Consider the following 48126-nt stretch of genomic DNA (forward strand, 5'->3'; position numbering starts at 1 on the left):
CTGTCGGGATCGACGCCGATCATCCAGCGCGGCTCGATGTACGGGGAGCGGTGGAGCTTGTGGAGGAGGTCGGTGCCGATGTTCCCGGAGCCGACGATCGCGGCGGTGGCCTTCTTCGAAGTCATACGTACCTCAGCAGAGTCAGCGGACCCGTCGGGGTCATCGGAACGAGAGCGATACGGCGCCGAGTCCGGTGAACTCGGCGGTATAGGTGCGGCCCGCTTCGACATCGACGGCGCGGGTGCAGGAGCCGGGCAGGATGACGTGCCCCTTGCGCAGGGGCACGCCGAAGCGGGCGACGGTGCGGGCCAGCCAGGCGACGGAGACGGCGGGGTCGCCGAGCACGGCGTCACCGCGGCCCCGTGCGAGCTCGTCGCCGTCGCAGGTGAGCCGCGCCTCGACGGCTTTCAGGTCGAGCTGGCGCGGGTCGCGGCCCTCGCCGATGACGTAACCGGCGGACGAGGCGTTGTCGGCGATCGTGTCGGCGATGGCGATGCGCCAGTCGGCGATCCGGCTGTCGATCAACTCCAGGGCGGGCACGACGCGTTCGGTCGCGGCGAGGACGTCGGCCGGGGTGCAGCCCTCGCCCGGGAGGTCGTCGCCGAGTACGAATCCGATCTCGGCCTCGACGCGGGGCGCGCAGTAGCGGACGGTGTCCACGGGCCGGTCCTCGCGCAGCTCCATGTCGTCGAGGAGATGGCCGTAGTCCGGCTCGTCGACGCCCATCATGCGCTGCATCACCGGCGACGAGAGGCCCACCTTGTGCCCGGTGACCTGGGCACCCAGGGCGGTCCTGTGCCGGATGTTGATCAGCTGGATCTCGTACGCGTCCTCGGTGCCGATGCCCTCGAACGCGCCGGCCAGGGGCGCGACGGGGCTGCGGCCGAGCTCGGCGCGACGCAGCAGCGCGGCGGCCTCCTGTCGACTCCGGACGTCCAGCATCTCGGCTCCTTGGGGTGGCGGTCTGACCCGCGGTGCGGTGCGGTGCTACCGCGGTGGGCCAGACGGTAGGCCGGAGCCGGGACGTGGAGGGAGGCCGGATTCCCGCTCAGCGGGAAGGTGACGCAGCTCAGCGGGAAGGTGTCGGCGGGCCCGTAGGGGCAGGGGCACGCCCCTACGGGGGCGGCTTCACCCGGCCCCGTACACCGCCCCCGGAACCTCCGCCCTGCCGAGGAGTTCCCTCGCCGCCTCGCCGGCCTCGGCCGGGGTCCAGCGCGCTGCCTTGTCGGCGGTGGGGCCCGGGCGCCAGCTCTCCATGACCGTGATGCGGCCGGCCTCCGCCTCGAAGACGCGGCCGGTCACGCCGTCGCTCGCGGCGGAGCCGAGCCACACCACCACCGGCGACACGTTCTCCGGGGCCATCGCGTCGAAGCCGTCCTCGGGGGCGGCCATCGTGTCGGCGAACGTGCGCTCCGTCATGCGGGTGCGGGCCGCAGGCGCGACCGCGTTCACCTGCACCCCGTACCGCCCCATCTCCGCCGCGGCCACCAGAGTCAGTCCCACGATGCCGGCCTTCGCCGCGCTGTAGTTGCCCTGCCCCACCGAGCCGAGCAGCCCCGCCCCCGACGACGTGTTCACGACCCGGGCCGAGGGTGTCCTGCCCGCCTTCGCCTCCGCGCGCCAGTGCTCCGCCGCGTGCTTCAGGGGCAGGAAGTGGCCCTTGAGATGCACCCGCATGACCGCGTCCCAGTCGTCCTCGTCGAGGTTGACCAGCATCCGGTCGCGGAGAAAGCCGGCGTTGTTGACCAGCGTGTCCAGGCGCCCGAAGGTGTCGAGGGCCGTGGCGACGAGGGACGCGGCGCCCTCCGTGGTCGCGATGTCCCCGCCGTGGGCGACCGCCTCGCCGCCCAGGGCCCGTATCTCCTCGACCACTTGGGCCGCCGGACTGTCCGGTGCCGGGGCCCCGTCCAGACCCACCCCCAGATCGTTGACCACGACCCGTGCGCCCTCGGCGGCGAACGCCAGCGCGTGCGCGCGCCCCAGGCCACGCCCGGCCCCCGTCACGATCACGACCCGCCCCGCACACAGCCCCGAACCAGCACCCGCACCCATGTCCGCACCCATGTCCGCACCCATGTCCGCTCCCGTGCCCTTCTCCATGTCACGCCTCCTTGTTGACAGTTGCCGCGTCCAGGAACGCCGGCCGCTCCCCGCCTCCGTGCACCAGGAGGCTCGCCCCCGTGATGTACGACGCCGCGTCCGAGGCGAGGAACACCGCCGCGTCCCCGATCTCCGACGGCTCGGCGAGGCGGCCGACCGGCACCGTGCGCCCCACCGCCGCCACGCCTTCCTCGTCCCCGTAGTGCAGATGGGACAGCTCGGTGCGCACCATCCCGAGGACCAGCGTGTTCACCCGTATCTCGGGCGCCCACTCCACCGCCATCGAGCGCGCCAGGTTCTCCAGGCCCGCCTTGGCCGCCCCGTAGGCCGCCGTGCCCGGCGAGGGTCTCGCGCCGCTCACGCTGCCGATCATCACGACGGAGCCGCGCGTGCGCCGCAGTTGCTCCCGCGCGGCCAGCGACGCGGTCATCGGCGCCGTGAGATTGAGCTCGACCACGCGCGCGTGCCGCTCCGCGTCGGACTCGCCGAGCAGCCGGTACGGCGTGCCTCCCGCGTTGTTCACCAGCACGTCCACCCGGTCGAGGCCCGCGAAGAAGCGCCGTACGGCCGGACCGTCCCGCAGGTCGACCGGTTGGAACTCGCAGCCGGGCAGGGGCTCATCGGGGGGTCTGCGCGCACACACCACGACATCCGCCCCCGCCCGCACGAACGCCGCCGCGATCCCGGCCCCCACGCCCCGTGTGCCCCCGGTGACGACCGCGACCCTTCCCCTCAGGGGCCTTGAGCTCAGATCCATGCCATCCACCCCAGGTCCATTCCGCTCGTCCCCATCGCCTGCTACCTTCCTACCAAACAAACGTTAGGTGGAAAGGTAGCTGAACGCCATGGGTGTCTCCACCTCCTCACCCGAAAAGGGGATCGCCGTCGTCACGGTGGACTTCCCTCCGGTCAACGCGCTGCCGGTGCGGGGCTGGTACGACCTGGCCGACGCCCTGCGCGCGGCGGGCCGCGACCCGGACGTGCGCTGCGTCGTCCTCGCCTCCGAGGGCCGGGGGTTCAACGCGGGCGTCGACATCAAGGAGATGCAGCGCGACACGGCGTCCGGCGGCCACGGCACCCTCATCGGCGCCAACCGCGGCTGCTACGAGGCCTTCGCGGCCGTGTACGAGTGCGAGGTGCCGGTCGTCGCCGCGGTGGGCGGCTTCTGCCTGGGCGGCGGCATCGGCCTCGTGGGCAACGCGGACGCGATCGTCGCCTCGGACGACGCCACCTTCGGCCTCCCCGAGCTCGACCGCGGAGCGCTCGGCGCCGCGACCCATCTCGCCAGGCTCGTGCCGCAGCACCTGATGCGAGCCCTCTACTACACCTCGCGCACGGCGACGGCGCAGGAACTGCACGCGCACGGTTCCGTCTGGAAGGTCGTGCCGCGGGCCGGACTCCGGGCCGCCGCACTGGACCTGGCCCGCGAGATCGCCCGCAAGGACGGCTCGCTCATCCGCCTCGCCAAGGCCGCGATCAACGGCATCGACCCCGTCGACGTACGCCGGAGCTACCGCTTCGAGCAGGGCTTCACCTTCGAGGCGAACCTCAGCGGCGTCGCGGACCGCGTCCGCGACACGTTCGGCACGGACGCAGGCACAGGTACTGACGCAGGCGCAGGCACAAGTACTGCCGCAGGCACGGACACGGCAACCAAGGGGGAAGCCAAGTGACGGACAAGACCATGACGCCCGAGGACGTCGTCGCCCGCCTGAGCAGCGGCATGACCATCGGCATCGGTGGCTGGGGCTCGCGCCGCAAACCCATGGCCCTCGTACGGGCCCTGCTGCGCAGCGACGTCACGGATCTCACCGTCGTCGCGTACGGCGGCCCGGACGTAGGCCTGCTCGCCGCCGCCGGGAAGATCCGCAAGCTGGTCACCGCCTTCGTGACCCTCGACTCGATCCCGCTCGAACCGCACTTCCGCGAGGCCCGCCAGCGCGGCGCGTTCGAACTGACGGAGGTCGACGAGGCGATGTTCATGTGGGGCCTGCACGCCGCGGCGAACCGGCTCCCCTTCATCCCCGTGCGGGCCGGCATCGGCTCGGACGTCATGCGCGTCAACCCCGCGCTGAAGACGGTCGGTTCGCCGTACGAGGACGGGGAGACGCTGGTTGCCATGCCGGCGCTGCGGATGGACGCGGCGCTCGTCCACGTGAACCGCGCGGACCGGCACGGAAACGGCCAGTACCTCGGCCCCGACCCGTACTTCGACGACCTGTTCTGCGAGGCGGCCGACACGGCGTACGTGTCGTGCGAGGAGCTGGTGGAGGGATTCGGCGACGTCGGGGACGCCGTTCCGCAGACCCTCCTCGTCAAGCGGCATGCGGTCACCGGCGTGGTCGAGACGCCGAACGGCGCGCACTTCACGTCGTGCGCCCCCGACTACGGGCGGGACGAAGCATTCCAGAAGCTGTACGCGACCACACCCTGGCCCGAGTTCGCCGAACGCTTCCTGCCGGCGCGCGGCGACGAGAAGAGCTACCAGGAAGCCGTACGGACCTGGCACGCGGAGCGCGAGCAATCCCCCGGAGTCACCGCCACACCGGCGACACCAGCCACACCGGTGACACCAACCACCACGTCCGCCACGACCCCCACCCGCGCCGAATACTGCGTCATCGCCTGCGCCGACGCCTGGCGCGACAGCGGTGAGATCCTGGCGAGCCCCATGGGCCTGATCCCGTCGGTCGGGGCCCGCCTCGCCAAGCGCACCTTCTCCCCCGATCTGCTCCTCACCGACGGCGAGGCGATGACCGTGGGTCTCGACGGGGAGCCGGAGGGCTGGCTTCCGTACCGTCAGCACCTCACCATGGTCACCGGCGGCAGGCGCCACGTGATGATGGGCGCGAGCCAGATCGACCGGCACGGCAACCAGAACATCTCGTGCATCGGCGACTGGGACCGCCCCGCCCGCCAGTTGCTCGGGGTCCGCGGCGCACCCGTCAACACCCTCAACAATCCGGTGAGTTACTGGGTCCCGAAGCACTCCGGGCGCGTGTTCGTCGAGAAGGTCGACATGATCAGCGGGGTCGGGTACGACAGCGCCGCCGCGGCGGGACCGTCGGCGACGCGCTACCACCGCATCCCGCGCGTCGTGTCGAACCTCGGCGTCTTCGACTTCGAGACGCCGGACCGCTCGATGCGCCTCGCGTCCGTGCACCCCGGGGTCACCGTCGACGAGGTGATCGCGGCGACGGGCTTCCCGCTTGTCCTGCCGGACGGGGGCGACGTGCCGTACACACGCGAACCCACCCCCGAGGAGCTCCGGCTGATCCGCGACGTCATCGACCCGAAGGGCCTGCGCGACCGCGAGGTCAGGCCCGTATGAGCGACGCGGCCATCGAGACGGCGTTCACCAAGCTGGTCGGCGTGCGCCACCCGCTCGTGCAGACCGGCATGGGCTGGATCGCGGGCCCGCGCCTCGTGTCGGCGTCGGCGAACGCCGGGGCGCTCGGCATCCTCGCCTCCGCCACCATGACCCTCGACCAGCTCAGGTCGGCGGTGCGCGAGGTGAAGTCCCGTACGGGCGAACCCTTCGGGGTCAATCTGCGCGCGGACGCCGGTGACGCGCGGGACCGCGTGCGGGTGATCATCGACGAGGGTGTGCGGGTCGCCTCGTTCGCGCTCGCGCCGTCCCGTGACCTGATCGCCGAGCTGAAGGACGCGGGCGTCGTCGTCATCCCCTCCATCGGTGCCCGGCGTCACGCCGAGAAGGTCGCCGCGTGGGGCGCTGACGCCGTCATCGTGCAGGGCGGCGAGGGCGGCGGCCACACGGGGGACGTCGCGACGACGGTGCTGCTGCCGCAGGTCGTGGACGCCGTGGACATCCCGGTGATCGGCGCGGGCGGGTTCCACGACGGGCGCGGCCTGGTCGCTGCCCTCGCGTACGGCGCGGCCGGCGTCGCCATGGGCACCCGTTTCCTGCTCACCTCCGACTCGACCGTCCCGGACGCGGTGAAGGCGAGATATCTGGCGGCCACGGTCAAGGACGTCACCGTGACGACGGCCGTGGACGGTCTGCCGCACCGCATGCTGCGCACCGATCTCGTCAACTCACTTGAACGGGCGGGGCGTACGCGCGCGCTCGCGCAGGCCGTGCGGCGGGCCGCCGGGTTCAGGAAGCTGTCGGGCCTGAGCTGGCCGCAGATGGTCCGCGACGGGCTGGCGATGAAGCACGGCAAGCAACTGTCGTGGAGCCAGGTCCTGCTCGCCGCGAACACCCCCATGCTCCTCAAGGCGTCCATGGTCGAGGGCCGCACCGACCTCGGCGTCATGGCATCGGGCCAGGTCGCGGGGGTGATCGAGGACCTACCGAGCTGCGAGGAACTCGTCACCCGCGTGATGGCCGAGGCCCGGCACGCGCTCGGCACCCTGCCTACCCCAGGGTGATCCCGCTTCCCGCAAGGGAGTTCAGCGATGCCACGCACTGTGTCCAGACGCGCCCTGGTCGGCGCCGCGCTCACCACCCTGACGGCCGCGGCCGTCGCGCCCGGTGCCGCCGCGGCCGGACGGCGTCCGTACCAGGACCCGCCGATCCGGCACGTCCCCCTCCAGGGCGCGGTCAACGTCCGTGACGTGGGCGGCTACCGTGCCCTCGGCGGCGGTCGTGTCCGCCACGGGCTCGTCTACCGCTCCGACGCCCTGTCCAAGCTCACCGACGCCGACGTCACGACGCTCTCGGGCCTCGGTCTGCGCCGGGTGGTCGACTACCGGGTGCCGGTGGAGGTCCAGTACGACGGCGCGGACCGCCTCCCCGCCGGCCTCGCCCCGGACTCGCGACCGGTGTCCGACAACGGCCTGTACGCGCAGATGATGGCCGCCATCGGTTCCAAGGACCCCGTCCGGCAGGAGGAGATGCTCGGCGGCGGCCGGGCGGCCGCCTTCATGCGCAGCGTGTATCCGCGGTTCGTGTCGGACGCGGACAACCGCGCGCGGTTCGCGACCACCCTGCGCGACGCCGCGTACGGCACCGGCGGCCGGGGCGCGCTCCTGTACCACTGCACGTCGGGGAAGGACCGCACAGGCTGGACGACGTACGTCCTGCTGCTTCTGCTCGGCGTGCCCGAACGGACCGCCGTGGACGACTACTTGGCGTCGAACGCCCTCCGTGCCGCGCACGACGCGAAGGTGCGGGACGGGCTGAAGCAGTCCGGCATGATGGTCGACCCGGACCTGCTGATCCCCCTCCAGGAGGTCCGCACGGAGTATCTGTCGGCGGCCGTCGACCAGGCGCGGGCGGACTACGGAAGCCTGGGCCGGTACGTCTCGCAGGGGCTCGGCCTCGGCCTGGACACCGTCGCGGCCCTGCGCCACCGGCTGCTCGACTGACGCGAACGCGAAGACTGACGCGAACGCGAAGCGGGGCGGTGGGGCGAGGCTGTTCGCCTCGTCCCACCGCCCCGCTGTTCAGCTGGGGTACCGCTTACGCGGCCGCGCCGCGCCCGGCGTCACGCGGACCGCGCCGCGCCCGGCCGCCGCGCCCGCCGGCGCTCTGACCGGCGCCGCCCTGCCCGGGACCGCCCTGGCCACGGCCGCCCTGACCCCGGCCGCCGGCGCCCTGGGAGCGACCGCCCTGGACGGCCTGGCCGCGCCCGCCGCCCTGGCCGCCGCCTTCGCCGCGCCCGGCCTGAGCGCGCCCGCCCTGGGCACGCCCTGCCTGGCCGCCGCCCTGGCCGCGTCCGCTGCCGCCACGGCTGCGCCGCGGCTTGCGGGCACCGGAGGCGGCCGGAGCGGTCGGCTCCGGGACCTCGATGACGGCGGGGACGCCGGAGGGCTCCCGCGCGCCGGTGATGCGGACGAGCTCTTCGTCGGTCGACTTGACCTGGGTGTTCTGCGGCCGGATGCCCGCGTCCCGCATGAGGCGCGTGACGTCGCGCTTCTGCTCGGGCAGGACCAGCGTGACGACGCTGCCGGACTCGCCGGCGCGGGCGGTGCGGCCGCCGCGGTGCAGGTAGTCCTTGTGCTCGGTCGGCGGGTCGACGTTCACGACGAGGCCGAGGTCGTCGACGTGTATGCCGCGGGCGGCGACGTTCGTGGCGACGAGGGCCGTGACCCGGCCGTCCTTGAACTGTTCCAGGGTGCGGTTGCGCTGCGGCTGCGAGCGTCCGCCGTGCAGCGGCGCCGCGAGGACTCCGCTGGCGAGGAGCCGCTTGGCGAGCCGGTCGGCCGACCGCTTGGTGTCGACGAAGAGGATCACGCGGCCTTCGCGGGCGGCGATGCGCGCGGTGACGGCCTTCTTGTCGGTCTCGTCGAGCACGTGGAGGACGTGGTGCTCCATCGTGGTGACGGCGCCGGCCGACGGGTCCACGGAGTGGACGACCGGGTCGGTCAGGAACTGCCGGACGAGCCGGTCGACGTTCCGGTCGAGCGTCGCCGAGAACAGCATGGTCTGGCCGCCGGGGGCGACCTGCTTGAGGAGCGCCGTGACCTGCGGCATGAAGCCCATGTCGGCCATCTGGTCGGCCTCGTCGAGGACGGTGATCCGCACCTCGGACAGGTCGCAGTCGCCGCGCTCGATGAGGTCCTTGAGGCGGCCGGGCGTCGCCACGACGACCTCCGCGCCGCGGCGCAGGGAGGACGCCTGGCGGGAGATCGACATGCCGCCGACGACGGTGGCCAGACGGAGCCTGACCGCGCCCGCGTACGGCGTGAGGGCGTCGGTGACCTGCTGGGCGAGCTCGCGGGTCGGCACGAGGACGAGGGCCAGCGGCATGCGCGGCTCGGCCTTGAGGCCGGCGGTGCGGGCGAGCATCGGCAGGCCGAACGCGAGGGTCTTGCCGGAGCCGGTGCGGCCGCGGCCGAGGAGGTCGCGTCCCGCGAGGGAGTTGGGGAGGGTGGCGCCCTGAATGGGGAACGGCTCGGTGACGCCCTGCTCGGTGAGCGTCTTCAGAAGGCCGGCCGGCATGTCGAGCTCGGCGAACGTCGCGGCCGCGGGCAGCGCGGGCGTCGTGTTCTCCGGCATCGTGAATTCCTGCGGCGGCGTGGGCCTGCGCTCGGGAACGCGGCCCTTTCCGCCGGACCTTCCGCCCCGGGAATTCCTTCCGGCGTTTCCGGCGCCCGCGTTTCCTGAAGCGGATGCGGACCGGTTGCGGGTCGGGCGGGGCGGACGTGCGGGGTTAGCCATGCGGGCATGCCTTCCTGGGCCTGGGCGGCCGGGAGCCGGTGGCCATCGACGCGTCTGCGAGCCGTCGGCCTGGTGTGGCCATCGACGCGTCTGCGGGCCGCCGGCCTGGGGACAGCACGGGCCGGGGCCCGCACCTTCGCGGTGCGGACCCCGGCCGTGGGGTGCGTGATCCTTGGGATCAAGCGGTGTTTCAGGCGGGGAGGATGTTCTCCGCCTGGGGGCCCTTCTGGCCCTGCGTGACGTCGAACGTCACCTTCTGGCCCTCCTGGAGCTCACGGAAGCCCGAGGTGGCGATGTTGGAGTAGTGGGCGAAGACGTCGGCGCCGCCGCCGTCCTGCTCGATGAAGCCGAAGCCCTTTTCCGAGTTGAACCACTTCACGGTTCCGGTGGCCATAACAATCTCCTTTACTGGGGCGGTACGGAAATCCGAGTCCTTCGAATCTCCAGTCGCACCATTGAGCCCCATCCGGAGTTGGCCCGGAGGACCGGCCGGAAAACAATAATGCGCCTGAGGAACATTCCCGTCAGGCGCACATAAAGTCTATGGGTACCAAAACTGCAACGTCATCGACCTTAGCACGACCGTCACGGGACTAGAGACGCTCGATGATCGTGACGTTCGCCTGGCCCCCTCCCTCGCACATCGTCTGCAGTCCGTAGCGCCCGCCCGTGCGCTCCAGCTCGTGCAGCAGGGTCGTCATCAGTTTCGCGCCGGTCGCGCCGAGGGGGTGGCCCAGCGCGATCGCTCCCCCGTTCACGTTCACCTTCTCGGGGTCCGTGCCCGTCTCTTTGAGCCAGGCGAGGACCACGGGGGCGAACGCCTCGTTGATCTCGACGAGGTCGATGTCGTCCATGGACATGCCGGTCTTCTTCAGCGCGTACGCCGTCGCGGGGATCGGCGCGGAGAGCATGCGGATGGGATCCTCGCCGCGTACGGAGAGGTGGTGGACGCGGGCGCGCGGGGTCAGGCCGTGCTCGCGTACGGCGCGCTCCGAGGCGAGGAGCAGCGCGGCGGCGCCGTCGGAGACCTGCGAGGAGCAGGCCGCGGTGATCGTGCCGCCCTCGACGACGGGCTTGAGGCCCGCCATCTTCTCCAGGGTGGTGTCGCGGCGGGGGCCCTCGTCGACGGTGACGTCTGCGTAGGCGGCGGTCTCGCGGGCGAAGCGGCCCTCGTCGATGGCGCGGATCGCGCGCTCGTGGGAGCGCAGGGCCCACTCCTCCTGGTCACGGCGGGTGATGCCCCACTTGCCGGCGATGAGCTCGGCGCCGTGGAACTGGTTCACCGGCTGGTCGCCGTAGCGGGCGCGCCAGCCCTCGCTGCCCGCGTACGGGCCGTCGGTGAGGCCGAGGGGCTCGGCGGCCTGGCGGGAGGCGTAGGCGATGGGGATCTGCGTCATGTTCTGGGTGCCGCCGGCGACGACGAGGTCCTGGGTGCCGGACAGGACGCCCTGCGCCGCGAAGTGCACGGCCTGCTGTGACGAACCGCACTGGCGGTCGATGGTCACGCCGGGGACCTCCTCGGGGAGGCCGGCGGCGAGCCAGGACGTCCGCGCGATGTCACCGGCCTGCGGGCCCACCGTGTCGAGGCAGCCGAAGACGACGTCCTCGACGGCGGCGGGGTCGATCCCGGAGCGGGCGACGAGCTCCTTGAGGACGTGCGCGCCCAGGTCGGCGGGGTGGGCGGCGCAGAGGCCTCCCTTGCGCCGTCCTACGGGGGTGCGGACCGCTTCGACTATGTAGGCCTCGGCCATGACGGGTTTCCCTTCTCAGGGTTGGGTGGCGCGTACGGCGATGCCGTCCAGGACCATCGAGAGGTACTGGCGGGCGATCTCCTCGGGGCTGTGCTGTCCGCCGGGGCGGTACCAGGACGCGGCGACCCAGACGGTGTCGCGGACGAACCGGTAGGTGAGCCGGATGTCGAGGTCGGCGCGGAACACCTCGGCGGCGACGCCGCGCTCCAGGGTGGACAGCCACGCCTTCTCGAACTTGCGCTGGGAGGCGGCCAGGAACTCGAAGCGCTCCTGGACGGCGAGGTGCTTGGACTCCTTCTGGTAGATGGCGACGGCGGCGCGGTGCCGGTCGATCTCGCGGAAGGACTCGGTGACGAGGGCCTCCAGGGTTTCCCTGGGGCCGAGGCGGGAGTCGAGGACGGAGTCGTATCCGTGCCACAGCTCGTCGAGGAAGGTCCGCAGGATCTCTTCGAGCATCGACTCCTTGGAGTCGAAGTGGTAGTAGAGGCTGCCCGCGAGCATGCCCGCGTGGTCGGCGATCTTGCGGACGGTGGTGGCGTTGTACCCCTGGGCGGCGAAGACCTCGGCCGCGGTGTCGAGGAGTTCGCGGCGGCGCTCGGGCGAGGCGGTCACCTGGGGCTTCTTCTTGGTAGGCACGCGTCCATTGTCGTCCTCACCGGCGCGCCCGCGGCGCTACGCATGCTGGCTGCTGACGGAGACGGTCTCGCCCGTCATGTACGAGGAGTAGCCGGACGCCAGGAACACGATCACGTTGGCGACTTCCCAGGGTTCCGCGTACCGACCGAAGGCCTCCTTCTCGGTGAGTTCGGCGAGGAGTTCGGCGGAAGTGACCTTCACGAGGTGGGGGTGCATGGCGAGGCTGGGCGAGACCGCGTTGACCCGGACTCCGTACGCGGCGGCCTCGATCGCGGCGCAGCGGGTGAGCGCCATGACGCCGGCCTTGGCGGCGGCGTAGTGGGCCTGTCCGGCCTGGGCGCGCCAGCCGACGACGGACGCGTTGTTCACGACGACGCCGTGGCGGCCGGTGTCGCGGAAGGCGCGCAGGGCGGCTCTCGTGCACCTGAACGTGCCGTTCAGGGTGACGTCGAGGACGCGGGACCACTGGTCGTCCGTCATGTCGACGAGGTCCGAAGTACCGCCGAGACCCGCGTTGTTGACCACGATGTCGAGCCCGCCGTGCGTTTCGGCGGCCAGCGCGAACAGGGCGCCGACCTGTTCCTCGTCGGTGACATCGCAGGGCAGGGAGGCGACGTTCGCCGCGCCGAACTCGCCGGCGAGCGCCTGCTCGCTCTCCTTGAGCCTGCGGGCGTGCGCGTCGCCGATGAGGACACAGGCGCCCTCTTCGAGGAACTTGCGTGCCGTCGCCCCGCCGATCCCGGCTCCGGCGGCCGCCGTGATGACGGCCGTCCGCCCCTTCAGCAGGCCGTGGCCCGGCACGTACTGGGGCTTCGCGCTCATACCCGCGCCTCCTTGGGCAGGCCGAGCAGGCGCTCGGCGACGATGTTCTTCTGGATCTCGTCGGATCCGGCGTAGATGGTGTCGGCGCGGGAGAAGAGGAACAGCCGCTGCCAGTCGTCGAGTTCGTACGGTTCGCCCGCGGCGATCGTGGACGCGGCACCGCACACATCCATGGCGAGCTCGCCGAGGCCGCGGTGCCAGGCCGCCCAGTGGAGCTTGCCGACGGAAGGGTCGACGCCGCGCCGCGCGGAGGCCGCCATGGCTTCCAGGTCGATCCAGGCCCGGACGAGCCGGTCGCGGATCAGGGGGTCGGCGATCGCGCCGTTCCTCCTGGCCAGCGCCGCGAGTCCGTCCCATTCGCGGCGGAACCCGACCTGCTGGCCGAGCGTGGAGACGCCGCGCTCGAAGCCGAGGGTGGCCATCGCGATCCGCCAGCCGTCGCCGGGCTCGCCGACGACGTGGGACGCGTCGGTGCGGGCGCCGTCGAAGAACACCTCGTTGAACTCGCTGGTGCCCGTGAGCTGCACGATGGGGCGTACGTCCACGCGGCCGCCCGGCTGGTCCAGGGGTACGAGGAGGTAGGACAGGCCCGCGTGCCGTCGCGAGCCGAATTCGGTGCGGGCCACGACGAAGCACCACTGGGCCTCATGGGCGAGCGAGGTCCAGATCTTCTGCCCGTCCACGATCCACTGCGACCCGTCGGGTGAAAGGGCGCCTCTCGTGCGGACGTTCGCCAGGTCGGAGCCCGCGTCCGGCTCGCTGTAGCCCTGGCACCACAGCTCCTCGACGGCGACGATCGGCGGCAGGAAGCGCTTCTTCTGCCCCTCGGTGCCGAAGGCGATGAGCGTCGGGCCGAGGAGCTGCTCCCCTATGTGGTTGACCCGGGCGGGCGCGTCCGCGAGCGCGTACTCCTCGTGGAACGCGATCTGCTCCTCGAGACTCGCGCCGCGGCCGCCGTGCTCGACGGGCCAGCCGACGCAGGTCCACCCGTGCGCCGCCATGTGCCGCTCCCAGGCGAGCCGCCCTTCGAACGCCTCGTGCTCACGGCCCGGCCCGCCGCGGCCCCTCAACTCGGCGAACTCCCCCACGAGATGGTCCGCGAGCCAGGCCCGGATCTCGGCGCGAAACTCCTCGACGCTGCTCATGGACGTACGTTAACCTACCAAACACTTGTTAGGGAAGGATGTTTCCGATGCCCGCAGCCCACGACAGTCCTGAACCCGCCCCGCACGAGGGTCCCGAGCCCGTCCCGTCCGAGGGGCCTGAGCCGGTTCTGTACGAGCGCCGCGGACCGGTCGCGTACGTGACGATGAACCGTCCGCGGTACCGCAACGCGCAGAACTCGGCGATGACCTACGCCCTGGACGCCGCTTTCTACCGCGCCGCCGACGACCCCGGCGCCAAGGTCGTGGTCCTCGCCGGCGCGGGTGACCACTTCTCCGCGGGGCACGACATCGGCACCCCGGAGCGGGACGCGCATCTGCCCTTCGAGCGGCGGGCCGGGCTCTGGTGGGACCACTCCGACAAGCAGGGCGCCGAGTCGCGGTTCGCCCGCGAGTCGGAGGTGTACCTCGGCATGTGCCGGCGCTGGCGCGAGCTGCCGAAGCCGGTGATCGCCTCGGTCCACGGGGCGTGTGTGGCGGGCGGGCTCATGCTCGCCTGGGTCTGCGACCTGATCGTGGCCTCCGACGACGCGTTCTTCGCCGATCCCGTCGTGCGCATGGGGATCCCCGGCGTCGAGTACTTCGCGCACCCGTGGGTGATGCCGCCTCGCGTCGCCAAGGAGTTCCTGTTCACCGGCGACCGGATGACCGCCCGGCGGGCGTACGAGGTGGGGATGGTCAACCGCGTCGTCCCTCGCGCCGAACTCGCGGGGGCGGCCGATGAGCTGGCGCTGCGCGTCGCCGAGATGCCGCGGCTCGGGCTCGCCCTCACCAAGCGTGCGGTGAACCAGGCCGAGGACCTTCAGGGCCTGCACGCCGGCATGGACTCCGTGTTCGGCCTGCACCACCTCGCCCACGCGCACAACGCGGAGACCGCGAAGGACTCCCTCGGCGGCATGGACGTACGCGCGATGAAGGAGGCGAACGCCTGATGGACCTCGACTTCACGCCCGCCGAGGGCGCGTTCCGCGCCGAGGCCCGTGAGTGGCTCGCCGGGCATGTTCCGGGCGAGCCGCTGCCTTCGCTCGAGACCGAGGAAGGGTTCGCCGCGCATCGCGCGTGGGAGGCGCAGCTTCACGCCGGGCGCTGGTCGGTGGTGTCGTGGCCCGAGGAGTACGGGGGGCGGGGCGCCGACATCTTTTCGTGGCTGCTCTTCGAGGAGGAGTACTACGCCGCGGGCGCCCCTGGGCGTGTCTCGCAGAACGGCATCAACCTGCTCGCGCCGACCCTCTTCGACCACGGCACACCCGAGCAGCGGGCCCGGGTACTGCCCTCCATGGCGAGCGGCGAGACGATCTGGGCGCAGGCCTGGTCCGAGCCGGAGGCCGGGTCCGACCTGGCGTCCCTCAAGTCCAGGGCCGTGCGCACGGAGGGGGGCTGGCTGCTGTCCGGGCAGAAGACCTGGTCATCGCGGGCCGCCTTCGCCGACCGGGCCTTCGGGATCTTCCGTACGGATCCCGACGCCCCCAGGCCCCATCAGGGGCTGACCTACCTGATGTTCGACCTGCGCGCGCCCGGGGTGACCGTGCGGCCCATCGGGCGGCTCGACGGGAAGCCGGCCTTCGCCGAGCTCTTCCTCGACCGGGTCTTCGTGCCTGACGAGGACGTCATCGGTGAACCGGGCAACGGGTGGCGTATCGCTATGTCGACCACGGGGAACGAGCGGGGGCTCACGCTCCGGTCGCCCGGGCGCTTCCTTGCTGCCGCCGATCGGCTCGTACGGCTGTGGGGGGAGCGGGGGGAGGACGCCGGGATGCGCGATCGCGTCGCCGATGCCTTGATCGGGGCGCGGGCGTACCAGTTGTTCACGTACGCCAATGCGTCGCGGTTCGCTGCCGGTCAGACGATCGGGGCCGAGTCCAGTCTGAACAAGGTGTTCTGGTCGGAGTACGACATCGCTCTGCATGAGACCGCGCTCGATCTGCTCGGCTCTGACGGCGAGTTGGCCGAAGACCGCGATGGGTGGGGTGAGGGGTACGTCTTCTCGCTCGCCGGGCCCATTTATGCGGGCACCAATGAGATCCAGCGCGACATCATCGCCGAGCGGCTGCTCGGCCTGCCGAAGGGACGGCGCTGATGAGGTTCCTCCTCGACACGGAGCAGGCCGAGTTCGGGCGCACGCTCGATCGGTTGCTGGGCGCGGCGGATACGCCTGACGTGATCCGGGCCTGGTCGTCCGGCGATCACGGGCCCGGGCGGGCCTTGTGGTCGCGGCTGGGCGGGACCGGGGTCTTTGCGCTCGGCGTTCCGGAGGCCTGTGACGGGGCCGGGTTCCTGCCCGTCGAACTGGCGCTCTCGTATGTCGAGTTGGGGCGGCACGGGGTGCCCGGGCCCGTGGTGGAGACTGCTGCCGTTGCCCGGCTGCTGGGCTGCCTGCCCGATGTCGGCAAGGAGTGGCTTCCCGGGATTGCCTCCGGGGATGTGGTGGCGTCCCTGGGCCTGGACTCGTCGTACGTCCTTGACGCCGATTCCGCCGATGCCGTCTTCGTTGTCCGCGGTGACGAGTTGCGGCTTGCCTCCGGCGATTACGGGCCTCTGTTGCCGTCCGCCGATCCTGCGCGCCGGCTCTACGCCCCGGCTGTGGAGGGTGGGACGCTGCTCGCGCGGGGGCCGGAGGTGCGGGACGCTGCCGCGCGGGCTGTGGATCTCGCCGCGCTTCTCACCGCCGCGCAGTCGCTCGGCGTGGGGCTCTCCCTGCTGCACCGGACCGTCGAATACGTCACGCAGCGCACCCAGTTCGGCGTCCCCATCGGCTCCTTCCAGGCCGTGAAGCACCGGCTCGCGGACGCGCTCACGGGGCTGGAGTTCGCGCGGCCGCTGGTGTTCGGGGCGGCGCTCTCGCTCGCGCCCGGGGACATCGCGGCGGCGAAGGTCGCTGCGGGCGAGGCGTCCTACGCGGCGGCGCGGGCTGCGCTTCAGCTCCATGGAGCGATCGGGTACACACAGGAGCTGGACCTGTCGCTGTGGCTGCGCAAGGCTCGGCCGCTGCGGGACGCGTGGGGGGCGCCTGCGGCTTGCCGGGCTCGGGTGCTGGCGGAGGGGGTTGGGGCGACGGGGGTTGGGGCGGAGGGAGTTGGCGCGAAGGACGTCGGGGCGGAGGGGGTTGGCGACTGACTGCGCTCCGGGGGTCAGGTCGGTTCCGGTTCGGTGCGCCTCGCGGCCTCGCCGTTCGTGGGTGCGGGGCCGCGCCGGGATGTACGTGCTCGCTGTTCTACGGGTTCCGGTCATCGGAGCGTGGGCCCGAGCGCTCCCTCACGTGGCTCCGCGCGCGCATCCCGCCACGCCCCCTCCCGTCGGGGGGGGCGGCTGCGGGCCGGTGGGGCTTCCTCTCGCGTGCGCCCGTCTTCTCCGCGGATGATCAGGGGGCTGGCTCAGCGAATGTGACCACGGCCGTGCGGCCCATGGCGTGCAGGGGGGCGGTGGCCGCGTTCATCAGCGCGGCGTCGTAGCGGCCCAGCACGCGCCCTGCGACCACCGCGCCCTCGTCGTCCAGTGCTACGACCAGGGCCTTGCCGGTGATCGTCAGGCGGCCGCGGACCACTGCTACCGACGGGCGTGCGGTTCCTCTGCGCCACATGACGTTGAAGTTCACGACCGGGCCGTCGATGAGGTGGCAGTCGGTGGGTACGTCGCCTCGGAAGTCCTGCGGTGCGTAGCACTCGTCCACGGTTCTGCGGTCGTCGCCGAGCGTCAGTTCCATGCCGGCGCCCTCGACCATCGTCAGGGTTCGGTCGACGTCGGGGAACGCGGAGAACGGGCCGTCGCCCGCTACGTCCGCGAGGCTCACCCGCCACACGAACTCGTCCGTCCCCGCGTCCGGCGGCGACGCCGCGATGTTGCGGGTGACCCCGCCGCCGTTCTTCCAGGCCGCGGCGGTCCGCTCCGCTGCGGGCAGCAGCCGTACGCCGTTGTCAGTGGTCCCGGGCATGGGGCGGCTCCGATGGTGCTGGGGTGTGGCGGGAGTGCCGAGGTTACGTCACTGGGGTGAGGTCCAAGCCGGCGGCGAGGCGTTGTCTGTGTTCTGGCGGGGCGCCGAAGAGCAGGCGGGCGGAGTGCGCCCGTTTCAGGTGGCGGTGCGCCCGGTGTTCCCAGGTGATGCCTATGCCGCCGTGCAGCTGGATCATCTCGCCGGCGATGTTCGTGTACGCCCGGGAGCAGGCGGCTTTCGCGGCTGCCGCCAGGTGGGGTGCCGCGTCGGAGTGTGCGGCGGCCTGGGCGAGTGAGCGTGCGGCCTCCAGTTCGACGTACAGGTCGGCTATGCGGTGTTTCACCGCCTGGAACGAGCCGATGGGCCGTCCGAACTGCACTCGGTTCTTGGCGTACTCGACGGTGTCCGCGAGTGCCTGGGCTGCGGCGCCTGTCTGTTCGGCGGCCATCGCTGTGCAGGTGAGGTCCCGCACTCGGGACAGGACACGTTCGCCGTCGGCTGCGAGGATTTCGGCTCGGGACCCGTCGAAGGTGACTCGGGCCTGGGGGCGGGTCTGGTCCATGGTGGGCATGAGCGTGAACTCGGTTTCGGAGACCTCGACTTGGAACAGTCCGAGTCCGCCTTCCCCTCGGGCCAGGACCAGCAGGGTGTCCGGGCGTCCTGGGCCCGTCAGGACGTGCTCCTTCACTCCGGTCAGTCGGCCCGCCCGGACCCGGGCGTTCATCGCCTCCGGCTCCCAGCTGCCGTTCTCCGCCCAGGCCAGCGCCCCTACCGCGGTGCCGTCGGCCAGCTTGGGGAGCAGCTCTGCGCAGGCCTGCGCGTTGCCGGACGCGAGCAGCGCCTGTGTCGCCAGGATGGCTGAGGCCAGGTACGGGACCGGGCTGAGGGTGCGGCCCAGTTCCTCCATGACCACGTGTGTTTCCAGCGTGCCGCCGCCGACGCCGCCGTACTCCTCCGGCACCCCTAGGCCCGCCGCGCCGACGGCCTCCGTGAGCGGGGCCCAGGCCGTCGCGCCCTCGTGGTGGGTCAGCACCGCCCGTACGGCGGAGCGCAGTTCGTCCTGTTCCCTGGTGAAATTCATCCCCGGTCTCCCCTTGCCTTGCTGCGCAGCTCGCCTTTGAGGAGCTTGCCGCCCGCGTTGCGCGGGAGCTCCGGGACGGTGACGAAGCGGCGCGGGACCTTGAAGTTGGCCAGGCGCTCGCGCGTCCACGCGGTGAGCTTCCTTGCGTCCACGGGTCCGGATACGACGATGAAGGCGACGCCCACCTCGCCGAGCCGTTCGTCCGGCGCGCCCACTACGGCGGCGTCGACTATCAGTTCGTGGCCGAGCAGGGTGTTCTCCACCTCGGCCGGGTACGCGTTGAAGCCGCCGACTACGTACATGTCCTTGAGCCGGTCCGTGATGGTGAGGAAGCCGCGGTCGTCGAGCGTGCCGATGTCGCCCGTGCGGAGCCAGCCGTCTCGGGTGACTGCCTCTCGGGTTGCTGTTGCGTCGTCCAGGTAGCCGCGCATCACGTGGTAGCCGCGCACCTGTACCTCGCCCGGTTCGCCTGCGGGCAGTTCGTCTCCCAGCGGTGCGGCGATCCGGATCTCGGTGCCGGGCAGCGCGCGGCCCACCGTGTGCGCGACCGTCCACGCGTCGGCGTCCGTGGGGCAGACGGAGACGACGCCGCCCGACTCGGTCAGCCCGTACGCCGTGAACACGTCGGGGGCGCCGAGCTCGGTGCGGATGCGTTCCACCAGTTCCGTCGGGATGGTGGCGGCGCCCGTTCCCGCGAGTCGTAGCGCTCCCCGGGGGTGGTTCATCAGGCCGTGGAAGATCGTGGGCGGGCCCATCAGACAGGTGACTCGTTCGGTGGCGATGCGCTCCAGGACGCGGTCCGTGTCGTAGACCTCCTCCGGCAGCATCGTGACGCCGCGCAGCAGGCAGGCGACGATGCCCGCCTTGTAGCCGAACGTGTGGAAGAACGGGTTCACCAGGAGGTAACGGTCTCCGGTGCGCAGCGTGACCTGGCGCGACCACTCCTCGTAGAGACGGACCGTCTGTCCGTGCGTGGTCATCACGCCCTTGGGGCGGCCGGTGGTGCCGGAGGTGTAGAGGATGTCGCTGAGGTCGTCGGGGCCCACGGTGGCGGCGCGGGCCAGGCGTTCGGTGTCCGTGACACCTTCGCCCGCCTTCAGGTACGCATCCCAGGCGAGGGCGTCGTCCTGCGCCTCGCCGCGGAGAACGACCATGGAGCGCAGGGCGCCCAGGTCTTCTCCACTCGCCGTCAAGGTGTGGACGTAGTCGGTGCCCAGGAAGCCGCGTTCCGTGTAGAGGACCTCGGCGCCGCTGCGGCGGATGATGTCGGCCGCCTCGGCCGCCTTGTAGCGCGTGTTGACCGGGACGAGGACCGCCCCGGCGCCGACCGCGCCGAGTGCGGCGAGGATCCACTGGCGGCTGTTGGCGGCCCAGATCGCGACGCGGGTGCCGGGGCGTATGCCGTGTGCGACGGCGGCGCGCGAGGCCGCGGCGATCTCGTCGCGCAGCCGGCCGAAGGTCCAGCGGACCTCGCCGTCGGCGAGTGCCTCCCGCTCGCCGTACGCGGCGGCGGCGTACGCGGGGAGCTGGGCGAGCGTGCGCGGTGGGGTGGTGCTGGTCACGAACCCTCCCTGTGATCAGGGGTACTTGACGTGCGAGCGTGGGCGGTATCCAATCACAGGTGTTTCGGTTAGGCATATACCTAGTAGGCACATTCCTTGGAGGCCTCGCATGCCGATCCCCACCCGCCCCGCCACCTCGGCCGAGGACCTGAAGTCCGCCCTCGCCGGCTTCTGTACGGGCGTCGCGGTCATCACCGCACTCGACGGAGACGGCCGGCCCACTGGCATGGCCGTGCAGTCGTTCTCGTCGGTCTCGCTCGACCCGCCCCTGGTCTGCTTCTGCCCGGCGCACACCTCGACGACCTGGCCACGGATCAGGGCGGCGGGCCGGTTCGCCGTCAACCTCCTCGCCGAGGACCAGAGCGAGCTGTGCCGGCGCTTCGCGGTCACGTGCGGCGACAAGTTCGCGGGCACACCCTGGCGGCCGGGCGGCAACGGCGCACCCCTGCTCGACGGGGCGCTCGCCACGATCGAGTGCGAACTCGCCGACGTGCTCGACGGCGGCGACCACGCCATCGCGCTCGGCCGGGTCACCTCACTGACCGCGCACCGCGACGCGGGGCCGCTGCTCTACTTCCGGCGCGCCTACGGGCGCTTGCCGCGCTCCAGCTCCTCGATGTCCGCGAGCATGGCGTCGGCGAGGTCGCGTTCGGACGCGTAGTACCGCTCGGCCCACTTGAGCGTGAGCGCCGGGTAGCTCCACGCCTCGCTGGCCTTCGCGCCCTCCACGTCCTCCTCCGCGCGCACCCGCATCGTCTCCGCGAACTCCCGGTGCCGCGCGAGCACTTCACGCATCTGCTCGGCTTCGAGCAGATGCCCGAGCCAGAGCCGCAGCATGGGCCCGTGCTTGAGGACGGGCGGGTCCACCGGCGCCTCGCGCGCCCAGGTCCGCACCGCCTCCATGCCCTCGTCGGTGATCCGGTAGACCCGCTTGTCGCGGGTGCCCGTCTCCTGCGCGACCATCCGCGAGGTCGCGTAACCGGCCTTCTCCAGGCGCTTGAGCTCGCTGTAGATCTGGCTGAACGACGGGCTCCAGTAAAAGAAGCGCAGGGACCAGTCCGACCACTTCTTCAGGTCGTAGCCGGACAGCTCCTCACCGAAGGAGAGCAGTCCGAGCACCGCCCAGCTCGTCGCCGGGAGTGCGGGGCGCTCCGCGCCGGCCGCGTCGTCTACCGCCTTCTTCTTCACCACGCACGCAGTCTACGTAGCCCCTTCCCCCGGCCTACGTATGCCTGCTAGAAGTATTCCTATTAGAAACACATCGCTCGGGAGGAACCCCGTGAAGTTCTCCATGATCTTCGAGGCTCAGCTCGCCGACCCGACGCCAGAGAACGAGCGCCAGGTCCTCAAGGACTGCGTCGAACAGGCCGTCTTCGCCGAGGAGATGGGCTTCGACCGCATCTGGGCGGTCGAGCACCACTCCCTCACCCAGTACGCGCACATGAGCGCGTCCGAGATCTTCCTGACCTGGGTCGCGGCCAGGACGTCCCGGATCCGCATCGGGCACGGCGTCGTCACGATGCCCTTCGGCTACCAGCATCCCGTCCGCGTCGCCGAGCGCGCCGCGATGCTCGACTCGCTGACCGGCGGCCGCGTCGACATCGGCGCCGGGCGCGGCGCGACCAAGCAGGAGATGCGGATGTACGGGGTCCGCCCCGAGGACACGTATCCGCAGATGGAGGAAGCCCTGCGGATCTTCTCCTCGGCGTGGCGCGAGGAGCAGTTCGAGTGGCACGGCTCGATCGACATCGGGCCCGGCGCGATCCTGCCCCGCCCGGTGCAGACCCCGCACCCGCCGCTCTTCATGGCCTGCTCCAAGCACGACACCCTCAAGCTCGCGGCCGAACTCGGCATCGGGGCCCTGGTGATGGGCTTCGCCGGCGCCGACGACGTCCGCACGATGCGCAAGGTCTACGACGAGGCCATCGCGACCCGCACCGGCGAGCGCTTCGTGTCCACCGAGGTCAACGACCACCTCTCGGCGCTCTGTCCGACGGTCGTCCTCGACGACGCGGACCTCGCCCTGCGCCTCGGCACGCGCGGCCAGCGCTTCTTCGCCGAGTCGATCGCGCACTGGTACGGGAATGCCCCTGCGCCCACCTCGTACGCGGAGTCCGAGGACACGGCCGACCACGTGGCCGCGATGGCCAGGGACCGCGAGGAACTCGTCGCCAAGCTGCACGAGGCGAACATCCCGGCCCGCCCGGTCGACACCGGCACCTACAACGCGGAGCACGCCTACGGCTCCGCGGACACCGCGATCTCGTACGTCGAACAGCTCCGCGAGATCGGCGTGGACGAGGTGATGTGCCTGATCCAGATGGGCACGGTCCCGCAGGAAGCGTGCATGGAGACCATCCGCCAGTGGGGCGAGAAGGTCATCCCGCACTTCCGGACACCGGAGGCGAAGTGACGGTCTCACTGGATGGCAAGGTCGTCGTCATCACGGGCGCGGGGCGCGGGCAGGGCGCGGCGGAGGCCGCTCTCGCCGCGGCGGCCGGCGCGCGGGTCGTGGTCACGGACATACGTGAAGGGGAGGGGCGCGAGGTCGCCCGATCGCTGGGCGGGCAGGGCCTGTTCGTGCGGCACGACGTGTCCGATCCGGACAGCTGGGCCGAGGTCGTCGGTGCCACGCTCGGCGCCTTCGGGCGGATCGACGCACTGGTCAACAACGCGGCGCTGTGGCGCACCGCGCCGGTGGAGCGGGAGACGCTGGAGAACTTCGAGCAGCTGATCCGCGTCAATCTCCTCGGCCCGTTCCTCGGCATCCAGGCCGTGGTGCCCGCGATGAAGGAGGCGGGCGGCGGATCGGTCGTCAACGTCTCGTCGACCGCGGGACTCATCGGCATACCCGGGCACGCGGCCTACGGCTCCACGAAGTTCGGCCTGCGCGGCCTGACCCGGTCGTCGGCGCTCGATCTGGCGGAGTACGGGATCCGCGTCAACTCGGTGCACCCGGGCGCCATCGACACCCCGATGATCGCCGGGGTCTCGGGCAAGGACTGGTCGCATCTGCCGCTGGGCCGGATGGGCCGCCCCGAGGAGGTCGGTGAGCTGGTCCTGTTCCTGGCGTCGGACGCCTCCTCGTACATCACCGGCACGGAGTTCACGGTGGACGGGGGGTCGACGGCCGGATGACAACGCACGATCCCCTCACCCCGACGGCGCGAACCCTGTGCGACGCCATGTCGGCCGCGTTCCCCGACCCGGCCGATGGCCCCCTCGACGCGGACGCCCTGCGGGCCGCCGCGCGGGCGGGGCTCGGGAAGCCGTCCGTGCCGATGCGGTCGGTGACCGAGCGCCGGGTGTCCGCGCCGGAACTCGACGGCCCCGTGCCCGTACGGATCTACGAACCCGAGGCCGACGGCCCGCGCCCGCTCGTGGTGTTCCTGCACGGCGGCGGATGGGTGCTCTGCGACCTCGACACGCACGACGGGCTCTGCCGTCAACTCGCCGCACTGGCCGGCGCTTCGGTGGTCTCCGTCGACTATCGACGCGCGCCCGAGCACCCGTTCCCCGCCGCCTGTCACGACGCGTACGCCGTCGCGCGGTGGGCCGCCGCGCACGCGCGGGAGCTGGGGTGCGACCCGGACCGGCTGTTCGTCGCCGGGGACTCCAGCGGCGGGAACCTGGCCGCGGCCGTGGCCCTGCGGGCGCTGAACGACCCCGAGGAGCCAAAGCTCGCGGGCCAGTTGCTGCTGTACCCGGTGCTCGACCACCGGCTCGGCGGCGAGTCCCCGGTGGCGTTCGAGCGGGGGTTCTTCCACACGACGGCTCATATGCGCTGGTACTGGGAGCAGTATCTCGGCGCCGGCGGCGATCCCGTCGCCGCGTCCCCCGGGCTCGCGCCCGACCTCGGCGGGCTGCCGCCTGCCCTCGTGCTCCTCGCGGACTGCGACCCGCTGCGCGACGAGGGGCTCGCGTACGCGCGGCGGCTCGCGCGGGCGGGAGTGCGGGCCGAGGTGGCGCTGTATCCGGGGGTGTTCCACGGGTTCCTGGGCGCGGCCGGGTACCTGCCCGAGGCGGACGCGGCGCTCGCGCGGGCCGCCGCGTGGCTGACCCGCACCCCGGGCACCGCGGCCTGACGGCGTTCGCTATTTTGTTCGCCGCCGTCCCCACCGGCTCTGTCCCCCTCCCCGAACCACAGAGGAGCCGGCCGTGGAAGCCGAGTCCCAGCCCGCCACCACCCCCGCGGTCACCACCTGCTACCGCCATCCCAAGGTGGAGACCTACGTCAGCTGCACCCGCTGCGAGCGGCCCATCTGCCCCGACTGCATGCGGTCGGCGGCCGTCGGCCACCACTGCCCCCAGTGCGTGAAGGAGGGCGTCCGCTCGGTCCGCCAGGCCCGCACGGTCTTCGGCGGACGGGTCTTTGCCGTCCCGCTCGTCACGTACGTCCTGATGGGCCTGAACATCGTGGCCTACCTCGCCGAGCTGCTGCGCCCGGCCGTCGTGGACCGGTTCGGGATGCTGGGCGCGGGGCTTGCCGGCCCTGACGGCGGGCATTACGTGTACCAGGACGCGTTCCCGGCCGACTTCCACGCGGAGGGGGTGGTGGCGGGCGAGTGGTACCGGATGATCACCGGCGCCTTCCTCCACATGCCGGCCACCGAGGGCGTCTTCGGGATCCTGCACATCCTGTTCAACATGTACTCGCTGTGGAACCTCGGCCGTGTCGTCGAGACGCAGCTGGGCCGCGTCCGCTATCTCGCCGTCTATTTCCTGTCCGCGTTCGGCAGCTCCGTGCTCGTCTACCTGATCGCGCCGGGCACCCTCACGGTCGGTGCGTCGGGCGCGATCTTCGGGCTCGGCGCCGCGTACTACGTGATGGCGCGGCGTCTGGGCGCGGACATGAGCGGCGTCAACCGGTTCATGGCGTACTTCCTGCTGTGGATGCTGATCTCGGCCGGATTCGCCTCCTGGCAGGGCCACTTGGGCGGTCTGCTCACGGGCGGCGCGGCCACCCTCGCCCTCGCGTACGCGCCCCGCGCCCGCCGCACCCTGGTGCAGGGCTCGGCGTGCGCGGCGCTGCTCGTGCTCCTTGTGGCGCTGACGCTCCTCAAACAGCCGTAGAGGGACGGGCTGTTGCTTCGCCCGCTCCTGCTCCTGCGTCCGCCGCTCCGCCACGTAATCTGAGCCCATGAAACGCGCAGGCTGCATACTGCTGGCCGTGGCTCCGGTCGCCACGGTCGCGGTGTTCCTCTTCACGCCGGGGCACGACGACGGCAAGGGCGGCTCGCACGGCTCGTCCGCGTCGCGCCAGTCCGCCGAGGACGCCGCGGCCGCCAAGGCCGCCGCGGAGAAGCAGGCCGACGACGACGCCATCGCCGACCTGCCGCCCGGCCTCGCCGCGCCCGCGAAGAAGGACCTCGCCCAGCAGATCGTGGCCAGCGCGGAGAACTCGACGCTCGACTGGCGCGGCCAGTACGGCTACATCGAGGACATCAAGGACGGGCAGGGCTACACGGCCGGGATCATCGGCTTCTGCACCGGCACGCACGACCTGCTCACACTCGTCGAGCGGTACACGAAGGCCCACCCGGACAACGGCCTCGCCCGCTATCTGCCCGCCCTGCGCAAGGTCGACGGCACGGACTCCCACGAGGGCCTCGACCCCGGCTTCACCGCCGCGTGGAAGAAGGAGGCGTCCGACCCCGCCTTCCGCGCCGCCCAGAACTCCGAGCGCGACCGCGTCTACTTCGACCCGGCCGTCCGCCTCGCCAAGCTCGACGGCCTGGGCACGCTCGGCCAGTTCATCTACTACGACGCCATGGTCCTGCACGGCCCCGGCACGGGCCCGGGCGGCTTCTACGGCCTGCGCGAGAAGGCCATGCGGGAGGCGGACACCCCGTCGCAGGGCGGCAAGGAGAAGGCGTACCTCGACATCTTCCTCGACGTGCGCCGCACGGCGATGAAGGCGAAGAAGCCGGACCGCGACACCACCCGCATCGACACGGCCCAGCGCCAGTTCCTGTACGACGGCAACCTGACCCTGAAGACGCCGCTGGTGTGGAAGGTGTACGGGGAGACGTACCGAGTGCCTTAGGGCGCACCCGCGGCCGCGCACACACGTCACAACGCCCACCCAGTCGTCCGGTCGGGGACAGTGGGTGGGCGTTATGTCAGTTCCGTACGCCTTTGTACGGGACGTCTGGTGAGGGGACGTACCCCCTGGGGTCAGACGGTCAGGGAGCGGTCCGTCGGGCGGATCGGGGCCGGCAGTTCGCTGGCGCCGGTCAGGAAGCGGTCGACCCCGCGGGCGGCCGAGCGGCCCTCCGCGATGGCCCACACGATGAGCGACTGGCCGCGACCCGCGTCACCGGCCACGAAGACGCCGGGGACGTTGGTCTGGAACTCGTCGTCGCGCGCCACGTTGCCGCGGGCGTCGAGGTCCAGGGCGAACTGGGAGACGAGGCCGTTGTCCTGGTCCGTGCCCGTGAAGCCCATCGCGAGCGTGACGAGCTGGGCGGGGATCTTCCGCTCCGTGCCCGGCTTCTGCGTCAGCTTGCCGTCGACGAACTCCACCTCGATGAGGTGCAGGTACTGGACGTTGCCGTCCTCGTCGCCCTCGAAGTGGGTGGTCGAGACGGAGTAGACCCGCTCGCCGCCCTCCTCGTGCGCGGACGTCACCTTGTAGAGCATGGGGAACGTCGGCCAGGGCTGGCCCGCGTTCCGCTCCTCGCCGGGCCGCGGCATGATCTCCAGCTGCGTGACCGAGGCCGCGCCCTGACGGTGGGCGGTGCCCACGCAGTCCGCGCCGGTGTCGCCGCCGCCGATGACGACGACGTGCTTGCCCTCGGCGGAGACGGGCGTGGTGACGTAGTCGCCCTCCTGGACCTTGTTGGCCAGGGGCAGGTACTCCATCGCCTGGTAGACGCCCTTGAGCTCACGCCCCGGGACCGGCAGGTCGCGGGCGGTCGTGGCACCGGCGGCGATGACCACGGCGTCGTAGCGCTTGCGCAGCTTCGCGGCGTCTATGTCGCGGCCGATCTCCACGCCCGTACGGAACTTGGTGCCCTCCGCGCGCATCTGCTCGATGCGGCGGTTGATGTGGCGCTTCTCCATCTTGAACTCGGGGATGCCGTAGCGGAGCAGGCCGCCGATGCGGTCGGCGCGCTCGTAGACGGCGACCGTGTGGCCGGCCCGCGTCAGCTGCTGGGCGGCGGCGAGGCCCGCCGGGCCCGAGCCGATGACGGCGACGGTCTTGCCGGAGAGGCGCTCCGGGGCCTGGGGCGCGACGTCGCCGCGGTCCCACGCCTGGTCGATGATCGAGACCTCGACGTTCTTGATGGTGACGGCCGGCTGGTTGATGCCGAGCACGCACGCCGACTCACAGGGCGCCGGGCACAGGCGGCCGGTGAACTCCGGGAAGTTGTTGGTGGCGTGCAGGCGCTCCTGCGCCGCCGACCAGTCCTCGCGGTACGCGTAGTCGTTCCACTCGGGGATCAGGTTCCCGAGCGGACAGCCGTTGTGGCAGAACGGGATGCCGCAGTCCATGCAGCGGGACGCCTGCTTGCTGATGATGGGGAGCAGGGAGCCCGGAACGTAGACCTCGTTCCAGTCCCGCACGCGCTCGCCGACCGGACGGGTCTGGGCGACCTCGCGGCCATGGTTGAGAAAGCCCTTGGGATCAGCCATTGGTCGCCGCCTCCATCATCTTCTCGGTGGTCTCGGACTCGGAGAGTCCGGCTCGCTCGGCGGCGTCCTTGGCGGCGAGCACTGCCTTGTACGTGCTGGGGATGATCTTGCTGAAGCGGTCCACCGCGGTGGTCCACTCGGCGAGCAGCTTCTCGGCGACGGTCGAGCCCGTCTCCTCCTGGTGGCGGCGCACGGCGTCGTGCAGCCACTGCTTGTCGGTCTCGTCCAGGGCCTCGATCGCGCCGACGTTCCCGGAGTTGACGTTGTCGCGGTCCAGGTCGATGACGTACGCGATGCCGCCGGACATGCCGGCCGCGAAGTTGCGTCCGGTCTCGCCGAGGACGACCGCGCGGCCACCGGTCATGTACTCGCAGCCGTGGTCGCCCACGCCCTCCGAGACGACCGTGGCGCCCGAGTTGCGGACGCAGAAGCGCTCGCCGGTGCGGCCGCGCAGGAACAGCTCGCCGCCCGTCGCGCCGTACGCGATCGTGTTGCCCGCGATCGTGGAGTACTCGGCGAGGTGGTCGGCGCCGCGGTCCGGGCGGACCACGATGCGGCCGCCGGACAGGCCCTTGCCGACGTAGTCGTTGGCGTCGCCCTCCAGGCGCAGGGTCACACCGCGCGGCACGAACGCGCCGAACGACTGGCCCGCGGAGCCGGTGAAGGTGATGTCGATGGTGTCGTCGGGCAGGCCCGCGCCACCGAACTTCTTCGTCACCTCGTGGCCGAGCATGGTGCCGACCGTGCGGTTGATGTTGCGGATCGCGACCTGGGCGCGGACCGGCTGGGCGTCGGCCTGGGCGTTCGCGTCGAGCGCGTCGGCGGCCAGCTTGATCAGCTCGTTGTCCAGGGCCTTCTCAAGCCCGTGGTCCTGAGTGATCACCTGGTGGCGCACGGCGCCCTCGGGCAGCTCGGGGACGTAGAAGAGGGGCTCGAGGTCGAGGCCCTGCGCCTTCCAGTGGTCCACGGCCCGCTCGGTGTCGAGGAGTTCGGCGTGGCCGACGGCCTCCTCGATGGTGCGGAAGCCGAGCTCGGCGAGCAGCTCGCGGACCTCTTCGGCGATGAACTCGAAGAAGTTCACGACGAATTCGGCCTTGCCGGAGAACCGCTCGCGCAGAACGGGGTTCTGCGTGGCGATGCCGACCGGGCAGGTGTCCAGGTGGCAGACGCGCATCATGACGCAGCCGGAGACGACGAGCGGCGCGGTCGCGAAACCGAACTCCTCGGCGCCGAGCAGGGCGGCGATGACGACGTCGCGGCCGGTCTTCAGCTGGCCGTCGGTCTGGACGACGATGCGGTCGCGCAGGCCGTTGAGCAGCAGGGTCTGCTGGGTCTCGGCGAGACCGAGCTCCCAGGGACCGCCCGCGTGCTTCAGCGAGGTCAGCGGCGAGGCGCCCGTACCGCCGTCGTGGCCGGAGATGAGGACGACGTCCGCGTGCGCCTTGGAGACACCCGCGGCGACGGTGCCGACACCGACCTCGGAGACCAGCTTCACGTGGATACGTGCCGCCGGGTTGGCGTTCTTGAGGTCGTGGATCAGCTGAGCCAGGTCCTCGATGGAGTAGATGTCGTGGTGCGGCGGCGGCGAGATGAGCCCGACGCCCGGCGTCGAGTGACGCGTCTTGGCGACCCACGGGTAGACCTTGTGGCCGGGCAGCTGGCCGCCCTCGCCGGGCTTGGCGCCCTGCGCCATCTTGATCTGGATGTCGTCCGCGTTGACCAGGTACTCGCTCGTGACACCGAAGCGGCCGGAGGCGACCTGCTTGATGCTGGAGCGGCGCGCCGGGTCGTACAGCCGGTCCGCGTCCTCGCCGCCCTCACCGGTGTTGGACTTGGCGCCCAGCTGGTTCATGGCGATGGCGAGGGTCTCGTGCGCCTCCTTGGAGATGGAGCCGTACGACATGGCGCCGGTCGAGAACCGCTTGACGATCTCACTGGCCGGCTCGACCTCGTCGATGGAGATCGCTTCGCGGTCGCTGTTGAAGCCGAAGAGACCGCGCAGCGTCATCAGACGCTCCGACTGCTCGTTCACGCGGCCCGTGTACTGCTTGAAGATGTCGTAGCGACGGTTGCGCGTCGCGTGCTGGAGGCGGAAGACCGTCTCCGGGTCGAACAGGTGCGGCTCGCCCTCGCGGCGCCACTGGTACTCGCCGCCGATGTCGAGGGCGCGGTGCGCGGGCGCGATGCCGCTCGCCGGGTACGCCTTCGCGTGGCGGGCGGCGACCTCCTGGGCGATGACGTCGAGACCGGCGCCGCCGATCTTCGTCGCCGTGCCGTTGAAGTACTTCTCGACGAAGGCCTCGTCGAGGCCGACGGCCTCGAAGACCTGGGCGCCCCGGTAGGAGGCGACGGTCGAGATGCCCATCTTGGACATGACCTTGAGGACGCCCTTGCCGAGCGCGTAGATCAGGTTGCGGATGGCCTGCTCGGCCTCGACACCCGGCAGGAACGTACCGGCGCGGACCAGGTCCTCGACGGACTCCATCGCCAGGTACGGGTTGACGGCCGCGGCGCCGAAGCCGATGAGGAGGGCCACGTGGTGGACCTCGCGCACATCGCCCGCCTCGACGAGCAGGCCCACCTCGGTGCGCTGCTTCGTACGGATGAGGTGGTGGTGGACGGCCGCGGTGAGCAGGAGCGACGGGATCGGCGCGTGCTCGGCGTCGGAGTGCCGGTCGGAGAGCACGATCAGGCGGGCGCCGGCCTCTATGGCGGCGTCGGCCTCGGCGCAGATCTCCTCGATGCGGGCGGCGAGCGCGTCGCCGCCGCCGGAGACCCGGTACAGGCCGGACAGGGTCGCGGCCTTCATGCCGGGCATGTCGCCGTCGGCGTTGATGTGGATGAGCTTGGCCAGCTCGTCGTTGTCGATCACCGGGAAGGGCAGGGTGACCGAACGGCAGGAGGCCGCGCCCGGCTCGAGCAGGTTGCCCTGCGGGCCGAGGGTGGAGCGCAGCGAGGTGACGAGCTCCTCGCGGATGGCGTCCAGCGGCGGGTTCGTGACCTGCGCGAACAGCTGGGTGAAGTAGTCGAAGATCAGCCGCGGGCGGGCGGAGAGCGCCGCGATCGGCGAGTCCGTACCCATGGAGCCGAGCGGCTCACCGCCGGTCTTGGCCATCGGCGTGAGGATGACGCGCAGCTCTTCCTCGGTGTAGCCGAAGGTCTGCTGGCGGCGGGTGACCGAGGCGTGGGTGTGGACGATGTGCTCGCGCTCGGGGAGGTCCTCGAGCTCGATCTCACCGGCCTCCAGCCACTCGGCGTACGGCTGCTCGGCGGCCAGGCCGGCCTTGATCTCGTCGTCCTCGATGATGCGGTGCTCGGCGGTGTCGACGAGGAACATCCTGCCGGGCTGGAGGCGGCCCTTGCGGACGACCTTCGCGGGGTCGATGTCGAGGACGCCGACCTCGGAGCCGAGGACGACGAGGCCGTCGTCGGTGACCCAGTAGCGGCCGGGGCGCAGACCGTTGCGGTCGAGAACGGCACCCACCTGCGTACCGTCCGTGAAGGTCACGCACGCCGGGCCGTCCCAGGGCTCCATCATCGCGGAGTGGAACTGGTAGAAGGCGCGGCGGTCGGCCGCCATGGAGGCGTGGTTCTCCCAGGCCTCCGGGATCATCATCAGGACGCTGTGCGGCAGGGAGCGGCCGCCGAGGTGCAGCAGTTCGAGCACCTCGTCGAAGGAGGCCGAGTCCGAGGCGTCGGGCGTACAGACGGGGAAGATCCGCGACAGGTCCTCGGCGCCGAACAGGTCGGAGGCGAGCTGCGACTCGCGCGCCTTCATCCAGTTCCGGTTGCCCTTGACCGTGTTGATCTCACCGTTGTGCGCGACGAAGCGGTACGGGTGCGCGAGCGGCCAGCTCGGGAAGGTGTTCGTGGAGAACCGCGAGTGGACGAGAGCGATCGCAGATGCGAATCGGCGGTCCGACAGGTCGGGGAAGAAGGGCTCCAGCTGGCCGGTGGTCAGCATGCCCTTGTAGACGATGGTGCGGGCGGAGAGCGACGGGAAGTACACGCCGGCCTCGCGCTCGGCGCGCTTGCGCAGGACGAAGGCCTTGCGGTCGAGCGCGATGTCCTCAGCGGTGCCGTCGGCGTCCGAGACGAAGATCTGGCGGAAGGCCGGCATCGTCGAGCGGGCGGTGGCGCCGAGGAGCTGCGGGGCGACCGGCACCTCGCGCCAGCCGAGGACGGTGAGGCCCTCCGCGGCGGCGATCGTCTCGATCTGTGAGACGGCGGCGGCGTTGTCGGCCTCGTCGACGGGCAGGAAGGCGATGCCGACCGCGTACGCGCCGGCGGCGGGCAGATCGAAGGAGACCGCGGCACGCAGGAAGGCGTCCGGAACCTGGGACAGGATGCCCGCTCCGTCACCCGAGTCGGGCTCGGAACCGGTGGCACCTCGGTGCTCCAGGTTGCGCAGAACCGTGAGCGCCTGTTCGACCAGCGCGTGGCTCGCCTCGCCGGTGAGGGTGGCCACGAAGCCGACGCCACAGGCGTCGTGCTCGTTGCGGGGGTCGTACATGCCCTGGGCGGCAGGGCGAGCATCCATGAACGGCTGATTCATGGAGTGCTGGGACGGCTGGCGCGGCGTGCGCATCGGCTCTCCCGTCGTCGATTTTCGTGGCATATGACATCTGCCGAGGGACGACGTTGGCCCTCTGCTGGGGGTGCAAATTTCGAACAAGTTACATGATGGATCGGCTCTCGGGAACCGGACACTACGTTCCAACATGCGGACACCGCGGTGGCGGTGGGTGCCGCTCCCGGTGACGGAGCGGCGGCGTCATGGGGGACCTTCACGGGCAGATCGATGCCCGCGGGTCCATGAGCGAGGCGGGCGTCATTGCCCGCAGCGCTTACGGCTCATGCCCCGCCGTTAAGCAATCGAAACCGCCGGGTAACGGCTACTTATACAGAGGCCTGTATAGCCATCACCGGGTCGTCATCCTACGGCCGTACCGAACAGGTTGCCCAGGAGATACGTCACACCCGCCGCGGCACCACCGAGAGTCAGCTGGCGCACCCCGCTGAACCACCAGGACCGCGCCGTCACCTTGGCCACGATCGCCCCACAGGCGAAGAGGCCGACGAGCGCGAGCAGGACCGCGGGCCACAGGGCGCTCGCACCCAGCAGATAGGGCAGCAGCGGAAGCAGCGCGCCGAGCGCGAAGGACCCGAAGGAGGAAACGGCGGCGACCGTCGGCGACGGCAGGTCGCCCGGGTCGATGCCCAGCTCCTCGCGCGCGTGAATCTCAAGAGCCTGCTCGGGGTCCTTCGAGAGCTGGCGGGCGACTTCGCGGGCGAGGTCGGGCTCCACGCCGCGCGACATGTAGAGGTCGGCGAGCTCCCGCTCCTCGTCCGCGGGGTGCTTCCTCAACTCCCGCCGCTCGACGTCGAGTTCGGCCTCGACCAGCTCGCGCTGGGAGGCGACGGAGGTGTACTCGCCGGCGGCCATGGAGAAGGCGCCGGCGGCCAGGCCGGAGAGCCCGGTGATGATGATCGTCTGCTGCGACACGGCGCCGCCCGCGACACCGGTCATCAGGGCCAGGTTCGAGACGAGCCCGTCCATCGCGCCGAACACCGCGGGGCGCAGCCAGCCACCGTTGACATCGCGGTGCGTGTGGTTGTCGCGGTGCGCGTCGTGCAGCGTCGCTTCGGTCTCGATGATGGCCATCCCGCCCAGTGCTCCTCTCGTACGGAGCCGATGCCGCGCAGCGTTCCCGCGGGCCCGGACTCCCCCCTCAACAGCTTCGAAAGTACGCACGGATTCGGGCCTCCGCCAGCAAGGAAGGCCGTACTTACCAGGGCTTTCGACCGCTTTGCCCACTCGCTCGAACGGCCCTCGCCGTCACCCGAGAGATGGATCACATGATCGGAGCGTTGACGGACGGGGGAAACATCGCCGCAACACCTGTAAACGTTTTCACATGCGGTGAGGAGCGAAGCCATGTCTCCGGTGCCGGGCGGCGGCCAGCCGACGATTGTGTCGATCGCGCGGCGGGCCGGGGTCTCCATCGCCTCGGTCTCCCGCGTCCTCAACGGCCTGGGCGCGCGGCGGGAGACCGTCGAACGGGTGGAGCGCGCCGCGTCGGAGCTCGGCTACGTACCCAACGCCGTGGCCCGCTCCCTCAAGGACGGCAGGACCCGGCAGCTCACGTTCGCGCTGCCGGACATCGGCAATCCGGCCTACGTGGCGATGGTCCGCGCCGTCCAGGGCGTCACCAAGAACCACGGCTACCGCCTGCTCCTGCACTCCACGGACGCGCTCGTCGACGACGAACTGGCCGTCCTGCGCAGCCTCGGCGACCGCACCAGCGACGGCCTGATCATCTGCCCCATCCGCATCACCGACGACCACATCGAGGCACTGACCTGCGCGGCGGGCCCCGTCGTGGTCATGGGATCCCTGCCGTCCGGGGTGCCCGTGGACAGCGTCCGCGCCGACTCGGTGACGGGCGCGGCCCTGGCCGTCCGCCATTTGCACGACACCGGCTGCCGCCGCATCGCGTTCATCAACGCCCCCTCGGACACGGTCCCCGGCCAGAGCCGCGAGGAGGGCTACCGCGCGGCTCTCGCCGAGTGCGGACTCGTATACGACGACACGCTGGTCGTCGAGACCGGATTCGGCATCGAGGAGGGGGCCCGGGCTGCCGCGGAACTGCTCGCCCGGCGCCCCGACGCCGTCTTCTGCGCCAACGACCAGCTGGCGCTCGGCGCGGCCCGCGCGCTGCACTCACGGGGCCTGCGCATACCGCAGGACGTAGCGGTCGCGGGGATGGACGACAGCGTGCTCGCCCAGTCGGTCTGGCCCCCGCTGACCAGCGTCGACCTGGGCTCGACAGAGCGCGGCCGGCGAGCGGCCGAACTCCTGGTGGAACGCCTGGACGGCGCGTCCCCGACCCCCCGCGGCACCACAGCCACGGCCCCACCGCGCCTGGTGGTCCGCGCATCCACAGCACCGACCGAGAACACGAGGTCCACATGAGCGCCAACCGCACCTCGCAGAGCCCGAACACGCCATGAGCGTCAGTCTCGGCCCCGACCCGTCGCCGGGCGCGGAAGGTCCCCGAAGGCTCGGCACGGTCCCGCACCGCCGGCCGCCGGCCGCGATCTCCCTGCGGGACCGTGCCCGCGGAGCGCTGCTCGGCCTCGCGGTGGGCGACGCGCTCGGCGCGCCCGCGGAGAACATGAAGCCGTCGCAGATCCGCGAACGATGGGGCCGTATCGAGGGGTTCGTCTCGCCGGACCCGGCGGGCACGGACGACACCGAGTACGCGATCTTCTCCGGCCTCCTTCTGGCGGAGCACGGTTCGGCGCTCACCGTGGGACATGTCGAGGCGGCCTGGCACTCATGGATCGCCGACCGCGACGAGGGCCCGTTCCGAGGCGCGGGCTTCAGCGAGAGAGGAACTCTGGAGAACCTGCGCCGGGGCCTGGCGGCTCCCATCTCGGCGCAGCACCGCCACGCGTGGAGCGACGGACTGGCCATGCGGGCGGCTCCGTTCGGGGTGTACGCGGCGGGCCGCCCGGCGGAGGCGGCGCGCCTCGTAGCGGTGGACGGCACGGTGTCGCACGACGGGGAGGGCATCCACGGAGGCCGGGCGGTGGCGGCCGGGGTCGCGGCGGCCATGGTGAGCCACAACCCGGACACAGTCGTCCAGGCAGCCCTGTCCGTGGTCCCCGAGGACTCCTGGACAGCACGCTCCCTGCACCGCGCGGTGGCGGCGGCCCGCAGCGCCCGCCGCGACGCCGAGGGCACACAACTCTCCATGGAACGAGAGGTACGCCGGGCCGTGGTGATCGGCGGCTACCCCTGGCCGGACCTGGCCCCTGAGGCGGTGGGCCTGGCCTTCGGAGCGTTCGCGGCGGCCCGGGGCGAGTTCAGGGAGTCGGTCCTGATGGCGGTGAACATGGGCCGCGACGCGGACACGACAGCCGCGGTGGCGGGCGCCCTGGCCGGCGCGCTGCGCGGCGAACGAACGATCCCCGCCGACTGGGCGACGACCATCGGCCCGGTCCGAGGCAGCTGCCTCCCGTCGATGAAGGGACGTCACATCCTGGACATCGCCACCACATTGACCCCCACACCACCCCTCCCACCCACACCCCCAAAGGAGGCCACACCGTGACTCCCGCACCCGTCCACGTACAAGCACCGAGGCACCGCGGCCCCCAAGCAGCCGCACTGGCGCCCGAACGAGAGGGGCCGGGCCGGTATGTCCGCCCGGAGCCGGCACACACAACTGAGGAGCACGAAATCCAACGCCGAACCATCCAAGCGAGGACGGACATACCGGCCCGGCCCCGCACCCCCACCGGCGCGAGCAGGGCCTCAGGCCAAACCGCCCCCGCACCCCCACCGGCGCGAGCAGGACCCCAGGCCAAACCGCCCCCGCACCCCCACCGGCGCGAGCAGGAGCACCCGACAAGGGGCACCCGCCACCAGAGAGGCCAGCACAACATGCCGCCACCAGCCGTCACCGCCCGGACAACCCCCCGCACCACCGGAACCCCCACCACCCCCCACCGGATCGAGGGACTGCTACTGGGCATCGCCGCAGGCGACGCCGCGGGCTGGCCCTCAGGCAGACACCGCGCGGCCCGCCTCCCCGACTGGACCCGCCGCCTGACCCGAGAACTGGACACGTTCGCGGAGCAGAACGCGACGACGACACTCCCCGTACCGATCGCACTGAACCAACCCCCGGAACCCCTGCGCCTCGGCCCGTCGGACGACGCGGAATGGGCGGCGTTCACAGCGGCATCGATCCTGAACGCCGCCAAGGCGGGAGCCCCCGGCACGAACGTCCCCCCGGACGAACACGTACGCACGGCACTGGCCCTCGCCTGGAACACCCTCGCCGCCGAGGTGGCCGAAGCGACGGCCCGGGCGGACGAGATCGAGTCGGCGCGCATGCCGATGCGGGCACGCATCTCCGTACGAGCGGGCCTGGGCAACCTGGCGGCGGGCCTGAGCCCCCCGGCCACCGGACACGACAACCCGCACTACTTCGACGATGCGGCCTGTGTACGCGCCGCGGTACTGGCCGTAATCCACCCGGGCGACCCCGAACCGGCCGCGGAACTGGCGGAGTTCGACGCCCGCTACACCCAGGACGGCGACGGAGTCCACGGCGCGAGAGCGATGGCGGCAGCAGTGGCGGCAGCGCTGGGCGGCGCCCCGGTCGACACCTGCGTGGACGCGGCGCTGGCCCAGCTCCCCGAGGGAACCGAGATCCGCCGCAACGCGCTGCACGCGGTGGACCTGGCGCGAAGGGCGGCCGCGGCCCGCCCGGGCCTGCCGGGAAACGCGTTCGCGCTGGTCCCGGTCCTGGAGCACGAGATCGTCGACCACGTCTACAGCTACGGCATCGCGGCAGCGGAAACGGTCCCGGTGGCCCTGGCCGTCGCGACCGCGGCCGGCGGCGACGTGACGGAGGCGGTGCCCACGGCGGCGTGCCTCTCGCGGGTGGCGGACTCGGCCCCGGCGCTGGCGGGCGCACTGACGGGCGCGATCGGCGGAGCCGACGCGCTCCCGGCGAGCTGGCGGGACGCCTGCCGCAGACTCGCGGGCTGCGCGCTGCCGCGCCTGGCAGGAACGGACCTCGTGGACATCGCAGCAGACCTGACCAGGGCAACCACACCGAAAGGCGCCCGATGACAACCCCCACAACAGCCGGCCCCACAGCTGCCCGCACTCAGAACTCACCCTCACCCTCGGCCCCAACCCCCTTCTCCCTGGAGGACCGCACCACAGGAGCCCTCGTGGGCGCGGCGGTGGGCGACGCGCTGGGCGGCCCCGTGGAGGGCTGGACGCCGGAGGCGATCGCGGAGCGACACGGCGGCCGGGTCCGCGGCATCGTGGAGCCGTTCCACAAGGACGACTGGCGCACGGCGCGCCCGATCGCCCCGTACCACAAGGGCGACGGTCACGTCACGGACGACACCTTGATGACGCACGCGCTGATCAGGGTCTACGAGAACGTACGGGACCACCTGGACGCGTACGCGGTCGCGGACCACCTCGTCCCCGACCTGATCACCAACACGCGCTGGATCCCGGAACTGGAGGCGGAGGCGCTCCCGCTGCAACGGATCTTCCTGGCGGAGAAGTGGATCGTGGCGCGCATCCACTACGGCCATGTCGACCCGCGCGAGGCGGGCGTGGGCAACATCGTGAACTGCGGCGCGGCGATGTACATGGCTCCGGTCGGAGCGGTGAACGCGGGCAACCCGGCCAAGGCGTACGAGGAGGCGCTGGACGTGGCGGGCGCGCACCAGTCGTCGTACGGCAGGGAGGCGGCGGGCGTCTTCGCGGCAGCGGTGGCCGCGGCGTTCAGGCCGGGCGCGACGCCGGAGTCCGTGGTGGAGGACGCGCTGGCGCTCGCCAAGGACGGCACGAGGTCGGCGATCGAAGCGGTGTGCGAAGTGGCGTGCGGCTACACGGACTTCGAGGACGCGCTGGGACCGCTGCGCGAGGCGGTCACGCCCTTCGACACGGTGGGCCCGGAGTACCGCAAGCCCTCGCTCGGGGCGCGCCGCCCGTCCCGCCTCCACGCGATCGAGGAGCTGCCGATCGCGCTCGGGATGCTCCTGGTCGGCCGGGGCGACTTCCGCCACACGGTCCTCGGCGCGGTCAACTACGGCCGGGACTGCGACTCGATCGCGACGATGAGCGGAGCGATCGTGGGCGCGCTGTACGGGGAGCCGGCGGTGCCGCGGGAGTGGAGCGGGGAGGTGGCCCGCGCGAGCAGGCTCGACCTGCACACGCCGGCGGCCTCACTGGCCCGGGTCACGCGTGAGGTCTTCGCCAAGGACATGGCCCGCCGCCGGTCCCACGAGGCGGCGTTCGCAGAACTCACCGCCACCGCGGGGTCGTGATGCTGCGCCTCACCTGGGTCCAGCCCGAGGACCTGCTCGGCCACGAGCTGCGCCAGGCGGCACAGGAGGGCCGGGACGCAAGCGGGGTGGAGCGCCGCTGGCGCGAGGCGGGAGGCCTCCCGCCCCCCGGGCGCGCGGGAGCATCACCACCGCCCCAGGACCCGAAGCTACGACCCCTGGCACAGCGGCTCCTGGACGAACTGGCCTCAGCGCAGAGCCCGTTGAGGGCGCTTGAGCCGACGTCCTTGCCGGAAATCGAAAGGCTGACCCCGCACCCGGCCCGTCCGGCGCTTGAGGGCAAGGAACGCGGAGGCCTGGTGGCAGCGCCCCCCAAAGCCTCCGAAACAAGACGCCTGCACGCATCCTGGCTGGGCAGAGCCGTCGGCTGCCTCCTCGGCAAACCCGTCGAGAAGCTCCCCCTGCGCGGCATCCGGGCGATCGCGGAATCCACGTCCAACTGGCCCCTGAACACCTGGTTCACGCACCGGGACCTCCCGCGGGACGTGGCGGAGCGCTACCCCTGGAACCGCCGCTCCCGCCCCACCTCCCTCGCCGAGAACATCGACGGCATGCCCGAGGACGACGACCTCAACTACCCGCTCCTCGGCCTGCTCCTGCTCCAGCGCCACGGCGCCGGCTTCACCACCGCGGACGTGGCGCGGCTCTGGCTCGACGAGTTGCCGGCGGGCCGCACGTTCACCGCGGAGCGCGTCGCGTACCGCAATCTCCTGGACGGCATCGAGCCCCCGGACACGGCCGTGCGTCACAACCCGTTCCGGGAGTGGATCGGCGCCCAGATCCGCGCGGACATCTTCGGCTGGACGAACCCGGGCGACCCCGTAGGAGCAGCCGAACTGGCACACAGGGACGCGACGTTGACGCACACGGCGAACGGCGTCTACGGCGAGATGTTCGTGGCGGCGGCCATCGCCCATGCATCAGCACCTTCACCCACGGCCCCCACCATCCGAGCGACCCTCGACGCCGCCCTCTGCGTCATTCCGCCCGACTCCCGCTACGCCCAGGCGATCCGCTTCGGCATCGAGACGGCCCGCGCCGAACCCACCGGCACCCCGGCGGGCTTCGCATCGGTCGTCGACACGCTCCATGCCCGTTACGACCACGACCACCACTGGGTGCACGTCCTGCCCAACGCGGCGCTGCTCGCCGCCGCGCTCACCCACGCCGACGGCGACTTCACGGGGTCCATCTGCCGTGCGGTGTCGGGTGGTTGGGACACCGACTCCAACGGCGCGACGGCCGGTTCGATCGCCGGACTCCTCGCCGGCTCCCCCGACGCGATCGACGACCGCTGGACCGCACCGCTCAAGAACCGTCTGTCGACCTCGGTCGCCGACTTCGACGGCATCGGCTTCGACGAACTGGCCAGGCTCACTCTGGAGGCCCGCACATGAAATCCCCCACGCCCACCACCCCCGCCCCCCTGCAAGGCCTACGCGTACTCGACCTCGCCACCCTCTTCGCCGGCCCCCTCGCCGCCACCATGCTGGGCGACTTCGGCGCCGACGTGATCAAGGTCGAGCACCCCCGTAAACCGGACCCGTCCCGTGGCCACGGTCTGTCGAAGGACGGTGTCGGCCTGTGGTGGAAGCTCCTCGGCCGCAACAAGCGGAACATCACGCTCGACCTCTCCACGCGGGGCGGGCGCGAGATCCTCCTCAAGCTGGTCGCGGACGCCGACGTCCTGATCGAGAACTTCCGCCCCGGCACCCTGGAGAAGTGGAACCTCGGCTGGGAGGAGCTGAGCGCCGCCAACCCGCGCCTGGTGCTCACCCGCGTCACCGCCTTCGGCCAGTTCGGACCGTACTCGCGCCGCCCCGGCTTCGGCACGCTCGCCGAGGCGATGAGCGGCTTCGCGGCGCTCACGGGCGAGCCCGACGGCCCCCCGACGCTTCCCCCGTTCGGCCTCGCGGACTCGATCGCCGCGCTCTCCACGTCGTACGCGGTGATGGCCGCGCTCCAGGGCCGCGAGCGGACGGGCCGGGGCCAGGTCGTCGACATGGCGATCATCGAGCCGATGCTGACGGTCATCGGCCCGCAGCCCCTCTGGTACGACCAGCTCGGCTACGTACAGCCGCGCACGGGGAACCGCTCCACGAACAACGCCCCGCGCAACACCTACCGCACGGGCGACGACAAGTGGGTGGCGGTCTCCACGTCCGCCCAGTCGATCGCCGAGCGCGTGATGCGCCTGGTCGGCCGCCCCGAGCTGATCGACGAGCCGTGGTTCGAGACGGGGTCGGGCCGCGCGGGCCACGCCGACGAACTCGACGCGGCGGTCGGCTCCTGGATCGCGCGGCACTCGCGGGACGACGTCCTCGCCGCCTTCGAGAAGGCGGAGGCCGCCATCGCCCCCGTCTTCGACATCCGCGACGTGATGGAGGACGAGCAGTATCGGGCACTCGACTCGATCACCGAGGTGCCCGACCCCGAGCTGGGCACCGTCAAGATGCAGAACGTACTGTTCCGCCTCTCCGAGACCCCCGGCGCGATCAAGTGGGCCGGCCGCCCCCACGGCGCCGACACGGACGAGATCCTCACGGGCCTCGGTCTCTCCCCCTCGGAGATCACCACCCTGCGCGAAGCGGGCGCGCTGTGACCGCCCAGTCCTACGAGACCTACCTGACCTGGCTCTACGTCCCGGGAGACCGGCCGGAGGTCGTGGCGAAGGCGCTCGACTCGGGCGCCGACGTGGTCCTGATCGACCTGGAGGACGCGGTCGCCCCCGACCGCAAGACGTACGCCCTCGACGCGACCGCCGAGCTCCTCGCCGAGAAGCACCCGGTGCCGGTGCACGTGAGGGTCAACGCGCTGCACTCGCCGCGCGCCGAGTCCGAGGTCAGACGCCTCACCCCGCTCCCCGGCCTGGGCGCCCTGCGCCTGCCCAAGGTCCACGGCCCCGCCGACCTGGACCGCGTATCGGACTGGTCGGTCGAGGTGCCGCCCCTGTACGCCCTCCTGGAGTCGGCGCTCGGCGTCGAGCACGCGTACGAGATCGCCCGGCATCCCGGCGTACGCGGCATCGCGCTGGGCGAGTCGGATCTGCGGGCGGAGCTCGGCGTGGCGAACGGTGAGGGTCTGGCGTGGCCACGGGGGCGGGCGGTGGTCGCCGCGCGCGCCGCGGCGCTGCCCCCGCCGCCGCAGTCCGTCTATCCGGACATCCGCGACACGGTGGGCCTGGCCCGCTCCTGCTCACAGGGCCGGGCGCTCGGTTTCTTCGGCCGCATGGCGATCCACCCCCGCCAGCTTCCCGTCATCGAGGCGACGTTCCTGCCGACGGCGGCGGAGGTCGACGCGGCGACGGAGGTCGTCGGCGCCGCCTCCACGGAGGCGGGGGCCCTGGCCCTGCCCGACGGCCGCTTCGTCGACGCGGCGATCGTCTCGGACGCGCGCCGGGTCCTTGCGCTGGCCTCGCGCCGTCGCGGGGGCTGACCCAGGCAGAGCGACGGGGGCGCCGGATCGATGCGATCCGGCGCCCCCGTCGGCGTACGGGTGGTGAGGCTCAGCTAGCTCTTCCCGGCCTTGGTCGCCCCTGACCCGCCGTTGGCCTCATCCTTGTCGGACTGCTCCTCGGCATCGTCCTCGGACGCGGCCGGCTCCTTGGACTCGACCCCGGCCTCGCCCTCAGCCTTGTCCTTGGGACCGGCGTCGCCGCCCTTGTCCGCAGCCTTGTCCTGGGTCTTGTCCTTGGCATCGGTATCGGCATCGTCATCGGCGCCCGGCTCCACGACCGCCTCGCGCCCAGGGCGGGTCTTCGCCGAGATCACGATGTAGATCACCGCGAGCAGGAAGACACCCATCGCGGTCCAGTCGTTGAGCCGCATGCCGAGGATGTGGTGCGCGTCGTCGACGCGCATGTACTCGATCCAGAAGCGGCCTACGCAGTACGCGGCGACGTAGAGCGCGAAGGCGCGCCCGTGGCCGAGCTTGAAGCGGCGGTCCGCCCAGATGACGAGCAGCGCGACACCGATGCACCACAGGGACTCGTACAGGAAGGTCGGGTGGTACGTGCCCGGCACGCGCCCGTCCGCCGACGACGTGATCTTCAGGGCCCACGGCAGGTCGGTGGGCTTGCCGTACAGCTCCTGGTTGAACCAGTTGCCCCAGCGGCCGATGGCCTGCGCGACGGCGATGCCGGGTGCGATGGCGTCGGCGTAGGCCGGGAGCGGGATGCCGCGCCTGCGGCACCCGATCCACGCGCCCACCGCGCCGAGCGCGATGGCACCCCAGATCCCGAGGCCGCCCTCCCAGATCTTGAAGGCGTCCACCCAGTCGCGGCCCTCGCTGAAGTACAGCTCGTAGTCCGTGATCACGTGGTAGAGCCGGCCGCCGACGAGGCCGAACGGCACGGCCCAGACCGCGATGTCGGCCACGGTGCCGGACCGCCCGCCGCGGGCGATCCAGCGCTTGTTGCCGAGCCAGACGGCCACGAAGACGCCGATGATGATGCAGAACGCGTAGCCGCGCAGCGGAATGGGTCCGAGATAGACCACTCCGTGGGACGGGCTGGGGATGAAGGCAAGAGTCATGGCGATGCCGACGCTACCGTGCCTGGCCGTGGCGGCGGCAACCAGCCCGGCTACGGGTCCATAACGAGACCCCCGCGTCTCCCGCCTCTCCTACGATTTGTCGGCCGCCTGCACCATCTGCTTCAGCTTCGCGGGGGTCAGCGGGTTGGCCTGGTCGCCGAACACGTTCTTCCCGTTCAGGAGCACGGTCGGCGTGCCCTGGAAGCCGCCGGCCTGGAACGCCTGGTCCGACTTCTTGACCCAGCTGTCATGGCTGCCGTCGTCGACACACTTCTTGAAGTCCGGCACCACGAGGCCGCCGACCTTGCCGGCGAGCTCGATCAGCTTGCCGTTGTCCGCGAAGGCGTCGTCGGTCTCCGACGGCTGGTTCTCGTAGAGGACGTCGTGGTACGGGGGGAACTTCCCGGCGTCCTGGGCGCACGCCGCCGCGTTCGCCGCGCGCAGGGAGCCACTGCCGCCCATGTTCTTGTCGATGAGTGTGGCCAGGTGGTACTCGACCTTGAGCTGCCCGGAGTCGGTCAGCTCATGGATCGTCGTGCGGTAGGTGTCCTCGAAGGCCTTGCACGCCGGGCAGCGGAAGTCCTCCCACACCGTGAGCGTCGACTTCGCGCTGTCCTTGCCGACCGGGATCGCGAGGCTGTCCTTGCCGACCGCGCCCTGGGGGGCCACGACGGGACCCGAGGCGTCGCTCTTGTCGTCGCCGGAGTTCGCCGCGATCACCCCGATCACGGCGGCGAGCGCGAGGACGCCCACGACGGCGCCCCCCACGATCACGCCCCTGCGGCGCCTGTCCTTGGCTCTCTGCTTCTCGCGCTCCTCCGCCAGCCGGTCACGGGCGGTGCGCTTTCCGTCACGGTTCTTCTCGCTCACACCCGCCAAACGAACCGGGGAGGCACCAGCGTGCCTCCCCGGCCCCAGGTCCACCCATACGGGTTACGACGCGATGGGTGACGACGCGATGAGTCACGCCTTGGCGCGCACCCCGTCCGCGAGGTCCGCCGCGAGCGCCCGCACGGCGGCGAGGCCGGCAGCCTCGCCGTCGGCGTCGAGCATCAGCTTCACGAACGCCGAGCCGACGATGACCCCGTCGGCGAACCCGGCGACCTCGGCCGCCTGCTTCGCGTTCGAGACGCCGAGGCCGACGCAGACCGGCAGGTCGGTGGTGGCCTTGGTACGGCGCACGAGGTCCTGGGCCTGGTTGCCGACGGACTCGCGGGTGCCGGTGACGCCCATCAGGGAGGCGGCGTACACGAAGCCGGAGCCCGCGGCGGTGATCGTCGCGAGGCGCTCGTCCTTGCTGCTGGGGGCGACGACGAAGACGGTCCCGAGGCCGTGCTTGTCCGCGTGCTCCCTCCAGGTCCCCGACTCCTGGACGGGCAGGTCGGGCAGGATGCAGCCCGCGCCGCCCGCCTCGGCCAGTTCGGCGGTGAACCGCTCGATGCCGTACCGGTCGATGGGGTTCCAGTACGTCATGACGAGGACCGGCTTGCCCGTCGCCGCGTGGGCCTCGCGGACCGTGCGCATCACGTCGGCGATCCGGACGCCACCGCGCAGCGCGATGTCGTCCGCGGTCTGGATGACGGGACCGTCGAGGACCGGGTCGCTGTGCGGCAGCCCGACCTCCACGACATCGGCACCGCCGTCGAAGACGGCCTTGATGGCCTCGATGCCGCCGTCCACGGTCGGGAACCCGGCCGGGAGGTAGGCGATGAGGGCGGAGCGGCCCTCGGCGCGCGCGGCGGCGAGGGTGTCGTTCAACAGCTGGATGTTGCCGCTCACTTGGCGTCTCCCTCGATCTCCGCGCCGGTCCCGGCCGCGTCCGCCGCGACGGCGGCGTCGGTGTCGTACAGGCCGAAGTAGCGGGCGGCCGTGTCCATGTCCTTGTCGCCGCGCCCGGACAGGTTGACGATCATCAGCCCGTCCTTGCCGAGTTCCTTGCCGACCTCGATGGCGCCGGCGAGCGCGTGGGCGCTCTCGATGGCCGGGATGATGCCCTCGGTGCGCGAGAGCAGGCGCAGGGCCTGCATGGCGGCGTCGTCGGTGACCGCGCGGTACTCGCCGCGGCCGCTGTCCTTGAGGAAGGCGTGCTCGGGGCCGATGCCCGGGTAGTCGAGGCCCGCCGAGATCGAGTACGGCTCGGTGATCTGGCCCTCGTCGTCCTGGAGGACGTACGACCGTGAGCCGTGCAGGATGCCCGGCTCGCCCGCGGTCAGCGTCGCGGCGTGCTCGCCGGTCTCGAGGCCGTGACCGGCCGGCTCGCAGCCGATGAGGCGCACGCCGGCGTCGGGGATGAAGGCGTGGAAGAGGCCGATGGCGTTCGAGCCGCCGCCGACGCAGGCCACGGCCGCGTCGGGCAGGCGTCCGGCGCGCTCCAGGATCTGGCGGCGGGCCTCGACGCCGATGACGCGGTGGAAGTCGCGGACCATCGCCGGGAAGGGGTGGGGTCCCGCGACGGTCCCGAAGAGGTAGTGCGTGCGGTCGACGTTGGCGACCCAGTCGCGGAACGCCTCGTTGATGGCGTCCTTGAGGGTGCGGCTGCCGGACTTCACGGCGACGACCTCGGCGCCGAGCATCCGCATGCGCGCCACGTTGAGCGCCTGGCGCTCGGTGTCGATCTCGCCCATGTAGATGGTGCACTCGAGGCCGAAGAGCGCGCAGGCGGTGGCGGTCGCCACGCCGTGCTGGCCCGCGCCGGTCTCGGCGATGACGCGGGTCTTGCCCATGCGCTTGGTGAGGAGTGCCTGGCCGAGCACGTTGTTGATCTTGTGCGAGCCGGTGTGGTTGAGGTCCTCGCGCTTGAGGAACATCCGGACGCCACCGGCGTGCTCGGCGAACCGAGGCACCTCGGTGAGGGAGCTGGGCCGTCCCGTGTAGTTGACGAGCAGGTCGTCGAGCTCGGCGGCGAAGGCCGGGTCGTTCTTGGCCTTGTCGTACTCGACGGCGACCTCGTCGACGGCGGCGACGAGCGCCTCCGGGATGAACTTGCCGCCGAACACGCCGAAGTACCCCTCGGCAGTGGGAACTTGACCCTCGGGGTCAGGAATGAAGAACTCGCTGGGCATGCGTAAACCTCACGGTGGGATCTGGATGACTAATCGCCGTGGGGGCACGGGTGGCTGGTCGGCCACAACCGTATGTGGCTGATCGCGCCGTTCCCCGCGCCCCTTATGGGGCGCTCTGCCATCGCATGCCATTGATCTGACCCGGCTCCGAACCGATGTGGTACCGCACTCGCCGTCCCCGCACACGCCGCGCCGGCGCCCGGCAGCCGCGGGGGCGGCAGCCGGGTGCGAGGCGGGCGGCGATGGACATCGGGAGGTCAGCTCCGGCCGTGGCGCAGCGCCGGGTGGGCGCCCGCGGCAACGAGGTCGGAGACCGCGGTGCGCGGGTCGCGGCCGGTCACGAGGGACTCGCCCACGAGGACGGCGTCCGCGCCCGCGTTGGCGTACGCGATCAGGTCGTGCGGGCCGCGCACGCCCGACTCGGCGATCTTGACGATGTGGTCGGGGATCTCCGGGGCGACCTGCTGAAACGTGTCGCGGTCGACCTTGAGTGTCTTGAGGTTGCGCGCGTTCACGCCGATGATGCGGGCGCCCGCGTCCACGGCGCGCTCGACCTCGTCCTCGTCGTGCACCTCGACGATCGGCGTGAGCCCGATGGACTCCGCGCGCTCGATGAGCGACTCGAGGGCGGGCTGCTCCAGGGCGGCCACGATCAGCAGCGCGAGGTCGGCGCCGTACGCCCTGGCCTCCCACAGCTGGTACGAGGTGACGATGAAGTCCTTGCGCAGGATCGGGATGTCGACCTTGGCGCGCACGGCCTCCAGATCGGCGAGCGAACCGCCGAAGCGGCGCTGCTCGGTCAGTACGGAGATGACGGCGGCGCCACCCGCCTCGTAGTCGGCGGCGAGGCCGGCCGGGTCCGCGATCGCGGCGAGCGCGCCCTTGGACGGGCTCGAGCGCTTGACCTCGCAGATCACCTTGACGCCGTCGCCGCGCAGGGCGGCCACTCCGTCCTTGGCGGCGGGTGCCTTGGCCGCGCGCTCCTTGAGCTCGTCGAGGCTGACGTGCGCCTGCCGCTCCGCGAGGTCGGCACGGACTCCGTCGATGATCTCGTCGAGCACACTCACGCGAGCGGCCCCCTTCCTGACGGTGGAGCGGTGGAAGCTGATTGCCCAGAGGGCAATCCACTGTTCACAGCGATGATATCCGCAGGAGGGCGAAGGCTCCGCATCCGGTTGACGCCGGTCCCACTACCTGGACACATACTGTTGATCAAGGATGGAGCCAGCCACCCAGGGGCAGGTTCCGGACAACCGTGAAGACAAGGACCACGGCGCCCACGGCCCACAGCTGGGGGCGTCCGAGATCGATCCGTACCGGCCGTCCCTGTACCACCCGTACGGCCCATACGACCCACAGGACGGCGAAGACGGCGTAGCCCGCGACGGCGAGCGCGTTGTCCCCGAGAGCGGCCGTGAGATCGCCGTGCACGAGCGCGTGGGCGCTGCGCAGGCCGCCGCACCCCGGGCAGTAGATCCCCGTGTAGTGGAGCAGTGGGCAGGCGGGGTAGTGGCCCGGCTCGTTCGGGTCGACGGACCCGACATACGCGAAGCCCGCGCCGGCCGCGGCGAGGACGCCGAGGGGGACGGCCAGTCGCCGCAGCGAACCGCCGGCGCTGCCGGCGCCGCTGGTCAGGGGGGCCGCGGAGGTGTCCGTTTCGGCGTTCACCCGTGCATTGTGCAACGGGCCTGCCGGGTCCGCCCGTCGGCGGCGCGGAACACGCGAGAGGCGGGCCCGCCCCCCCGGGCCGGGCGCCCCGCGCGGCCAGGGCGGGGCGCACGGCGGCCCCGCCGCGGCCCCCGGCGGGGCCGCCCGCCGCGCCGGCCGCGTGCGGG

The 48126-nt window shown here is 71.7% G+C and carries 44 protein-coding genes and 1 pseudogene (1 of these 45 only partly in view); 21 read left to right on the forward strand and 24 right to left on the reverse strand.

The window, feature by feature from the left end:
• The 4 genes from ACWIGU_RS20680 to ACWIGU_RS20695 all read right to left on the reverse strand — a co-directional run.
• On the reverse strand, positions 1-125 hold the start of the coding sequence (locus tag ACWIGU_RS20680) for an acetaldehyde dehydrogenase (acetylating) (RefSeq protein WP_454402853.1). The gene continues 775 nt to the left of window position 1, outside the view; the window shows 125 of its 900 coding nt (coding positions 1-125); its start codon is at positions 123-125; the stop codon falls past the left edge of the window.
• Between the two features lie 34 nt (positions 126-159).
• Complete coding sequence (locus ACWIGU_RS20685) at positions 160-942, reverse strand: 2-keto-4-pentenoate hydratase (RefSeq protein ID WP_454402855.1); 783 nt, start codon at positions 940-942, stop codon at positions 160-162.
• 186 nt (positions 943-1128) lie between these two features.
• On the reverse strand, positions 1129-2052 hold the full coding sequence (locus tag ACWIGU_RS20690) for an SDR family oxidoreductase (RefSeq protein ID WP_454403095.1): 924 nt from the start codon (positions 2050-2052) through the stop codon (positions 1129-1131).
• Between the two features lie 49 nt (positions 2053-2101).
• Positions 2102-2857, reverse strand: coding sequence for an SDR family oxidoreductase (locus ACWIGU_RS20695; protein ID WP_454402857.1), 756 nt, complete (start codon positions 2855-2857; stop codon positions 2102-2104).
• 88 nt (positions 2858-2945) lie between these two features.
• On the opposite strand from ACWIGU_RS20695, the gene ACWIGU_RS20700 reads away from it, so the two are divergent.
• From ACWIGU_RS20700 to ACWIGU_RS20720, 5 genes and pseudogenes are all read left to right on the forward strand, one after another.
• Entirely contained in the window at positions 2946-3773 is an 828-nt protein-coding gene (locus ACWIGU_RS20700; RefSeq protein ID WP_454402859.1) for an enoyl-CoA hydratase family protein, read from the forward strand.
• Positions 3770-4621: pseudogene (locus ACWIGU_RS20705) on the forward strand (CoA transferase subunit A); the annotation flags it as partial. The gene ACWIGU_RS20700 and the pseudogene ACWIGU_RS20705, both read left to right, overlap by 4 nt.
• Before the next feature lie 45 nt (positions 4622-4666).
• Entirely contained in the window at positions 4667-5431 is a 765-nt protein-coding gene (locus tag ACWIGU_RS20710) for a CoA-transferase subunit beta (RefSeq protein ID WP_454403096.1), read from the forward strand.
• A gap of 11 nt (positions 5432-5442) precedes the next feature.
• Complete coding sequence (locus ACWIGU_RS20715; RefSeq protein ID WP_454403098.1) at positions 5443-6492, forward strand: NAD(P)H-dependent flavin oxidoreductase; 1050 nt, start codon at positions 5443-5445, stop codon at positions 6490-6492.
• Between the two features lie 27 nt (positions 6493-6519).
• Positions 6520-7431 (forward strand): tyrosine-protein phosphatase, encoded by a 912-nt coding sequence (locus ACWIGU_RS20720; protein WP_454402861.1) that lies wholly within the window; start codon positions 6520-6522, stop codon positions 7429-7431.
• A 94-nt stretch (positions 7432-7525) separates the two neighbouring features.
• On the opposite strand, the gene ACWIGU_RS20725 is transcribed toward ACWIGU_RS20720, so the two are convergent.
• The 6 genes from ACWIGU_RS20725 to ACWIGU_RS20750 all read right to left on the reverse strand — a co-directional run bounded on the left by ACWIGU_RS20725 (position 7526) and on the right by ACWIGU_RS20750 (position 13580).
• On the reverse strand, positions 7526-9226 hold the full coding sequence (locus tag ACWIGU_RS20725; protein ID WP_454402863.1) for a DEAD/DEAH box helicase: 1701 nt from the start codon (positions 9224-9226) through the stop codon (positions 7526-7528).
• A 190-nt stretch (positions 9227-9416) separates the two neighbouring features.
• Positions 9417-9620: a cold-shock protein gene (locus ACWIGU_RS20730; protein WP_005318814.1), complete on the reverse strand. Its 204-nt coding sequence runs from the start codon at positions 9618-9620 to the stop codon at positions 9417-9419.
• A gap of 199 nt (positions 9621-9819) precedes the next feature.
• Positions 9820-10977, reverse strand: coding sequence for an acetyl-CoA C-acetyltransferase (locus ACWIGU_RS20735; RefSeq protein WP_454402865.1), 1158 nt, complete (start codon positions 10975-10977; stop codon positions 9820-9822).
• A 15-nt stretch (positions 10978-10992) separates the two neighbouring features.
• Complete coding sequence (locus tag ACWIGU_RS20740) at positions 10993-11613, reverse strand: TetR/AcrR family transcriptional regulator (protein ID WP_100592289.1); 621 nt, start codon at positions 11611-11613, stop codon at positions 10993-10995.
• A gap of 36 nt (positions 11614-11649) precedes the next feature.
• Entirely contained in the window at positions 11650-12435 is a 786-nt protein-coding gene (locus tag ACWIGU_RS20745; RefSeq protein WP_454402867.1) for an SDR family oxidoreductase, read from the reverse strand.
• Positions 12432-13580: an acyl-CoA dehydrogenase family protein gene (locus ACWIGU_RS20750; RefSeq protein WP_454402869.1), complete on the reverse strand. Its 1149-nt coding sequence runs from the start codon at positions 13578-13580 to the stop codon at positions 12432-12434. The genes ACWIGU_RS20745 and ACWIGU_RS20750 overlap by 4 nt, the downstream gene beginning before the upstream one ends.
• Before the next feature lie 47 nt (positions 13581-13627).
• On the opposite strand from ACWIGU_RS20750, the gene ACWIGU_RS20755 reads away from it, so the two are divergent.
• The 3 genes from ACWIGU_RS20755 to ACWIGU_RS20765 are packed head-to-tail and all read left to right on the forward strand — an operon-like array spanning position 13628 to position 16712.
• Positions 13628-14530, forward strand: coding sequence for an enoyl-CoA hydratase (locus ACWIGU_RS20755; RefSeq protein WP_454402871.1), 903 nt, complete (start codon positions 13628-13630; stop codon positions 14528-14530).
• Complete coding sequence (locus ACWIGU_RS20760) at positions 14530-15675, forward strand: acyl-CoA dehydrogenase family protein (protein ID WP_454402873.1); 1146 nt, start codon at positions 14530-14532, stop codon at positions 15673-15675. The genes ACWIGU_RS20755 and ACWIGU_RS20760 overlap by 1 nt, the downstream gene beginning before the upstream one ends.
• Positions 15675-16712, forward strand: a complete 1038-nt coding sequence (locus tag ACWIGU_RS20765; protein ID WP_454402875.1) for an acyl-CoA dehydrogenase family protein — start codon at positions 15675-15677, stop codon at positions 16710-16712. Before ACWIGU_RS20760 ends, ACWIGU_RS20765 begins: the two co-directional genes overlap by 1 nt.
• 244 nt (positions 16713-16956) lie before the next feature.
• Here the strand turns inward: ACWIGU_RS20765 and ACWIGU_RS20770 are convergent, their stop codons facing one another.
• Genes ACWIGU_RS20770 through ACWIGU_RS20780 form a run of 3 tightly spaced genes read right to left on the reverse strand, consistent with a single transcriptional unit; the run spans position 16957 to position 20169 of the window.
• Positions 16957-17526 carry a HutD/Ves family protein gene (locus tag ACWIGU_RS20770; protein WP_454402877.1) on the reverse strand — a complete coding sequence of 190 codons (570 nt, stop codon included), beginning with the start codon at positions 17524-17526 and terminating at the stop codon, positions 16957-16959.
• 43 nt (positions 17527-17569) lie between these two features.
• On the reverse strand, positions 17570-18607 hold the full coding sequence (locus ACWIGU_RS20775) for an acyl-CoA dehydrogenase family protein (RefSeq protein ID WP_454402879.1): 1038 nt from the start codon (positions 18605-18607) through the stop codon (positions 17570-17572).
• The gene (locus tag ACWIGU_RS20780; RefSeq protein WP_454402881.1) at positions 18604-20169 is read right to left on the reverse strand and encodes an AMP-binding protein; all 1566 of its coding nucleotides are present in this window, start codon (positions 20167-20169) and stop codon (positions 18604-18606) included. Before ACWIGU_RS20780 ends, ACWIGU_RS20775 begins: the two co-directional genes overlap by 4 nt.
• Positions 20170-20278: 109 nt before the next feature.
• On the opposite strand from ACWIGU_RS20780, the gene ACWIGU_RS20785 reads away from it, so the two are divergent.
• On the forward strand, positions 20279-20830 hold the full coding sequence (locus tag ACWIGU_RS20785; RefSeq protein WP_454402883.1) for a flavin reductase family protein: 552 nt from the start codon (positions 20279-20281) through the stop codon (positions 20828-20830).
• Here ACWIGU_RS20785 and ACWIGU_RS20790 read toward each other — a convergent pair.
• Positions 20755-21360, reverse strand: a complete 606-nt coding sequence (locus ACWIGU_RS20790) for a helix-turn-helix transcriptional regulator (RefSeq protein ID WP_454402885.1) — start codon at positions 21358-21360, stop codon at positions 20755-20757. The two genes, ACWIGU_RS20785 and ACWIGU_RS20790, sit on opposite strands and share 76 nt — an antisense overlap.
• 88 nt (positions 21361-21448) lie before the next feature.
• Here ACWIGU_RS20790 and ACWIGU_RS20795 point away from each other — a divergent pair, with 88 nt between their 5' ends.
• From ACWIGU_RS20795 to ACWIGU_RS20815, 5 genes are all read left to right on the forward strand, one after another.
• Positions 21449-22582: an LLM class flavin-dependent oxidoreductase gene (locus ACWIGU_RS20795; RefSeq protein ID WP_454402887.1), complete on the forward strand. Its 1134-nt coding sequence runs from the start codon at positions 21449-21451 to the stop codon at positions 22580-22582.
• On the forward strand, positions 22579-23307 hold the full coding sequence (locus ACWIGU_RS20800) for an SDR family NAD(P)-dependent oxidoreductase (protein ID WP_454402889.1): 729 nt from the start codon (positions 22579-22581) through the stop codon (positions 23305-23307). The genes ACWIGU_RS20795 and ACWIGU_RS20800 overlap by 4 nt, the downstream gene beginning before the upstream one ends.
• Positions 23304-24254, forward strand: coding sequence for an alpha/beta hydrolase (locus ACWIGU_RS20805; protein ID WP_454402891.1), 951 nt, complete (start codon positions 23304-23306; stop codon positions 24252-24254). The genes ACWIGU_RS20800 and ACWIGU_RS20805 overlap by 4 nt, the downstream gene beginning before the upstream one ends.
• Before the next feature lie 73 nt (positions 24255-24327).
• Positions 24328-25242, forward strand: a complete 915-nt coding sequence (locus tag ACWIGU_RS20810; protein WP_454402893.1) for a rhomboid family intramembrane serine protease — start codon at positions 24328-24330, stop codon at positions 25240-25242.
• Between the two features lie 67 nt (positions 25243-25309).
• A complete protein-coding gene (locus tag ACWIGU_RS20815; RefSeq protein ID WP_454402895.1) occupies positions 25310-26215 on the forward strand; it encodes a chitosanase in 906 nt (301 codons plus the stop codon).
• A 131-nt stretch (positions 26216-26346) separates the two neighbouring features.
• Here the strand turns inward: ACWIGU_RS20815 and ACWIGU_RS20820 are convergent, their stop codons facing one another.
• From ACWIGU_RS20820 to ACWIGU_RS20830, 3 genes are all read right to left on the reverse strand, one after another.
• The gene (locus ACWIGU_RS20820; protein ID WP_454402897.1) at positions 26347-27807 is read right to left on the reverse strand and encodes a glutamate synthase subunit beta; all 1461 of its coding nucleotides are present in this window, start codon (positions 27805-27807) and stop codon (positions 26347-26349) included.
• Complete coding sequence (gene gltB, locus ACWIGU_RS20825) at positions 27800-32320, reverse strand: glutamate synthase large subunit (protein ID WP_454403100.1); 4521 nt, start codon at positions 32318-32320, stop codon at positions 27800-27802. The genes ACWIGU_RS20820 and gltB overlap by 8 nt, the downstream gene beginning before the upstream one ends.
• A 420-nt stretch (positions 32321-32740) precedes the next feature.
• Positions 32741-33472, reverse strand: coding sequence for a VIT1/CCC1 transporter family protein (locus ACWIGU_RS20830; RefSeq protein ID WP_454402899.1), 732 nt, complete (start codon positions 33470-33472; stop codon positions 32741-32743).
• 273 nt (positions 33473-33745) lie between these two features.
• On the opposite strand from ACWIGU_RS20830, the gene ACWIGU_RS20835 reads away from it, so the two are divergent.
• From ACWIGU_RS20835 to ACWIGU_RS20865, 7 genes are all read left to right on the forward strand, one after another.
• On the forward strand, positions 33746-34783 hold the full coding sequence (locus ACWIGU_RS20835) for a LacI family DNA-binding transcriptional regulator (RefSeq protein ID WP_454402901.1): 1038 nt from the start codon (positions 33746-33748) through the stop codon (positions 34781-34783).
• A gap of 34 nt (positions 34784-34817) precedes the next feature.
• On the forward strand, positions 34818-35927 hold the full coding sequence (locus tag ACWIGU_RS20840; RefSeq protein WP_454402903.1) for an ADP-ribosylglycohydrolase family protein: 1110 nt from the start codon (positions 34818-34820) through the stop codon (positions 35925-35927).
• A 332-nt stretch (positions 35928-36259) separates the two neighbouring features.
• Positions 36260-37459, forward strand: a complete 1200-nt coding sequence (locus tag ACWIGU_RS20845) for an ADP-ribosylglycohydrolase family protein (protein WP_454402905.1) — start codon at positions 36260-36262, stop codon at positions 37457-37459.
• Positions 37456-38679 carry an ADP-ribosylglycohydrolase family protein gene (locus tag ACWIGU_RS20850; protein ID WP_454402907.1) on the forward strand — a complete coding sequence of 408 codons (1224 nt, stop codon included), beginning with the start codon at positions 37456-37458 and terminating at the stop codon, positions 38677-38679. Before ACWIGU_RS20845 ends, ACWIGU_RS20850 begins: the two co-directional genes overlap by 4 nt.
• Entirely contained in the window at positions 38679-40094 is a 1416-nt protein-coding gene (locus ACWIGU_RS20855) for an ADP-ribosylglycohydrolase family protein (RefSeq protein WP_454402909.1), read from the forward strand. The genes ACWIGU_RS20850 and ACWIGU_RS20855 overlap by 1 nt, the downstream gene beginning before the upstream one ends.
• Complete coding sequence (locus ACWIGU_RS20860; RefSeq protein ID WP_454402911.1) at positions 40091-41299, forward strand: CaiB/BaiF CoA transferase family protein; 1209 nt, start codon at positions 40091-40093, stop codon at positions 41297-41299. Before ACWIGU_RS20855 ends, ACWIGU_RS20860 begins: the two co-directional genes overlap by 4 nt.
• Positions 41296-42132, forward strand: coding sequence for an HpcH/HpaI aldolase/citrate lyase family protein (locus ACWIGU_RS20865; RefSeq protein ID WP_454402913.1), 837 nt, complete (start codon positions 41296-41298; stop codon positions 42130-42132). The genes ACWIGU_RS20860 and ACWIGU_RS20865 overlap by 4 nt, the downstream gene beginning before the upstream one ends.
• Before the next feature lie 74 nt (positions 42133-42206).
• Here ACWIGU_RS20865 and lgt read toward each other — a convergent pair whose 3' ends face one another.
• The 7 genes from lgt to ACWIGU_RS20900 form a co-directional block, all read right to left on the reverse strand.
• The gene (gene lgt / locus ACWIGU_RS20870; RefSeq protein WP_454402915.1) at positions 42207-43229 is read right to left on the reverse strand and encodes a prolipoprotein diacylglyceryl transferase; all 1023 of its coding nucleotides are present in this window, start codon (positions 43227-43229) and stop codon (positions 42207-42209) included.
• A gap of 90 nt (positions 43230-43319) precedes the next feature.
• Complete coding sequence (locus tag ACWIGU_RS20875) at positions 43320-44099, reverse strand: DsbA family protein (RefSeq protein ID WP_454402917.1); 780 nt, start codon at positions 44097-44099, stop codon at positions 43320-43322.
• A 93-nt stretch (positions 44100-44192) separates the two neighbouring features.
• Positions 44193-45008, reverse strand: coding sequence for a tryptophan synthase subunit alpha (trpA, locus tag ACWIGU_RS20880; RefSeq protein WP_454402918.1), 816 nt, complete (start codon positions 45006-45008; stop codon positions 44193-44195).
• The gene (gene trpB / locus ACWIGU_RS20885; RefSeq protein ID WP_454402920.1) at positions 45005-46291 is read right to left on the reverse strand and encodes a tryptophan synthase subunit beta; all 1287 of its coding nucleotides are present in this window, start codon (positions 46289-46291) and stop codon (positions 45005-45007) included. The genes trpA and trpB overlap by 4 nt, the downstream gene beginning before the upstream one ends.
• Before the next feature lie 103 nt (positions 46292-46394).
• A complete protein-coding gene (gene trpM, locus ACWIGU_RS20890) occupies positions 46395-46541 on the reverse strand; it encodes a tryptophan biosynthesis modulator TrpM (RefSeq protein WP_454402922.1) in 147 nt (48 codons plus the stop codon).
• A gap of 7 nt (positions 46542-46548) precedes the next feature.
• The gene (trpC, locus tag ACWIGU_RS20895) at positions 46549-47358 is read right to left on the reverse strand and encodes an indole-3-glycerol phosphate synthase TrpC (protein ID WP_266669554.1); all 810 of its coding nucleotides are present in this window, start codon (positions 47356-47358) and stop codon (positions 46549-46551) included.
• A gap of 145 nt (positions 47359-47503) precedes the next feature.
• Positions 47504-47959 (reverse strand): DUF2752 domain-containing protein, encoded by a 456-nt coding sequence (locus ACWIGU_RS20900; RefSeq protein WP_454402925.1) that lies wholly within the window; start codon positions 47957-47959, stop codon positions 47504-47506.
• Positions 47960-48126 lie beyond the last annotated feature (167 nt).

The sequence above is a fragment of the Streptomyces sp. NPDC055400 genome, from assembly GCF_053644375.1.

Excerpts from the sequence above, each read along its gene's own strand:
- ACWIGU_RS20720 (WP_454402861.1), top strand. The coding sequence starts at position 6,520 with ATGCCACGCACTGTGTCCAGACGCGCCCTGGTCGGCGCCGCGCTCACC.
- ACWIGU_RS20815 (WP_454402895.1), top strand. The coding sequence starts at position 25,310 with ATGAAACGCGCAGGCTGCATACTGCTGGCCGTGGCTCCGGTCGCCACG.
- ACWIGU_RS20860 (WP_454402911.1), top strand. The coding sequence starts at position 40,091 with ATGAAATCCCCCACGCCCACCACCCCCGCCCCCCTGCAAGGCCTACGC.
- ACWIGU_RS20805 (WP_454402891.1), top strand. The coding sequence starts at position 23,304 with ATGACAACGCACGATCCCCTCACCCCGACGGCGCGAACCCTGTGCGAC.
- ACWIGU_RS20685 (WP_454402855.1), bottom strand. The coding sequence starts at position 942 with ATGCTGGACGTCCGGAGTCGACAGGAGGCCGCCGCGCTGCTGCGTCGC.
- ACWIGU_RS20745 (WP_454402867.1), bottom strand. The coding sequence starts at position 12,435 with ATGAGCGCGAAGCCCCAGTACGTGCCGGGCCACGGCCTGCTGAAGGGG.
- ACWIGU_RS20690 (WP_454403095.1), bottom strand. The coding sequence starts at position 2,052 with ATGGGTGCGGGTGCTGGTTCGGGGCTGTGTGCGGGGCGGGTCGTGATC.
- ACWIGU_RS20785 (WP_454402883.1), top strand. The coding sequence starts at position 20,279 with ATGCCGATCCCCACCCGCCCCGCCACCTCGGCCGAGGACCTGAAGTCC.
- ACWIGU_RS20725 (WP_454402863.1), bottom strand. The coding sequence starts at position 9,226 with ATGGCTAACCCCGCACGTCCGCCCCGCCCGACCCGCAACCGGTCCGCA.
- ACWIGU_RS20765 (WP_454402875.1), top strand. The coding sequence starts at position 15,675 with ATGAGGTTCCTCCTCGACACGGAGCAGGCCGAGTTCGGGCGCACGCTC.
- trpB (WP_454402920.1), bottom strand. The coding sequence starts at position 46,291 with ATGCCCAGCGAGTTCTTCATTCCTGACCCCGAGGGTCAAGTTCCCACT.
- ACWIGU_RS20775 (WP_454402879.1), bottom strand. The coding sequence starts at position 18,607 with ATGAATTTCACCAGGGAACAGGACGAACTGCGCTCCGCCGTACGGGCG.
- gltB (WP_454403100.1), bottom strand. The coding sequence starts at position 32,320 with ATGTACGACCCCCGCAACGAGCACGACGCCTGTGGCGTCGGCTTCGTG.
- ACWIGU_RS20845 (WP_454402905.1), top strand. The coding sequence starts at position 36,260 with ATGCCGCCACCAGCCGTCACCGCCCGGACAACCCCCCGCACCACCGGA.
- ACWIGU_RS20730 (WP_005318814.1), bottom strand. The coding sequence starts at position 9,620 with ATGGCCACCGGAACCGTGAAGTGGTTCAACTCGGAAAAGGGCTTCGGC.
- ACWIGU_RS20755 (WP_454402871.1), top strand. The coding sequence starts at position 13,628 with ATGCCCGCAGCCCACGACAGTCCTGAACCCGCCCCGCACGAGGGTCCC.
- lgt (WP_454402915.1), bottom strand. The coding sequence starts at position 43,229 with ATGACTCTTGCCTTCATCCCCAGCCCGTCCCACGGAGTGGTCTATCTC.
- ACWIGU_RS20835 (WP_454402901.1), top strand. The coding sequence starts at position 33,746 with ATGTCTCCGGTGCCGGGCGGCGGCCAGCCGACGATTGTGTCGATCGCG.
- ACWIGU_RS20695 (WP_454402857.1), bottom strand. The coding sequence starts at position 2,857 with ATGGATCTGAGCTCAAGGCCCCTGAGGGGAAGGGTCGCGGTCGTCACC.
- ACWIGU_RS20700 (WP_454402859.1), top strand. The coding sequence starts at position 2,946 with ATGGGTGTCTCCACCTCCTCACCCGAAAAGGGGATCGCCGTCGTCACG.
- ACWIGU_RS20820 (WP_454402897.1), bottom strand. The coding sequence starts at position 27,807 with ATGGCTGATCCCAAGGGCTTTCTCAACCATGGCCGCGAGGTCGCCCAG.
- ACWIGU_RS20830 (WP_454402899.1), bottom strand. The coding sequence starts at position 33,472 with ATGGCCATCATCGAGACCGAAGCGACGCTGCACGACGCGCACCGCGAC.
- trpM (WP_454402922.1), bottom strand. The coding sequence starts at position 46,541 with ATGTCCATCGCCGCCCGCCTCGCACCCGGCTGCCGCCCCCGCGGCTGC.
- ACWIGU_RS20850 (WP_454402907.1), top strand. The coding sequence starts at position 37,456 with ATGACAACCCCCACAACAGCCGGCCCCACAGCTGCCCGCACTCAGAAC.
- ACWIGU_RS20770 (WP_454402877.1), bottom strand. The coding sequence starts at position 17,526 with ATGCCCGGGACCACTGACAACGGCGTACGGCTGCTGCCCGCAGCGGAG.
- ACWIGU_RS20855 (WP_454402909.1), top strand. The coding sequence starts at position 38,679 with ATGCTGCGCCTCACCTGGGTCCAGCCCGAGGACCTGCTCGGCCACGAG.
- ACWIGU_RS20735 (WP_454402865.1), bottom strand. The coding sequence starts at position 10,977 with ATGGCCGAGGCCTACATAGTCGAAGCGGTCCGCACCCCCGTAGGACGG.
- ACWIGU_RS20840 (WP_454402903.1), top strand. The coding sequence starts at position 34,818 with ATGAGCGTCAGTCTCGGCCCCGACCCGTCGCCGGGCGCGGAAGGTCCC.
- ACWIGU_RS20750 (WP_454402869.1), bottom strand. The coding sequence starts at position 13,580 with ATGAGCAGCGTCGAGGAGTTTCGCGCCGAGATCCGGGCCTGGCTCGCG.
- ACWIGU_RS20760 (WP_454402873.1), top strand. The coding sequence starts at position 14,530 with ATGGACCTCGACTTCACGCCCGCCGAGGGCGCGTTCCGCGCCGAGGCC.